This window comes from uncultured Jatrophihabitans sp. (assembly GCF_964252635.1).
GTDB lineage: Bacteria > Actinomycetota > Actinomycetes > Mycobacteriales > Jatrophihabitantaceae > Jatrophihabitans.
Window position 1 is genome coordinate 102,061 of the sequence record NZ_CAXUNP010000001.1, and the last position, 44,682, is coordinate 146,742.

The window sequence follows — 44,682 nt, forward strand, 5'->3', positions numbered from 1 at the left end:
CGGCTCTGCAGAGCAGCCGAGCCTCCGGTTCGCTCCGCAAGCGTCGCTCACAGGGGCTCCGCTCGGCTCTGCAGAGCAGCCGAGCCTCCGGTTCGCTCCGCAAGCGTCGCTCACAGGGCGAGTCCGTCCCGCATCTCGGCCAGCAGCAGGTCGACGACCGGCTCGAGCCGCCCGCCGTTCTCGGCGGCCGCGGCGCGCTGACGCTGGTAGCTGCCGCCCCGCTCGACCAGCTTGGGGATGAGCTCGAGCTCGTCGCTGCACTCGAGGCGCCGGGCGATCGGGAGCAGGTCCTCGACAACGGCGTACAGGGCGTCCTTGACCGGCTGCACCCGGCCGGTGTTGTCGATGACGATCTCGGCGTCGAGGCCGTACCGGGCGGCGCGCCACTTGTTCTCGCGCACGAGCCACGGCCGGGGTTCCGGCAGGGTGTAGCCGTCGTCGAGCTGGCGGTCGAACCGCTCGACCAGGCACTGGGCCAGGGCCGCGACGCAGGAGATCTCGTCGAGTGAGGGCAGCCCGTCGCAGATGCGCAGCTCGACGGTGCCGAAGTTCGGGTGCGGGCGGATGTCCCACCACACCTCGCGGATGGACTCGATGGCGTTCGAGGCCATCAGGATCTCCATGTAGCGCTCGAACTCGTCCCACCCCGACAGCTGGTAGGGCAGGCCGGCCGTGGGGAGCGCCTCGAACACCTTCGAGCGGTAGGACGCGAGGCCCGTGTCCGAACCGATCCAGTACGGCGAGGACGCCGACAGCGACAGGAAGTGCGGCAGGTACTGCAGCAGCGCGTTGACGATGGGGATCGCCTTCTCGGGCGCCCGGATGCCGCAGTGCACGTGGACGCCGAAGATCTGCAGCTGCCGCGCCATCCACTGGTTGCGCTCGATCAGCGCGTGGTAGCGCTCGGTGTCGGTGACCTCCTGCGACGCCCAGTCCGTGATCGGGTGGGTGCCGCTGCACATCAACCCGACGTTCTGCTTCGCCGCGTAGCCGGCCAGCTCGTCCACGGTGCCAGCGAGGTCCGCGCGGGCCTCGGCGACGGTCTGGCAGACGCCGGTGATGACCTCGACGCAGGACTGCAGCAACTCGTGCTTGGCCTTGGGGTGCTCGCCGTCGCCCTCCAGGGAGATCTCGGCGAGCAGGTCGTTGGAGACCCCGGTGAGCTGGCGGGTGTCGAGGTCGACGAGCTCCAACTCCCACTCCACCCCGAGACTGGTCCGCTGGGAGGGGGTGAAGTCGATGCGCACGCAACGCAGCGTATCCGGCCCTTACCCGTGGCGACCCGGTCAGCCGGGAATCGGCGCACCGAACAGGTCGTCGGGCCCGTCGTCGTCGGCCAGGGCGAGCACCTCGTCGCCGGGGCGCAGGAGGGTGTCGCCGCGGACCTGCACGAGCCGCCCGTCACGGCCGATCATGCTCACCCAGAAGTTCTCGCCCACGTCGAGCTCGCCGATGGTGCAGCCGTCGGCTCTCGACCCCTCCTCGACGACGTAGCGACGCAGACCCTCGGGCTCGTCCCGGAAGCGCATGCCCAGCGCGAACGGCTCGGGCTCCACGACTCGCATGGGCACGTGGAACAGCTTCGCCGCCAGCGGGACGAGGCTGCCCTGCGCGACCACGGACACGAGGACGACGACGAAGATGAGGTTGTAGATCTTGTCGGCGTGCGCGGTGTGCTCGGCGAGCACGTACGTACCGAGCAGGATCGGCACGGCGCCCTTCAGCCCGCTGAACAGCACGAAGGCCCGCTCGCCACGGGTCAGCGACAGCGGGGCCAGCACCGCGCCCACCAGCAGCGGCCGGACGACGACCACGAGCAGGCCGGCGATGCCCAGCCCGACCCAGAACGTGGTGCCGGCGAACACGTGGGTGAGGTCGACGGACAGCCCGAGCACCACGAAGGCCACGATCTCGGAGATGCTGGCCAGCGCCCCGGCGAAGTGCTCGATCTCGCGTTTGTAGGGCGCGCGCTCGTCGCCGATGAAGATGCCGGCGATGAACACCGCGAGGTAGCCGGATCCCTCGGCCACCGTCGCCAGCCCGTAGAGCGCCATGACGAACGCGACGGTGCTCACCGGGTACAGCGCCGCGTTGGGCAGCGGGACCCGTCGCATGAGCTGCAGCAACAGCCACCCGCCGCCGAGGCCGACGACCGTGCCGACCGCGAGCTGCAGGGCGAAGTGGCCCACCCCGCTGCCGACCGCGTCCAGCCCCGCCCCGGACGCGCCGAGGATGCTGATCATCAGCGCGATGCCCACCGGGTCGTTGGCGCCTGACTCACCCTCCAGCAACGTGCCCGAGCGGCCCGAGATCTCGCGACGGCCGAGCACCGAGAAGACGACGGCCGGGTCGGTGGGGGCCAGGGCGGCGCCGAGGATCAGCGCCGTCTTCCATTCGAAGCCGAAGACATAGTGCGCGCCGGCGGCGAGGGCCGCCGAGGTGACGAGCGTGCCCGTCACGCCGACCCACGCGACGCCGCCCGCGATCGGCCGCATCCGCCCCCAGCCGATGTGCATGCCGCCGTCGAACAGGATGAGCACCAGGGCGACCGTGACGATCCGCTGGTTGCTGACGACGCTGAGCCCGCCCAGGTCGTGGAACAGGTTCGAGGCCACGGCGGCGACGACGAGGAACAGGGCCGGGGCCGGGATGCGGATCCGCTCGGCGACCCGGTTCGACCCGACGGCGACGAGCAGCGCGAGCGCGAGGAACAGGACCGTCTCCGCGTACGGGATCAGGTCGTCCACGGGTGGCCTCCTCGATCGGGCGGCTCGACCTGCGTCGGCGCAGGTCGAGATCGATGCCGACCAGACTTCCCGGCGCTCCGTGGGACAGCGTAGCCAACCGTCGGTTGTGAGCCGGCGAACACCGATCGCCGACGGGACACCCGGCCGCTCCCCGTCGTCCGTACCGTCGAGAGCATGCGTGCACCCTCTGCGTTCGGCGTCGACCACGCCTCGCGACGCATCGTCAGCGCTCTCGCCGGCTTCGGGGTCGCCCTGACGATGATCCGTTACGCGTTCGCGGCGGGCCCCCGTCGCGACGAGCAGCCCCGCGCGGCGGACACCGTCTGACCTGTTGTCACGACGGCGCGCCCCCACCGTCGTCGAGGGCGTCCAGGACGGCGTCGGCGGCCTGGTCCGGCGTCTGCTCGCCCGCCCGCACCGCGTCCTCCGCCCGCTTCACGACCCCGCGGACGTCGGGCGTCTCGAGGCGGGCGAGCAGCCGGTCGCGGACCATGGCGCGCGTCCACTGCACGGCCTGTTCGCGGCGCTTGCGTTCCAGCCCGCCGTGCGTCTCGAGCCAGTCGCGGTGCCGCGTGATGTGCTTCCACACGCGATCGAGGTTGACGTCGTGCAGCGCGCTGCACGTCACGACCGGTGTCTGCCAGTCGTCGTCCGTCCCGCGCAGCAGGCGCAGCGCACCGGACAGCTCGCGGGCGGAGCGCTCCGAGACGTCCTCGTGCTCCTCGTCGGCCTTGTTGACCGCGATGACGTCGGTGAGTTCGAGGATGCCGCGCTTCATGCCCTGAAGCTGGTCGCCGGTACGGGCCAAGGTGAGGAACAGGAACGTGTCGACCATGTCGGCGACGACGTACTCGGACTGCCCCACGCCGACGGTCTCGACGAGCACGACGTCGTAGCCCGCGGCCTCCATCACCAGCATGGTCTCGCGGGTGGCCTGCGCGACGCCGCCGAGCGTGCCCGCACTCGGTGACGGACGCACGAAGGCGTCGTCGCTGGCCGACAGCCGGCCCATGCGGGTCTTGTCACCGAGGATGGACCCGCCGGTACGGCCGGACGACGGGTCGACGGCCAGCACCGCCACCCGGTGGCCCTCGGAGATCAGGTTGACGCCGAACTGGTCGATGAAGGTCGACTTGCCGACGCCGGGGACGCCGCTGACACCGATGCGCTGCACGTCGGCACCGCCGGTGGCGGGCAGCAGACCGGCCAGCAGCTGCTGGGCCTGCTCCCGGTGGTCGGCACGCCGCGACTCGACCAGGGTGATCGCGCGGGCGATCGACGAGCGATGTCCTGCCCGGACCCCGTCGGCCAGATCGTCCATCACGGTCACGGCCGACCACCGGTGCGCGAGAATGCCGGCGTGACGAGCGAACCCACCACCGCACCGGGCCGGCGCGAGGACGAGCGGGCCGACGACGAACGCGACGACGACGTCGGCCGGATCAACGCCCTGACCGACGGGGTGATCGCCATTGCCATCACGCTCCTCGCGCTCGACCTGAAACCCGACCTACCCACGTCCACCAGCTCCCACCGGCTCCTGGACTACCTGCACCATCATCTCGGGCCCTACATCGCCTTCGTCATCGCATTCTTCGTCATCGCGCAGTACTGGGTGCTGCACCGGCGCATCATGTCGCGGGTGCGCCGCAGCTCGCCGGCCATGCTCAGGGTGACGCTCGTCTTCCTGTTCGCGGTCACCTTCGCGCCCGTGACCGCGTTCCTGAACGGGGACCTCGGCAACGACCTCGCCGTCACCCTGTTCGCCGCCAACGTGCTGGTCATGGGTGGATGCATGGGCGCGCTCGCCGAGATCGTGCACCGCCAGCGCCTCGACGGCGGCGTCGAGGGACGCGAGCAACGGGTACGGCGACGGGCGCGCAGCGTCGGCTCCCTCGTCATTCCGGCGCTGGTCGCGGGCCTGGCCTGGGTCATCGGGCCGCACGCCGGCTACCTCTACCTGCTGTTCCTCCCGCTGAGCCGGACACAGGACCTCGTGTGGTGGCTGGTCAGCCGGCGGACGCCAGCTGCTCCGTGAGCTTGTCGAGCATCTCCACCGCCGACTGCGCGATGACCGTCCCGGGAGGGTAGATCGCGGCCGCCCCCGCCTTACGCAACGCCTCGAAGTCGCCGGGCGGGATGACCCCACCGACGATGATCATGATGTCGTCGCGGCCCTGTGCAGCCAGCTCGTCACGCAGCGCGGGCACCAGGGTCAGGTGGCCGGCCGCGAGTGAGTTGACGCCCACGATGTGGACGTCGGCCTCGACCGCCTGCCGGGCGACCTCGGCCGGCGTCTGGAACAGCGGGCCGACGTCGACGTCGAACCCGAGATCGGCGAACGCGGTCGACAGCACCTTCTGCCCGCGGTCGTGGCCGTCCTGACCCATCTTGGCCATCAGGATGCGGGGCCGACGGCCCTGCGCCTGCTCGAACTCGTCGGTGGCGGCGCGCGCCTGCGTGATCAGGTCCACCGTGCCTCCCGCCCTGGCCTCCCCGAGGTACACGCCGGAGATCGTCCGGATCGTCGCCTGGTGTCGACCGTAGACCGCCTCGAGGGCATCCGAGATCTCGCCGACCGTGGCCTTGGCCCGTGCCGCGTCGATGGCCAGGGCGAGCAGGTTGCCCTTTTCCGCCGACCCTGCGGCGTTCGTCAGGGCGTCCAGCGCGGCCCGCACGTCGCCGTCGTCGCGCTCGTCGCGCAGGCGCTGCAGCTTCTCGGCCTGCTCGCGCCGCACGCCGGCGTTGTCGACCTTCAACACGTCGAGCTCGTCCTCGGTCTCGAGGCGGTACTTGTTGACGCCGATGAGCGGCTGCCGGCCCGAGTCGATGCGGGCCTGCGTGCGAGCCGCGGCCTCCTCGATGCGCATCTTGGGCAGGCCCTGGTCGATCGCGCGGGCCATGCCGCCGGCCTGCTCGACCTCGGTGATGTGCGCCCAGGCCCGTCGCGCGAGGTCGTAGGTCAGCTTCTCGACGTACGCCGAGCCGCCCCACGGGTCGATGACACGGGTCGTGCCCGACTCCTGCTGCAGCACCAGCTGGGTGTTGCGGGCGATGCGCGCGCTGAAGTCGGTGGGCAGGGCCAACGCCTCGTCGAGGGCGTTGGTGTGCAGCGACTGGGTGTGGCCCTGCGTGGCGGCCATCGCCTCGACGCAGGTGCGGATGACGTTGTTGAACACGTCCTGCGCGGTCAGCGACCACCCCGAGGTCTGCGAGTGCGTACGTAGTGACAGCGACTTCGGGCTCGACGGGTCGAACTGCTTCACCAGCTTCGCCCAGAGCAGGCGGCCGGCGCGCAGCTTCGCGACCTCCATGAAGAAATTCATGCCGATGGCCCAGAAGAACGACAGCCGCGGCGCGAACTTGTCGATGTCGAGGCCGGCGTCGAGCCCGGCGCGGATGTACTCGACGCCGTCGGCCAGCGTGTACGCCAGCTCCAGGTCGGCCGTGGCCCCGGCCTCCTGGATGTGATAGCCGGAGATCGAGATCGAGTTGAACTTCGGCATCCGCTGCGAGGTGAACTCGAAGATGTCGCTGATGATGCGCATCGACGGCTTCGGCGGATAGATGTAGGTGTTGCGGACCATGAACTCCTTGAGGATGTCGTTCTGGATGGTCCCGGTCAGTTTCTCGGGCTCGACACCCTGCTCCTCCGCGGCGACGACGTACAGCGCGAGCACCGGCAGCACCGCACCGTTCATCGTCATGGACACCGACATGCGGTCGAGCGGGATGCCGTCGAAGAGCTGACGCATGTCGTAGATGGAGTCGATGGCCACGCCCGCCATGCCGACGTCCCCGACGACACGCGGGTTGTCGCTGTCGTAACCACGGTGGGTGGGCAGGTCGAAGGCGATCGACAGGCCCTTCTGACCCATGGCCAGGTTGCGGCGGTAGAAGGCGTTCGACTCGGCCGCGGTGGAGAAGCCCGCGTACTGCCGGATCGTCCACGGCTGGTTGACGTACATCGTCGGGTAGGGCCCGCGCAGGAACGGCGCGAGGCCGGGGTAGGTGTGCAGGGTGTCGACGTCGGCGAGGTCGGCACCGGTGTAGAGCGGCGGGACGCTGATGCCCTCGGGCGTCTCCCACGCGGGCGGCTCGTCGGCGTCAGGGGCGGTCGCGGCCCCACGCGGCGTCCCCAACGTGGCGGACGCGAAGTCCGGGATCGTCATGCGACTCCCAACGTCGTGAACGTGCGGTGCAATACGGCCAGGGCGTCGCACCCGACGTGGAGGTACCCGTCCACACCGTCGGTCGGCACCCGGTCGGGGTCACCGGCCAGCCAGAGCAGGGTGGCGCCGGCGTCGCGCAGGGCACGGCCCGCAGGCTCCGCGAGCTCGGCGTACGTCTTGTCCGGCCCGCACAGGCAGGCGACGTCGGTTCCGCTGTCGCGGAATGCGGCGACCAGTTCGTCGACGTCGCCCGCGGCGGTGACGCACTCGATGCCCCCGGCCTGGAAGAGGTTGGCAGCGAAGCCCGAGCGTGCACTGGCCGCGGCGAGCGAACCGAGCCCGGCCAGGAAGACCTTCGGCCGCGCCGCAGACGCGTCTGCGCGGTCGCGCAGCTGCTCGTAGTCCTGGGCGTAGCGCAGGGTCGGCAGCAGGGCCGCGGAGGTGTCGCGCGCCGGAGTCGGGGTGCGCCGCACCGGCTTCTCGTCGACGTAGGCGAACTCGCTCACCCCGGTGATCGGCGCGCGGCGGTGGGCGATGTCGTCGGCGCGCTGCTCCTGGGTCGCCGCGAGCAGGCCGGCCAGCAGCCCGTCGTCGAGCGCGGCGAGCGCACCGCCGGCCCGCTCGACGTCGGTGAAGACCGTCCACGCCTGCTCGGCGAGGTCGTCGGTGAGCGTCTCGACGAACCACGACCCGCCGGCCGCATCGAGCACCCGGCCCAGGCTGGACTCGTCGTGCAGGACGGCCTGGGTGTTGCGGGCGATGCGCCGGCTGAAATCGTCCGGCAGCCCCAGCGCCGTGTCGAACGGCAGCACGGTCATTGCCGCCGCCCCGCCCACGGCACCGGCGAAGCAGCCGATGGTGGCCCGCAGCATGTTCACCCAGGGATCGCGCTGCGTGAGCACGGCCGACGAGGTCACCGCGTGCTGCACCTGCCCGGGTCGTCCGTCGCCGGCGCCGCTGAGCTCGGCGATGCGGTCCCAGATCCGCCGGGCGGCGCGCAACTTCGCGATCGACGGGAACTGCTCGGCCGTGACGGCGTAGCGGAACTCGAGCGCGGCGAGCGCGTCGTCGACGCCCAGTCCCCCGTCGACCAGCGAACGCAGATAGGCGACGCCCACCGACGCGGCGATGCCGAGTTCCTGCGCGTCGCTGGCGCCGGCGTCGTGGTAGACGGTCGCGTCGACGGTGGCCACGCGCAGCCGCGGCGAGCCCGAGCTCAGCTCGGCGAGGGTGCGCAGTGCGTCGAGGTCGGCCGCCGCCCCCGTCCGCGCGCGCAGGCCGATCGGGTCCGCCCCCAGGGAGCCCGTGAGCTCGGCCGCGTCGACGCCGCGCTGATCGGCCAGGCCGAGCAGCACGTGCGCTGCGCGCTCCGTCTCGGCGCCGGCGTCGAGCACGACGGGCGCCAGGTCCAGGTACACGCCGTCGAGCACGGCGCCCAGGTCGTCGACGTCGATGCCGCCGTCGCCGAGCACCAGCCACAGCGAGGTGGCGCCGCGCTCGAGGTCGTCGAGCACGGCCTGCTTCGTCCGTGCCGGATCGGGATCGGCGTGGCGGGCACGCACGTCCCATCCGCCGGCCGTCGCGCCCTCGGCGGTCGCGCCGCGCACGAACGGCGGGTGCCCCGGCAGGCCGTCGGCATCGAGCGACGGGGCGTCGGCGGCGGTGTAGAGCGGACGGACGGTGATGCCGTCGTAGGTGGTGAAGGACAGCGCCGCGACGGGGTCGGCATCGTCCGGCACCCCCGACTTGGCCAGCACCGCCGAGACCGCAGCCCGCCACTGGTCGGCGTCGGCCGCGGGGAAGTCCGCGGCGAGCGAGAGCGTCTCGGGCTCCGGCGGTGGCTCGGGCTCGTCTGGCATGGCCGTGATCGTAGGCAGGATCGCGGCCGCAGCGGCCGAGAGGTGGTGGATCTCTCGCCGTCAGCTCAGCAGCAGCACCGCGTAGCAGGCGAGCCAGTGCTCGGCCATCCACCCACCGCCCACGACGGCCGGCAGCGACGCCGCAGCATGACGGTCTCGCGCGGCCCGCAGCACCGGACGACGCGGGTCGCCCTCGCCGAGATGCTCGGCGAGCAGCCCGAACGCGTAGGCGCGATAGAGGTTGAGCCCGTGCAGGTGCGCGCCCTGACCGTCCTGCGGGTCGGCCACGACCGCGGGGGTGAACAGCGACTCGGGAAGCTGGTCCTCGAGCCCCGGCAGGAACAGCGACAGCCATTGCGGGAAGATCTCGGCCGGGCGACCGATCCCCGCCAGCAGCTCGGCCTCGGTCAGCGCACCGGACAGGAAGTCGCCCTCGCTCGGCTCCCAGCCGGCCGGGTACTCCACGTCCTGGGCGAACCAGCGCACCGCGGCGTCGGAGATGGCGTCGAGCAGAGCGGCATCACCCGCGTCGGCGCGACGACGGGCCAGGGCCAGGCCGCGGGTGAGCGCGAAGGCGGAGTTGCCGTGCGCGCCGCCGCGGTGGGCGTAGGTCAGGCGCGGCAGCCAGTCGACGAAGCCGGCGACGACGGCGTCGGTGAGCGGCGCGAGATTGGCGGCCCAACGCGCCGCGTCGGGGTCGTCCCAGCCGAGCAGTTCCTCGGCCAGGGCCAGCAGCCAGCCCCAGCCGTAGGGACGCTCCCACCCGGGGTGGTCGGTCAGGTACCGGGCCTCGACGGCGAGCGCGTCCGCCGTCAGGTGTTCCTCGAGCACGGCCCGGACCTCGGTGGCCGGGATCGCCCACGGGCACTCGCGCAGCATGCGGGCGAGCGCCCAGTGCATCTCGACCGAGGAATGCCAGTCGTAGCAGCCGTAGAAGGCCGGATGCGCCTCGCGCGGCGTGGGCCGGTCGTCGGCCCTTTCCAGGATGTGGCGCAGGCCGTTCGGGTACTGGCGGCGCACCGCGGCGACGGCGGTCTCGGCGTAGCGCGCCGCGACGTCGGCGAGGCCGGGCAAGGTCATGGGGTGGGCGTTCAGACCGTCGTGCGTGCGCCGCCGTCGAGCCCGAACAACGGGGCCAACCCGGCGATCGTCACGGTGCGCAGAGCCGACGGCGGAACGGATTCCAGGCGCAACGACTTGCCGCTGTCCTCGGTGGCGTTGCGCAGTTCGATCCAGCAGCCGAGACCGGTCGAATCGAGGAACGATAGCTCCGCGAGGTCCAGCACGAGGACGGAGCAGGTGTCGTCCGCCAACCCCTCACGCGCCGCGTCGCGCAACAGGGGCACGGTGGCAAGGTCGAGTTCGCCGTCCAGCGACACGATCCAGCGGTCGCCCTCGCGGCGCGTGCTCACCGATAACGAACTCACCTCAGTACTGTGTCACAGCACGCGTGCGGACGGGTATCACACGCGGCGCGGGCGGCCGCCACGCACGTAACGGGGGAGCACGAAAGCATGACCGCGATCGAGCGTGAGTTCGCCGGCGTACCGGACGCACCCGCAGATGCTCGGCATTTCGCCCGGACCGCACTGGGCCAACTCGTCGACGGCGACGCCGACGGCGTGCTGCGCCAGGATGTCGAGCTGATCATCAGCGAGCTCGTGACCAACGCAGTCCGCGCCGAGAGCCCGACCGTGGTGGTCGGGCTCGCCCTCGACGGTCGCAAGTTGCTCGTCACCGTCGGAGACCTCGCCGCCGGCTGGCCCGAGCAGCGCGAAGCAGGCATCCACGACACCACCGGCCGCGGGCTGCCCCTGGTCAGCGCCATCAGCTCGTCCTGGGGCGTGCACATGCTCACCAGCGGCAAGACGGTCTGGGCCGAACTCGACGTCCCCTGACCGTGCGTCCGGGAGGGCGCCACCCCCTCTCAGGTGATTCCTCTGCCGGGCATCGTCGGCTCGTGGCCCGGCCCGGCATCGTTCCTGCCATGACCAGCCTCACGATGAGCTCGCCGAGCCCGACGACCGTTGAGCAGTTGCGCCGCCGACTCGTGGCCCAGCGCGACTTCCGTCTCGAGCAGCTCCAGCAGCTCGAGATCCCCCGTGACGCCCGAACGATGTCCCGCGCGCATCGCGAGGTCTACATCTCCCTCGCCGTCGGCGCGCGCACCGCGCTGCACGAGCTCAACTCGGCGCTGCGGCGCATCGAGACCGGCCGGTTCGGCCGCTGCGTCACCTGCGACACCGCCCTCGAGCCCGCCGTCCTGGAGACGCTTCCCCAGACCGCGCGCTGCCTGGACTGCCAGCGCGCGGCGCTCGACGACGAGCCGTCCGCCGCGACCACCTCGGGCGCTGCCGCAGCCCGGTAAGGTCGGCGCCCATGAGCGATGGGCCTCCCGATCCTGCTGCGGCGGCGCAGGCTGCCGCGGCGACGCTGGCCGAACGGACCGGCGTCGCCCGCCACGACGTCGCGATCGTGCTCGGCTCGGGCTGGGTACCTGCCGTCGACGTCCTGGGCACGGCCGATGCGGACTTCCCGGTCACCGAGCTGCCCGGCTTCCTGCCGCCGGCGGTCGAGGGTCACGCCGGTCGGGTCCGTTCGCTGGACGTCGGGGGCCGCCGCGTCCTGGCCTTCCTGGGCCGCACCCATCTCTACGAGGGACGCGGCGTCGACCCCGTGGTCCACGGGGTCCGGGTCGCGGCGGCTGCCGGCTGCTCGACGATCGTGCTGACCAACGCCTGCGGGTGCCTCAAGCAGGGCGTCGCCGTGGGCGACCCGGTACTGCTCAGCGACCACCTGAACCTGACCGGGCGCACGGGGCTGGTCGGCCCGCGCTTCGTCGACCTCACCGAGGTCTACAGCCGGCGGCTGCGCGACCTCGTCCACGAGTTCCAGCCGGACATGGCCGAGGGCGTCTACGCGCAATTCCCCGGGCCGCAGTACGAGACGCCCGCCGAGGTGCGGATGGCCGGCATCCTCGGCGCGGACCTGGTCGGCATGTCGACCGTCCTCGAGGCGGTCGCCGCCCGCGCCGAGGGCTGCGAGGTGCTGGGCATCTCGTTGGTGACCAACCTGGCCGCGGGCCTCGGCGACCCGCTCGACCACGAGGAGGTGCTCGCCGTGGGCAAGGCGTCGGCGACCCGGATGGGCGAGCTGCTGCAACAGGTCATCCCCCGCATATGACGCTGCCGCAGGACCTCGCGCACGAGGTGACCGCCTGGATCGCCGACGACGTCGACCCGGCGGCCGCTGCCGAGCTGCAGCAGCTGCTCGACGCCGGCGACGCCGCGGAGCTCGCCGACCGGTTCAGCGGCCCGCTCGCCTTCGGCACAGCCGGGTTGCGGGGCCCGCTGCGCGCCGGCCCGAACGGCATGAACCGCACCGTCGTGCGTCGTGCGGCGGCGGGCCTGGCGGCGTGGCTGACCGCCCGCGGCGAGGCCGGCCGCCCGGTCGTCGTCGGGTACGACGCCCGCCACGGCTCGCGGGACTTCGCGCACGACTCGGCGGCCGTGTTCGCCGCCGCCGGGCTCGAGGCCCGGATCCTTCCGCGGGTGCTGCCCACGCCGGTGCTGGCGTTCGCGGTGCGTCGCCTCGATGCGGCTGCCGGCGTGATGGTCACCGCGTCGCACAACCCGCCGCAGGACAACGGCTACAAGGTGTACGCCGCCGACGCCGGCCAGATCGTGCCTCCCGTCGACCGCGAGATCGAGGCGGCGATCCGGGCCGTCGGGCGTACGCGGGACATCCCGCTCGACACCGTGCGGCCGGTGCTGCTGGACGAGTCGATCGTGACGTCCTACGTCGCCGCGGTCGCCGGGCTCGTGCCGGACGGGCCGCGCGAGCTGCGCATCGTGCACACCGCCCTGCACGGAGTCGGCACCGAGACGGTGCGTGCGGTCTTCGGGGCTGCCGGGTTCACCGACCTCACGGCCGTGCCCGAGCAGGAGCGGCCCGACCCGGACTTCCCGACCGTCGCGTTCCCGAACCCCGAGGAACCGGGCGCGCTCGACCTGGCGCTGGCTCTCGCCCGCGAACGCGGCGCCGACATCGTGCTGGCCAACGACCCCGACGCCGACCGCTGCGCCGTCGCCGTGCCCGGTCCCGACGGCTGGCGGATGCTGCGCGGCGACGAGGTGGGCGTGCTGCTCGCCGACGCTATGCTCCGCGACGGCGTGCAGGGCACGTACGCGACCACCATCGTGTCCTCGGCCCTGCTGGGGGCGCTGGCCCGGCGGCACGGTGCCGGCTACGCCGAGACCCTCACCGGGTTCAAGTGGATCGTGCGCGCCGCCCCCGACCTCGTCTTCGGCTACGAGGAAGCCCTGGGCTACGCGGTGGCGCCCGAGCTGGTGCGCGACAAGGACGGCATCAGCGCCGCGCTGCGGGTGGCCGCCCTCGCCGCGGTGCTCCGGCGCGACGGATCGTCGCTGCTCGGCCGGCTCGACGAGTTGGCCGCCGAGTACGGGCGGTACGCCACCGACCAGGTGTCACTGCGTGTCGACGACCTCACCCTGATCGCCGAGACGATGGCGCGGCTGCGGGCCGACCCGCCCACGACGCTGCTCGGCGCCGCGCCGGCCGTCGAGGACCTGCTGCCCGCCACCGACGGGCTGCGCTGGCACACCGACGTCGCCCGGGTCGTCGTCCGCCCGTCGGGCACCGAACCCAAGCTCAAGGCCTATCTCGAGGTGATCGACGCCGGCGGGTCGGCGGATGCGGCGAACGCCGCCCTTGCCCGGCTGCGCGCCGAGGTCTCGGACGTCCTCGGGGTCTGAACGTCCGACCCGCGTCCGTCAGCGCAGTTCGTCGTCCAGGACGCGGTGCAGCGTGGCCATGCCGCGGCTGGCCGCCGACTTCACCGAGCCCGGGGAGATGCCGAGGGCCTCGGCGATCTGCCGCTCGGACAGGTCCGACCAGTAGCGCAGCACCAGCACCTCCCGCTGGTGGCGCGGCAGGGCCTGCACCGCGCGCAGGGCGGCACGGTGCTCGTCACGCAGCAGGACATGGTGGTCGGCGCCGGCGACGGCCTCGGGCTCGGCCACCTTGAGGTGTTTGCGGGCCACCTGCCGTCGGCGGATGACCGAGCGCGAGAGGTTGACGACCGAGGTGCGCAGGTAACCGACGGCGGCGTCGGGGTCGCGGAGCGTGCCGGCCTTGCGGTGCAACGCCACGAACGCGTCCTGGACGACGTCCTCGGCGCTGGCGACGTCGTCGACGAGCAGCACGGCCATCCGGACCAGGTAGCGCCAGTGGGCCTGGTACAGCGCGTGCAGGTCGACGTCGTCAGTGGACACGGCCGACCGACGTGTCGACTCCACTGCGCGATCCTCCGCCTTCACCGGCGCCAACACTGCCACACGACTGGGACGTCAGGGCCAAGGCCGAGGTTGCCTCGACCACCGCCGGCATCTCCGACCCGCGACGCGGTGTCAGGTCCGCCAGATCGCCGCGACCGTCGTCCGGGACAGGGATGAGGCGTCCGGCCGCGCGTACACGGCGGTCATCGGCGTGGCCGTGCTCGACGCGAAGGCCGCGGCCGTGCCGTCCGAGCAGTGGTAGGACAGGTTGACGCCGCCGACGTTCGGCACCGTCCCGGTCGAGGCCACGCATCGCGTCCCGGTCGCGAGCTGGACGGCCCACGGGCGCGCGGCCTCGTTGGCCACCGGCGTGGGCAGCGCGCTGGTCAGGCGCAGCGTGGTCCCGCTGGACCACGGGTCGTTGACGCACAGCACCCGCGTCGGGTCCGGGGTGGGCGGCGCGTAGCACGGGTCGAAGATCTGCGAGCCGTGGGCCGCGTCGCTGAAGCAGCGGAACGCGGTCCGCCCCGAGGCCGCGAGGCTCGAGTTCCAGCAGTAGCCGTTCTCGGTGCGCGCCGACGCGACGACGGGCGTGCCGTCCGCGCGGTAGGCCGTGAACGTGTGGACCACCGTCCGCGTCGGGGTGGTCCGCACCTGGTGCGCCGGCGCGGGCGGGCGGGTCTGGTCGGCATGCCGGCCGCTCGCGCTGCTCGCGCACGCCGACAGGCCGACGGCGATGATGAGCAGCAGCGGGGCGAGGAGGAGCTGGGCAGCACGCAGCGGCCGGCGGGGCGTCATGCTGTTCAGACGCGGTCTCACGTGTCGATGTTGCGACGCGCGCAGGCAAAGATCGATAACGATGTGGTCTCAGGTGTGTGTGACAGCGAGGAGGTGGTTCCGATGCAACGAGAGGTTCCCGGGCCGGGGCAGGAATCGGTGTGGGACTACCCCCGGCCGCCCGCCTGCGTGCCGTCGGACAGACACGTCGTCATCCGCCTCGGCGACACCCTCGTGGCCGACACCCGGCAGGCCTACCGCGTGCTCGAGACGAGCCACCCGCCGACGTGGTACCTGCCCCGGGACGCGGTCACCGACGGCCTGTTGACCCGCTCGGCCGCCCGGTCGACCTACTGCGAGTGGAAGGGCGACGCGACCTACTGGGACGTGCTGGGCATCGAGGGCGGGCTGTGGTCCTACGAGCACCCGACGGCCGGTTTCACGGCCATCACGGGCTACCTCACCTGCTACCCGTCGGCGTTCGCGTGCTTCGTCGACGACGAGCGGGTGCGACCGCAGGAGGGCGGTTTCTACGGCGGCTGGATCACCGACGACGTGGTCGGCCCGTTCAAGGGCGGCCCCGGCACGTGGGGTTGGTGACATGACGTCCGCGCGGGCGCGCATGCTCGCGGCGGGTCTGGCTCTCGTGCTGCTCGCGGGCGGGTGCTCGTCGTCGGGGACCGGTGCCGACGAGCCGACGCGCTCGGCATCGTCGTCCGTCGACGCGGCGACGGTGTCCGGCCGGGCCACCGCGCACCGGGTGCGTCTTCCCCCGGCCGGCGGCGTCTTCGACTACCAGCTCGGCGGGGCGTACCCGCCGCGCGCCGACGTCCGCATCGTCGACCGGGACCGCACCGCCACGCCGGCCCGCGGCGTCTACTCGGTCTGTTACGTCAACGCCTTCCAGACCCAGCCGGAGGAGAACGGGTGGTGGCGCGCGCACCACCGCTCACTGCTGCTGCGCTCCGGCGGGCGCTACGTCCAGGACCCGGACTGGCCCGGCGAGTACATCCTCGACACGTCCACCCCGGCGAAGCGCACGGCTCTGCTCGCCATCGTCGGCCGGTGGTTCGACGGTTGCGCCCGGGCCGGGTTCAGCGCGGTCGAGCCCGACAACCTCGACTCCTGGACGCGCAAGGGCGTGCACGGCGCGATCACCCGGGCCGACGACGTCGCGTTCGCGCGCGCCCTGGTCGCCCGTGCGCACGCCCGCGGTCTGGCCGTGGCCCAGAAGAACGCCGCCGACCTGACGACGGCCCGCATCGGCTTCGACTTCGCCGTCGTCGAGGAGTGCGAGGTCTACCGCGAGTGCGGCACCTACACCGCGCACTACGGGCGGCGGGTCATCGAGATCGAGTACATCGACAACGGGCGCGCGGCCTTCGCGCGGGCCTGCAAGGCGCGCGGCCGGAGCATCTCGGTCATCCTGCGCGACCGCGACGTCGTCCCCCGCGGCGACCGGGACTACTACTACCGCCACTGCTGACGGCCGCCCCCGCGCGGACGGTATGCAGACGCGCGGGCTGTGGCCGGCGCGTCTGCATACCGTCCGGATCTCCCGCTACCGCGGTCCGAACTGCCGGTCCCCCGCATCGCCGAGGCCGGGCACGATGTAGGCGTTCTCGTTGAGCCGCTCGTCGATGCTGGCCGTGAACAGCCGCAGCGGCAACCCGGACTCCTCCAGCGCCTGCACGCCGTCCGGTGCGGTCAGCGCGCAGATGACGGTCAGGTCGGTGGCGCCGCGCGTGGCGAGCAGCCGCAGGCAGTGCAGCAGCGACCCACCGGTGGCCAGCATCGGGTCCAGCACGATCACCGGACGGCCGGACAGCGAGTCCGGCAACGACGCCATGTAGGCGTGCGGCTCGTGGGTCTCCTCGTCGCGCGCGAGCCCGACGAAGCCCATCTGCGACTCCGGCAGCAGGTTGAACGCAGCCTCGGCCATGCCCAGCCCCGCACGCAGCACCGGCACGAGCAGCGGCGGGTTGGCGATCCCCGTACCGGTGGTCGGCGCCACCGGCGTGGTCACCGGCACGTCCACCCGCTCGAGCTCGCGGGTGGCCTCGTAGACCAGCAGGGTGGCCAGCTCGCGCAGGGCGGCCCGGAACTCCGAGTTCGTGCTGCGCTCGTCGCGCATCACCGTCAATCGGGCCTGGACGATGGGATGGTCGACGACGGTCACGATGGCTGCCACGCTGCCGACCCTAATGCGACGGGACACGCTCGCCGCCCGACGGCTTCTACGATGGACGGGTGACGGTCACCGCAGCCCCCACGTCAGCCACCGCGCTGGGCGAGTTCACGCGCGACGAGGGCGCCCTGCGCCGCTTCCTGCACGGGCTGCCCGGCGTGGACCAGGTGGGCGCGGAAGGTCGCGCGGCCGCGCTGGCCACCCGCAGCATCAAGACCACGGCCAAGGCCTGGGCGATCGACGCCGCGATCGGCATGGTCGACCTCACCACGCTCGAGGGGTCGGACACCCCCGGCAAGGTCCGGTCGCTGTGTGCCAAGGCCGCCCGCCCGGACCCGACCGACGCCTCGTGCCCGCCCGCGGCCGCGGTCTGCGTCTACCCCGACCTGGTGGCCGGTGCGGTCAGCGCGCTGGAGGGGACGAACGTCCAGGTCGCGTCCGTGGCCACCGCGTTCCCGTCCGGGCGGGCCTCACTCGAGACCAAGTTGCACGACGTCCGCGACGCCGTCGCCGCCGGCGCCACCGAGATCGACATGGTCATCGACCGCGGCGCCTTCCTGTCCGGTCGCTACGGCCAGGTCTTCGACGAGATCGTCGCCACCAAGGCCGTCTGCGGCACCGCCCACCTCAAGGTCATCCTCGAGACGGGCGAGCTCGCGACGCTCGACAACGTCCGCCGCGCCTCCTGGCTCGCCCTGGCCGCCGGGGGCGATTTCATCAAGACCTCGACGGGCAAGGTCAGCCCCGCCGCCACTCCCCCGGTCGCCCTCGTGATGCTCGAGGCGGTGCGCGACTTCGCGACAGCGACAGCGGGAACAGGCGCGCCAGCGACGGGCGAGCAACGCGGGGTGAAGCTGGCCGGCGGCATCCGCACGACCAAGGAGGCCGTGCGCTACCTCGTCATGGTGAACGAGACCGCAGGCCCCGACTGGCTGACCCCCTCGCTGTTCCGCTTCGGCGCGTCCAGCCTGCTCAACGACCTGCTGCAGCAGCGGCACAAGCTCACCACGGGCTACTACGACGGCCCCGACTACGTGACGGTGGACTGATGACCAGCAACGTCTTCGACTACGCGCCGGCTCCGGAGTCGCGCGACATCGCCCGGCTTCGTCCGAGCTACCAGATCTTCGTCGACGGACGGTTCCGCGACGGTGCGGGTGAGGCCGTCAAGACCATCAACCCCGCCGACGAGACGCCGCTGGCCGAGGTGGCCGAGGCCGGCCCGTCCGACGTCGACGACGCGGTGCGCGCGGCCCGTCGTGCCTACGAAGGCCCGTGGTCGGCGATGTCCGGCGCCGAGCGCGGTAAGTACCTGTTCCGCATCGCCCGCGCCATCCAGGAACGTGGTCGCGAGCTGGCCGTGCTCGAGTCACTCGACAACGGCAAGCCGATCCGCGAGTCGCGCGACGTCGACATCCCCACCGCGGCCGCGCACTTCTTCTACTACGCCGGCTGGGCCGACAAGCTCGGGTACGCCGGTTTCGGGCCGACTCCGCGGCCGCTCGGCGTCGCCGGGCAGATCATCCCTTGGAACTTCCCGCTGCTCATGGCGGCGTGGAAGATCGCGCCGGCGCTCGCCACGGGCAACACCGTCGTGCTGAAGCCGGCCGAGACGACGCCGCTCACCGCCCTGGTGCTGGCCGAGATCGTCGCCGAGGCCGACCTGCCGCCGGGCGTCGTCAACATCCTGGCCGGTGGCCCGTCGATCGGTCAGGCCATCGTCGAGCACGACGGCATCGACAAGATCGCGTTCACGGGCTCGACCGACGTCGGCAAGATCATCCAGCGCTCGGTGGCGGGTTCCGGTAAGAAGCTGACCCTCGAGCTCGGCGGCAAGGCAGCCAACATCGTCTTCGACGACGCACCGCTCGACCAGGCTGTCGAGGGCATCGTCAACGGCATCTTCTTCAACCAGGGCCAGGTCTGCTGCGCCGGGTCGCGGTTGCTCGTCCAGGAGTCGATCGCCGAGGAGCTCATCGCGTCCCTGCAGCGGCGGTTGGGCACGCTGCGCGTCGGCGACCCGCTCGACAAGAACACCGACGTCGGCGCGATCAACTCGGCGGAGCAGCTGACGCGCATCCGGGCCCTCGTCGACGCGGGCGAGGCCGAGGGCGCGACGCGATGGTCGCCGCCGTGCGACCTGCCCGACCGCGGGTTCTGGTTCGCCCCGACCGTGTTCACGGACGTGTCGCAGGCCAGCCGCGTCGCGCAGGAGGAGATCTTCGGGCCGGTTCTGTCCGTGCTGACCTTCCGCACGCCCGACGAGGCGGTGGCCAAGGCGAACAACACGCCGTACGGGCTGTCGGCCGGCATCTGGACGGAGAAGGGCTCGCGCATCCTGTCGGTGGCCAACCGGCTGCGGGCCGGGGTGGTGTGGGCGAACACCTTCAATCGTTTCGACCCGAGCGCGCCGTTCGGTGGTTACCAGGAGTCCGGCTTCGGTCGTGAGGGCGGACGGCACGGGCTGGAGGGTTACCTCGATGTCTGACGACCGCATCGACGTCCGCAAGACCTACAAGCTCTACGTCGGCGGCGCGTTCCCCCGCTCGGAGTCCGGCCGGTCCTACCCGGTGCACGGGCCGAAAGGCGCGCTGCTCGCGCACGCGGCGCAGGCGTCGCGCAAGGACGTCCGTGACGCGGTGGTCGCCGCCCGTTCCGCCTTCGGCAAGTGGTCGACGGCCACCGCCTACAACCGCGGCCAGATCCTCTACCGCGTGGCCGAGATGCTCGAGGGCCGGCGGGCGCAGTTCGTCGACGAGGTCCTGGCCTCGGAGAAGACCACCCCGCGGCGGGCGGCGGCCCAGGTCGACGCGGCGGTCGACCGGTTCGTGCACTACGCCGGGTGGAGCGACAAGTTCGCGCAGGTCGTCGGGTCCACCAACCCCGTCGCCGGCCCCTACTTCACCTTCTCGCTGCCGGAGCCGACCGGCGTGGTCGCGGTGCTCGCTCCGCAGGACTCGTCGTTGCTGGGGCTGGTCTCGGTGGTCGCACCGGTGCTGGCCACCGGCAACACCTGTGTCGTCGTGGCCTCGCAGGAGCACCCGCTGCCGGCGGTCGTCCTGGCCGAGGTGCTGGCGACGTCCGACCTGCCCGGCGGGGTCGTGAACCTGCTGACGGGGTACACCGCCGAGCTGGCGCCGTGGCTCGCGTCGCACCGTGACGTGAACGCCATCGACCTCACCGGTGCTGCCCCCGAGATGCGGGCGGCCCTGCAGGGGGCGGCGGCCGGCAACGTCAAGCGCACGTACGTGCCCCGCTCGACCGACTGGACCGCCGAACCCGGCCTGTCCCGCCTGTTGGCGTTCACCGAGACCAAGACCGTCTGGCACCCGATCGGCGTCTGACCGCGCACGATTCGACCCGCGCCGGCGATCACGGCACTGGTCGACTCGGCCGGGAACCAGCCCGCATCTCCTACGCGATGGCGCGATTTCGAGCCCGATCCGAACCAGCGCGTAGGAGACGAGGGGTCGACCGACCGGCTCGCTAGCTCGCGGTGGTGGCGCCCTGCAGGACGGCGAGCAGGTCAGTTCCGACGGGCACGCCCAACCCGGTGCACGCGTCCCACCCGGGCTGGGCCGAGTAGGCGCCGTTCGAGCCGGACGTGATGTCGCGGAAGCCGGGCGCCGTCTTGCCCTGCGCGGCGCCGGCGTAGAGGGCGGGTTGCAGCAGCCCGAGCGGCTTGCCCACCGCAGCGGCGAGCCGGCAGACGATGCCCGCCCAGAGCGGCGCCACGGCGGAGGTGCCGCCGATGACGGTGGCCGTGCCGTCGACCAGCACCTGGTAGCCGGTCTGCGGATCGGCGACGGCGGCGACGTCGGGCACCCCGCGCCCGGCCTTGCCGCCGGCCCCGGCCCGCACCGGCACGCCCGCCTTCGCCTGCCAGTCGGGAACCGGGAACGCGTCGCTGACGCCGCCGCCCGTGGCCCCGCCCTGGCCACCGTCGTTCCACACCGTCTCCGTGTCGACGGAGCCGTCGGCCGCCAGGTGCAGCGACGTACCCCCGCAACCCAGCACGTGCGGCGACGAAGCGGGGAAGTCGGCGTGCTGCTCCCCACCGGCCTGGGCGTCGGTGCTGCCGTTGTCGCCGGCCGCGGCCGAGACGGTCACGCCCAGCAGCGCCGCGTCGGCCAGCGCGTTGTCCATGGCGGTGCGGCCCTGCGCGCTCCACTGGTCCTCGCTCTGGCCCCAGCTGATGGTCATCGCGGTGGGCGCGGGCTCGGCGTGCGCGGCCTGCGTGATCGCGTCGACGAACCCGTCGTCGGTGTTCGGGGCGAAGTAGACGAACTGCCTGGCCGCGGGCGCGATGCCGCCGGCGACCTCGATGTCGAGCAGCACCTCGCCGTCGGCACCGTTCGGGTCCTGGCCGGCGACATTCGTCGCGCCGTCGACGCCGACCGCGGTCACCGTCGGCGGGGTGAGCTCCAAGCCCTTGAAGTAGGTGTCCAGGTCGGGCTGCCCGAACCCGCCGCCCAGCTCGATGACGGCGATGATCTGGCCCGCGCCGTCGCCCTCGGGCAGCTGGTACACCGACGCGAGCTGCACGGGCGTGTAGGACACCGACTCGGCAGCCTTGGCGGCCGTGAGGAACCGGGCCCTGGCCTGGGGGCGGTCGTCGAGGCCCAGCACCGCCGCCACCGGCCCGGCCAGGTCGGCGGGCAGCGACAGCTCGCCCTCGCGCCGCCGCTGGCCGGGGACGTCCGAGACGGTCTGCTGCAGCGACGTGCCGAACAGCGCGGTCAGCGTGCCGGCCGAACCACGCACCCGCACCAGGCGCGTCGCGGGGTCGGCGCTGAGCACCTCGGCGCCGGCCGCGGTGACCGCTGCGGTGACCGTGCGGACGTCGTCCGGATCGGCGCCGTAACGGTCGGCCAGCTCGGCGCGCGACAGCGGAGGCCCGGAGAAGGCCGCGGCGTCCGGCTCGGCGCGACGGCGCAGGACGATCGTCGTCTCCAGCACGGTCGCGGGGTCGAGCGGGCCCGCCAGTTCGGCCGGGGCGACAGCGGGACGGGAACTGCCGGGCAGGGTCACACGCGATTCGCTCATGACCACCAGTGTGCAGCGGCCAACGACAGTTTCGGGAGTGCCTGTCAGGCCAGGAATTGGTCACGCGCGCGAGCCGGTACGTTCGGGGGCATGACGAGCTCAGCACCGTCCATCGTGCCGATCACCATCACCGTCGACGACCGCACGGGCCTGACCCTGTACGCCCCGCCGTGGGAGGACGAGGACGAGGAGCAGTGGCAGGGGTTCCTGGGCGACGGTCGCAAGATCCTGCTCTACCCGAGCACCGACGAGCTCGCCGCCTTCATCGCCTCCGGCGAGGAGAACGACCTGTCCGACCATCCCGCGTACGGCCAGATCCTCAAGGCCACGCCGGACGATCTCAAGCCGGGATCCGAGGACCACTACGACCTCGACCAGGTCTACGAGTGGGCCGGTGACGAGCCCGACCCCGTGCACGTCAGCGCGCTGGCCAACGTCGTCGACATGGTGACCCGCATCGCCGACTGCTGCGACGACGGAGCGCTGCGCCGCCTGCTCGAAGGCACCCCGGCCTACGCCGAGCTCGTCGACGAGGACGTGTCCTACCAGGGCAAGGACGGCCGCAAGCGCTGGAACGAGCTCGGCGACACCATCGCCGACTCCTGGGAGCGCGCCATCAAGCGCACCTCGGACTGGTTGGAGTGGGTCGGCGACTTCAGCGACACCGACTTCGACGTCGAGGACACCGTGTGGGAGCGCGTCGGCGCCGAGCCCATCACCATCAGGGTCGGCGACGAGAGCCTGCTCACCGTCCGCGCCGAAGTCCCGGTCGACCCCGACACCGACGAGGTCGAGATGGCCTTCCTCGGCGACGACGGCACCGTCTCGGTCTTCACCGAGGTCGCCGACCTGGCCCGCTACTGCCGCGAGGCCAAGGGCCACCGCCTGCAGAAGCTGGAGTGGTGGAGCGAGCTGGCCGAGCTCGACGACGAGGACTTCACCCCGCACGAGGTGGCGACCTTCGACCTGCGCAAGCCGTCCGACGAAGGCGCCGAGCTGCTCGTCGACCTCGCCGTGTTCTGCGACCTGGACGCGGACCTGGACCTACTCGACGAGCCCGACGTGAACCGCGAGGACTGGAACGCGTTGGTCGACGAGGTGCGCACCTGCCTGGAGCTGCAGGACTGACCCCGAGACGGGCGGCCCGCAGCCGGAACAGCCCCACCGGCTGAGGCGTTCCACCAGGTATGGCCCAGCTCCCGCCCGTCCCGCTGTCCGTGCTCGACCTCGCTCCGGTCGCCGACGGGGTCAGCACCACCGACGCCCTGCGCGCGACGATCTCGGTCGCCCAGCAGGCCGACGAGTTGGGATACACCCGCTTCTGGGTCGCCGAGCACCACAACATGACCGGCATCGCCAGCTCGGCCCCCGCGGTGCTCATCGGCGCCATCGCGGGCGCCACCGAGCGCATCAGGGTCGGTTCGGGTGGCGTCATGCTGCCCAACCACGCACCGCTCGCGATCGCCGAGCAGTTCGGCACCCTGGCCTCGCTGTACCCGGGACGCATCGACCTCGGCCTCGGCCGGGCGCCCGGCAGCGACGGGCTCACCGCGGCCGCGCTGCGCCGCACCACCGACCTGCAGGCCGACCACTTCCCCGAAGAGCTCGGCGAGCTGGCCTGCTTCCTCGCCGACGACTTCCCCGCCGACCACCCCTTCGCGCGCGTCAAGGCCGTCCCGGCCGGCGACCTCCAGCCGCCGCTGTGGCTGCTCGGCTCCAGCACGTTCAGCGCCGAGCTGGCCGGCATGCTGGGCCTGCCCTTCGCTTTCGCGCACCACTTCAGCGGGACGAACACCCTGCCCGCGCTCGCGAAGTACCGCGAGTCTTTCCGCGAGGGCGGCCTGCTGACCAAGCCCTACGCCATGGTCACGGTGAACACGGTCTGCGCGCCGACCGACGAGGAGGCCGACCGGCTGGCGCTGCCGGGCGCGCTGTCGTTCCTGCGGCTGCGGCAGGGGAACCCGGGCCGGATGCCCACGCCCGAGCAGGCCGCCGCCTACCCCTGGACGCCGCGCGAGCAGCAGTTCGTGCTCGAGCGCCGGGCCGGGCAGGCCATCGGCAGCCCGGACACCGTGCGCCGTCAGCTGGCCCAGCTGCTCGACGCCACCGAGGCCGACGAGCTGATGATCACCGCCCAGGTCTACGACGTCGACGACCGACGCCGTTCGCTGTCCCTCGTCCGCGAGCTGTTCGCCGACGCGCCGCTCGGGCTCCAGCAGGGCTGAGGTCCGTACAGTCGCAGGATGCCGAGACGGGTCCTGTGCATTGCCGCCGTGGCCACGGTGCTGGTGACCGGCGCCTGCACCTCCGGCGGCGGCCCAGCACCGACGGGCCACCCGTCGCCGCCGTTACCGGCCACCACGTCTACAACGGCCGTCACACCGTCGGCCTCGTCGCCCGGTAACGCCGGCACGTCGTCGTCGGCACGGCCCACGAAAGCAGCGAGCGCCCAGTCGGTCTTTGCCGCGATGAGCGAGCGGCAGCGGGTCGGGCAGCTGCTCATGGTCGACTGTCCCAGCACCGGGGTCGCCGACGCGACCGTGTCGGCGATCACCGACAACGACGTCGGCTCGGTGATTCTCGACGGCACCACCCACTCCGGCTCGTCCGCGATCCGCTCGCTCACCGGCGCCCTGCAACGCCACGCGCCGAGGACGGCCGGCCTGCTCATTGCCACCGACCAGGAGGGCGGCATCGTGCAGCGCCTGCAGGGGCCGGGGTTCAGCACCATCCCGAACGCCGTGCAGCAGGGCGGCCGCTCGCCGTCCACCCTGCGCTCGGACGCCAGGACGTGGGGCACGCAGCTCAAGCGCGCCGGCGTCGACGTCGACCTGGCCCCGGTGCTCGACACCGTGCCGGCGGGCGGCGGCAGCAACCCGCCGATCGGCGATCTCGACCGCGAGTACGGCCACACCCCGTCGAGCGTCCGCAGCCACGGCGTGGCCGTCATGCAGGGCCTGCTCGACGCCCGTGTGGCACCGACCGTCAAGCACTTCCCGGGGCTCGGCCGGGTCGCCGGCAACACCGACACGACCTCCGGGGTCACCGACTCGGTCACCACCCGCGACGACCCCTACCTCGCCCCGTTCCTGGCCGCGGTGCAGGCCGGTGTGCCGTTCGTCATGATGTCGACGGCGATCTACTCGCGCATCGACCCCGGAACCCCGGCGGCGTTCTCGAAGACCATCGTGACGGGCATGCTCCGCGGCGACCTGGGGTTCCGCGGGCTGGTCATCAGCGACGACCTCGGCGCCGCGCGCCAGGTCAGCTCACGATCGCCCGGTCAGCGCGCCGTCGACTTCGTCCAGGCCGGTGGGGACGTGGTGCTGACCGTGGTCGCCGGACAGGCACAGACCATGACCTCCGCCCTGCTCGCGAAGGCACAAAGCGACTCGTCGTTCAAGAAAAAGGTCGACGCGGCTGCGCTGCTGGTGCTGCAGACGAAGCAGAAACTCGGCCTGCTCTGACGGTCACGGGCGGCGCGGTCAGTCGCCCATCAGCGCGGCGTACACCGGCTTGATCTGAGTGTTGATGATGGCCAGCCGCTCGTCGAAGCCGATGAACGCACTCTTCATGGCGTTGATCGTGAACCACTGCAGGTCACGCCAGCCGTACTCGAACTCCTCCGCGAGCAGCGTCATCTCGCGCGTCATGGATGTGCCGCTCATCAGCCGGTTGTCGGTGTTGACGGTGACCCGGAAGTGCAGCTGGCGCAGCAGCCCGATGGGGTGCTCGCCGATGGACTTGGCGGCCCCGGTCTGCACGTTGGACGACGGAGCCATCTCCAGCGGGATCCGCTTGTCACGGACGTACTGCGCGAGGCGGCCGAGCGTGCCGTCGCTGGCGATGTCGTCGATGATCCGGACGCCGTGGCCCAGGCGGTCGGTGCCGCACCACTGCAGCGCCTCCCAGATCGACGGGAGCCCGAAGGCCTCGCCGGCGTGGATGGTGAAGTGGAAGTTCTCGCGACGCAGGTACTCGAACGCGTCGAGGTGGGGGGGGTAGCCGGCCTCGGCGCCGGCGATGTCGAAGCCCACGACGCCGTCGTCGCGATAGCGGACGGCCAGCTCGGCGATCTCGCGCGAGCGGGCGGCGTGCCGCATCGCGGTGGCCAGTGCCCCGACCCGGATGGTGTGGCCACGCTCGGCCGCCGCGGCCTCGCCCTCACGGAACCCGGCGAGCACCGCCTCGACGACCTGCTCGAGCGTCAGCCCCTGCTCGGTGTGCTGCTCGGGCGCCCAGCGGATCTCGGCGTATACGACGCCGTCGGCTGCCAGGTCCTCGACGGCCTCACGGGCGACGCGGGTCAGCCCGGCCTCGGTCTGCATGACCGCGACGGTGTGGCTGAAGGTCTCCAGGTAGCGCACCAGCGACCCCGACGACGACGCCTCGCGGAACCACTCGGCCAGGTCGTCCGCGTTGTCGGCCGGCAGCGCGTCGTAACCGATCTCGCGGGCGATGTCGACGATCGTGCTCGGCCGCAGGCCACCGTCGAGGTGATCGTGCAGGAGCACCTTCGGGGCGCTGCGGATGGTGTCGAACGTCAGCGGGACGGGCGGGGTGGACATGACCCCACCGTAGTCACTGCGTCAGTCGAGGCGGGCGAGCACGAGCGGGGTCAGCCCGGCGGCCGCCCCGACCTCCCAGCTGTCGTCCAGCGCGGCCAGGGCACGCTCGAAGCGGGCAGGCTCGTCGGTGCGCAGTTCGAGCAGCGGCTGCCCCTCGACGACCTCGTCGCCGGGCTTGGCGTGCATGACCACGCCGGCGCCGGCGGACACCGGGTCCTCCTTGCGGGCGCGTCCCGCCCCGAGCCGCCAGGCGGCCACCCCGACCGCCAGGGCGTCCAGCCGGGTGAGCACCCCGGAGGACGGCGCGGTGATCGTGTGCGTCTCGCGGGCCTGCGGCAGGGACGCGTCCACGTCGCCGCCCTGCGCGGCGATCATGGCCCGCCACGTGTCCATGGCCCGCCCGTCGGCCAGCGCCGCCGCCGGATCGACGTCGGTCAGCCCGGCGCCGTCGAGCATCTCGCGGGCCAGGGCGAGGGTCAGCTCGACGACGTCGGCCGGCCCGCCGCCGGCCAGCACCTCGAGGGACTCCTCGACCTCGATCGCGTTGCCGGCCGTGCGCCCGAGCGGGGTCGACATGTCGGTGAGCAGCGCGACCGTCCGGACCCCGTGCGCGCGACCCAACTCGACCATGGTGCGGGCGAGCTCGCGTGCCTCGTCGGCGTTCTTCATGAACGCGCCGGAGCCGACCTTGACGTCGAGGACCAACGCCGACGACCCCTCGGCGATCTTCTTGCTCATGATCGACGAGGCGATGAGCGGGATGGCTTCGACGGTGCCGGTGACGTCGCGCAGCGCGTACAGCTTGCGGTCGGCGGGGGCGAGCCCGTCGCCCGCCGCGCACACCACCGCACCGACGTCGTCGAGCTGGGTGCGGAACTGCTCGTTGGACAGCTGCGCACGCCACCCGGGGATGGACTCCAGCTTGTCGAGGGTGCCACCGGTGTGCCCGAGCCCACGACCGGACAGCTGCGGCACGGCCGCTCCGCAGGCCGCGACCAGCGGCGCGAGCGGCAAGGTGATCTTGTCGCCGACGCCGCCGGTGGAATGCTTGTCGACGGTGGGCCGGGTGACGGCGGTGAGGTCGAGCCGCTCCCCCGAGGCGATCATGGCCGCGGTCCACGTGGCGATCTCGTTGGCGTCCATGCCGCGCAGCAGGATGGCCATGGCCAGCGCCGACATCTGCTCGTCCGCGACGATGCCGCGGGTGTAGGCGTCGACCACCCACTCGATCTGCGGGTCGGTGAGCGTGCCGCCGTCGCGCTTCGTGCGGATGACGTCGACGGCGTCGAAACTCTCACCGGTCACTGAAGGTTCTCCGGCCCGAAAGGCTGCGGCAGCACGTCGACCATGGTCCTGATGCCTTCGGGGGTGTCGAGCAGCAGCTCCCGGCCGCCGTGCTCGAACAGCAGTTGACGGCAGCGCCCGCACGGCATCAAGGCCGCACCCGCACCGTCGACGCAGGCGAACGCGACCAGCCGGCCGCCACCGCTCGCGTGCAGCGCCGACACCAGCCCGCACTCGGCACACAGCCCGACCCCGTAGGAGGCGTTCTCGACGTTGCAGCCCGACACGACGCGCCCGTCGTCGACGAGGGCCGCCGCTCCGACCGAGAAGTTCGAGTACGGCGCGTACGCGTGGCCCATGGCCTCGCGCGCCGCGTCGCGCAGCGCCGGCCAGTCGATGGCGCTCATGAGCGAACGCAGTGAGCGAATGGCACAGGGGCATGGCCTTCGGTGTCCGGAGCGAAGCGGAGGGCAGGCATGGAGTGCTCCTTCAGATCGTCACGGGCAGCGATTGCACGCCCCTTATCACGAACTCTGGTCGGCGTTGCGGGCGGTCGTGCAGGGCCAGGCCGGGGAAGCGGCGCAGCAGGGTGGTGAGCGAGGCCTGCAGCTCGACTCGAGCCAGCGGCGCTCCGACGCAGAAGTGGATCCCGGCGCCGAAGCCCAGGTGCGGGTTGTCGGCGCGGGTGACGTCGAAGTCGTCAGGTCGCGCGAAGACGGCCGGGTCGCGGTTCGCGGCACCGAGCAGCGCCGCGATCTTGCTGCCCGCCTCGACGGTGACGTCGCCGACCACGGTGTCCGCGGTGGCGGTCCGCTCGAACAGCTGCAGCGGCGAGTCGTAGCGGATCAGTTCCTCGACCGCGCCGGGCACGAGCCCCGGGTCGGCCCGCAGCGCCGCCCACTGCTCCGGATGGCCGAGCAGCGCCGTGACACCGTTGCCCACCACGTTGACGGTGGCCTCGTGGCCGGCGTTGAGCAGCAGCGTGCAGGTGGTGACGAGCTCGTCCTCGCTCAGGCGCGCGCCGTCGGCGTCCGTCTCGGCGATCAACGACGAGATCAGGTCGTCACCCGGACGCGCGCGCCGCTCGACGACCAGGCCGCGCAAGTAGTCGACGAACTCGGCCGACGCCCGCTCGGCCTCGGCACGCTGCTCCGGCGCGACGCGGTACTCATACATCTTGACGATCGCGTTCGACCACGGGCGCAGCAGCGACCAGTCGGACTCGGGCACGCCCAGCAGCTCGGCGATGACCTGCACCGGCAGCGGCTCTGCGTAGTACCGGATCAGGTCGACGGGCGAGCCACCAACACCCGCGTCGGCGACGTCGTCGGCGAGGCGGTCCGCCAGCTCGGCGATCCGGGCGCGCAGCCGCTCGACGTGCCCCCGGGCGAACGCGCCGGCCACGAGGCGACGCAGCCGGGTGTGCACCGGCGGCTCGTTCTCGAGCAGCGAGTTGACGTGAATGAGCTCGAAGGCGGCCATGGTCTCGTCCGGCGCGGCGTCGGGGAACGTGCGCGGCGCCCACAGCCGCCCGAGCGAGCGGGTGCGCAGCACGGCGTTCGCCGCGGCGTGCGTGAACGTCAGCCACATACCGAGACCGTCGTGCCACTGCACCGAACCCTCGTCGCGCGCCGCGGCGAGGAACGGGTACGGGTCGTCGACCACCTCGGGCGCGGTGAGATCGAAGGTGAGCGGCACCCGCTAAGACCCCCTGCGGCGCCAGGGCAGCCCGTCGGCGGCGGGCGGCCGCAGACGCTGCGAGGCCACGGCCAGTACGAGCAGCGTGATGATCTGCGGCGAGTAGGTCGCGAACTGGCTGGGAATCGTGTCCGTCACCGCGTACAGCACCAGCACGATCGCGCCGAACACGACGGCGACGGCCGCGCTGACGAACGCGCGTCGGTACGCCTGGTAGAGCCCACCCAGGATCAGGATCACGCCGACGATGATGAGCAGGGCGTGCACCGAGATCGAGCCCTGGCGCTGCTGCAACGCGTCGGTGTAGCCGAACAGCGAGGACCCGGCGGCCAGCCCGACGGGGCGCCAGTTGCCGAAGATCATCGCGGCCAGGCCGATGTACCCGCGGCCGCCGGTCTGTCCCTCGCGGTAGATGCCGGTGAAGTTGACGAGGAACGCACCGGCCACCCCCGCCAGGATCCCGGAGATCACCACCGCGATCGTCTTCATCGTGTAGACCTTGACGCCCAGCGACTCGGCGGCGTCGGGGTTCTCCCCGCAGGAGCGCAGTCGCAGGCCGAAGGACGTCCGCCACAGGACGAACCAGGTCACCGGGATGGTCAGCAGGGCGATGATGGTCAGCACGTTGAGGCTGGTGCAGATGCCCTCGAGCAACCCCGCCAGATCGGACACGAAGAACCAATGGTGCTGCTCGATCTTGTCGAGCTGATCGGCCGCGGAGGTCCATTTGAGCGCCCCGAAGGTCTTGACCTGCGGCGACTGCGTGGGGCCACCGCCGGCGGACAGCGCCGAGGGCTTGTTGAAGTAGATGCCGGCCAGGTACTTCGCGACGCCGGGGGCAAGGATGTTGATCGCCACGCCCGACACGATCTGGTCCACCCCGAAACCGACGGTGGCGATCGCGTGCAGCACGCCGCCGATGAACCCGCCGACGATGCCGCCGACGACGAGCATCCAGGCGCTGTGCGTCGCGAACGCGAACTCGGCGCCGAACCAGGTGCCGAGGATCATCTGTCCCTCGAGGCCGATGTTGACGACGCCGGAGCGCTCGGCCCACAGGCCGCCCAGCCCGGCGAGCATGATCGGCATGGCCGCGTTGATGGTGGCGCCCAGCGCGCCGGCCGAGGTGATGTCGTCGGCGCCGCTGATGATGCGGGTGAGGCTGAGAAGAGCCATCCCCAGCACCGCGATCAACAGCATCCGCAGCGCGGCGTGCTGGCGTACCGGCGGCCTCGAGGGTGCGGTCATGACGTCGCTGCTGACCGTCGCCGACGCGTCGCGGACCGTCATGAGCGGGCTCCGCGAGCGAAGGATGCGGCGGCGTGGCCTTCGGCGGCCGGTGCGAAGCGGAGGGCGGTCACTGGAGCTCCTCGGCGTCGGCCGGACCGGTCTGCTGCGCCAGTTCACGACCGACTCGTCGCTGCTGCCGCGCCAGGGCGTAGCGCCGCACCAGCTCGTAGGCGATGACGGCCGACAGCACGACGACTCCTTCGGTGATGGACACGACCGAATCCGGCACGCTGGAGATCTGCAGGATGTTCGACGAGGTGTCGAGGAATCCCCACAGCAGCGAGGCGAAGACGATGCCCAGGGGGTTGTTACGACCCAGCAGCGCGATCGCGATGCCGGTGAACCCGATGCCCGACGGTGTGCTCAACGAGTAGTTGTGCGCCTCGCCGAGCAGCACCGGCATGTTGACGAGGCCGGCGACCGCGCCGGAGATGAGCAGGGTCACCACGACCATGCGCTTGACGTTGACCCCGCTGGCCTGCGCCGCCGAGGTCGAGCGGCCGGTGGCGCGCAGGTCGAAACCGAAGCGGGTGCGCGACACGAGCAGTTGGAAACCGATGCCGACCACGACGGCCAGGAACACCAGGCCGTACACCTTGGTGCTGGACCCGGGGATGATATCCACGCCGCCGACCCGTCCCGAGGACGAGATGGGCTTGGTGGTGAGGTCGTTCCCGCTCTGCTTGCCGAAGTGCGAGGGCAGGATCAGGTAGCCGATGATCGCCGTGGCGATGAAGTTCAGCATGATCGAGGAGATGACCTCGCTGACCCCCCGGGTCACCTTGAGCACGCCGATGATGCCGGCCCAGAACGACCCGACGAGCATGGCGATGACGATGATCGCCACCTGGTGCAGGCCCGCGGGGAGCGCGAACTGGCCGCCGAACGCCGCCGCCACGATGGCCGCGAGCTGGTACTGGCCGTCGACGCCGATGTTGAACAGGTTCATCCGGAAGGCGATGGCCACCGCGATCGCGGACAGGTAGTACGTGGTGGCGGCGTTGACGGTCGTCGCGAGCTGGGTGGGTTTCACCCCGTAGTCCAGCATCGACTTCAGGGTGTCGAACGGGTTGTGGTCGGTGACGGCCAGCACCACCGACGTGATGGCCACGGCGATCACGAGCGCGACGACAGCGGCCACGATCGCGAGCAGCACGGCGTTGAGGCGGTCGCTACGGGCGCTGCTGCGCGCCGTCACGGGCGCCGCGTCGACCTCGGTCGCGGTCACGAGGTCACCCCGTCCGTCTGGTTCTTGGCCCCGGCACCGGTCATCGCCGCCCCCAGCTCGGCCGGCGTGACGGCCGCCGGGTCCATCTCGGCCACCAGCCTGCCGCGCAGGATGACCTGCAACGTGTCGGACATGCCGATGAGCTCGTCGAGATCGGCCGAGATGAGCAGCACGGCGAGGCCCTCGGCCCGGGCCTGGCGCAGCTGGTCCCAGATGGCGGCCTGCGCTCCGACGTCCACACCGCGGGTGGGGTGCGACGCGATCAGGACGCTGGGCTTCGCGCTCATCTCGCGTCCGACGATGAGCTTCTGCTGGTTGCCGCCGGACAGCGAGGCGGCGGTGACGTCGATGCCGGGCGTCCGCACGTCGTACTCGGCCACGATGCGGGCGGTGTCCTTCTTGGCCGCCGCCGCGTCGATGAACGGTCCGCGGGCGTTGGGCTGCTCGGTCTGGTGGCCCAGGATGCGGTTCTCCCACAGCGGAGCCTCGAGCAGCAGGCCCTGCCGGTGCCGATCCTCGGGGATGTAGCCGATGCCGGACGTGCGCCGTCGGCGGGTGGGCCAGTGGGTGATGTCGGCCGAGCCGAGGCCGATGGCGCCGGATTCCACCGGGCGCAGCCCGAGGACGGCCTCGACCAGTTCGGCCTGCCCGTTGCCCTCGACGCCCCCGATCCCCACGATCTCCCCGCGGTGGATGGCGAAACTGATGTCGTCGAGCACCGCCCGTCCGTCGGCGGCGCGGACGGTGAGCCCGCGTACGTCCAGCTGCACCGTGTCGGTGACCGTGGACTCGCGCAGTTCGGGGACGGGCAGCTCGCTGCCCACCATCAGTTCGGCGAGCTGGCGTGCGGTGGTCGCCTTCGGGTCGGCGGTGCCGACGGTCGTCCCCCGGCGCACGACGGTGATGTCGTCGGCGACCGACAGCACCTCATCGAGCTTGTGCGAGATGAACAGCACGGTCAGGCCCTCGGCCTTGAGCTCGCGCAGGTTGCCGAACAGCTCGTCGACCTCCTGCGGGACGAGCACGGCCGTCGGCTCGTCGAGGATGAGGATGCGCGCACCCCGGTAGAGGACCTTGCAGATCTCGACACGTTGCCGGTCGCCGACCCCGAGGCTCTCGACCAGGACGTCCGGCCGCAGACCGAGACCGTAGGAGTCGGAGATCTCGGCGATGCGGCGCCGGGCGGCCCGGCGGTTGATCAGGCCGCCGCGGCGGGGTTCCGCGCCCAGGATGATGTTCTCGGCGACGGTGAGGTTGTCCGCGAGCATGAAATGCTGGTGGACCATGCCGATCCCGGCCTTGATCGCGTCCGCCGGCGAGGCGAACGACACCTGCCGCCCGTCGATCGTGATGGTTCCCTCGTCCGGCTTCTGCATGCCGTAGAGGATCTTCATCAGGGTCGACTTGCCGGCCCCGTTCTCGCCGACGACCGCGTGCACGTCACCGCGGCGGACGTTGATGTTGATGTTGTCGTTGGCGACGACTCCCGGGTAGCGCTTGGTGATGCCGGTGAGGACCACCGCGTCGGCGGCGTCGGCCGGCACGGGGTCCGGCGTGAGGTCGTGGTCGGCGACCATGCGTCACAACTCCCAGAGAACGAGAACCGGTCCGGACAGACGCTATACCGCGCCTGTCCGGACCGGTTCCGGTGGTGAAACTCAGATCGTGGTCGGCACCGTGACGGCACCGCTGGCGATCTTGGCCTTGTACTGCTCCATCTTGGCCTTGTACGGGTCGAGCTTGCTGTTCGACGTCGCGTACCCGACGCCGTCGTCCTGGAGCCCGAACCGGGTCGAGCCGGCCTTGAACTGACCCTTGATGTCGGCGGAGATGAAGTTGTACACCGCGGTGTTCACGCCCTTGAGCGCCGAGGTGAGGATGTAGGGACGCTCGTTGGCCGGCGCGGTCTGGTACTGGTCGGAGTCGACGCCGATGGCCAGCTTCTTGTCCGCCGCGGCGGCCGCGAACAGGCCCGAACCGGAACCACCCGCGGCGGCGTACACGACGTCGGCCCCGTTGTCGTACATGCCCTGCGCCGTGGTCTTGCCCTTGGCCGGGTCGTTGAAGCCGGTGAAGTCCGGCGGCTGGGTCAGGTAGGAGGACTGGACCTTGATGCTCGGGTCGACAGCCTTCACGCCCGCCTGGAAACCGGCCTGGAACTTCTGGATGAGCGGCTCGTTGACGCCGCCGATGAACCCGACGTTCTTGGTCTTGCTGGCCTGGGCCGCAGCGACGCCCACCAGGAACGAGCTCTGCTCCTCGTGGAAGAGCAGGCACTCGACGTTCGGCTGCGCGGCCTTACCGGTGCAGTTGGTGTCGTCGTCGATGATCGCGAAGTGCACCTTGGGGAACTTCGGCACCACCTTGCCGACCGCGGTTGCGTAGGCGAAGCCGATGGCCACGACCGGGTTGTAACCGCTGCTGGCGAGCAGGGTGAGCCGGGACTCCTTGGCCGCCTCGGTCTCGTTCGGCGTCGCCGCGAGTTCCTTGGTCTTCACGCCGAGGGTCGACTTGGCCTTGTCCAGACCTGCGGCCGCGAGGTCGTTGAAGGACTTGTCGCCGCGACCGCCGACGTCGTAGGCCATCCCCACCTTGGCGCTGGACTTGGCCGTCGAGGACGACGACCCGCCGCCGCCGGCGCTGGCGTCGCCCGACCCGCTCGAACCGCTACCGCCACCGCTGCTGCCACAGGCTGCGAGCACGAGCGCGGCTCCGACCGCGACTGCCCCCAGCTGCATCCCACGCATTCCGCGCAAGACCGATCTCCTTCACTGTCGTCCTGGTCCGGGTCGCCCGGCACCGGTCGGTCCCGAACGGGACCACTCGGGGCGCACCCGGTGATTGGAGCACCCTAAGCCCTGCGCGAGGCGGTCCGGTACCGGGCGGCCGCCCGAAACCAGATCGTTGCGCGCCTGCAACTCGGGGCGGGCCGGGCGCCTCGACGCACCCCGCCGAACGGGCCGGCACCCGCCCGACCACACGCGGAACTCACGATCCGCCCGGGGCCGTCAGCCGCGCAGCACGTGGCGTCCGGCCCGGACGTGGACGCTCCGCCGACCGGGCAGCGTGACCGTCCCCGACGTGCCCCGGGGCGCGACCACGGTGAGGGCGAACCCGTGGCGGCCGTTCGTCCAGGACACCTGCAGCGGCCCGTGCGGGGTGGGCAGCTGTCCGCGGGCCCACTTCACCGTGCCGGGGTGCGGCGTCACCGTCCAGGTGGCGTAACCGGGCGTGGCCGGTGCGGCGCCGAGCAGCTGGTTGGTCAGTTCCGACACCACGCCGGTCGACCAGCCGTGGGCGCCGGAGGTGTAGGCGCCCTCGTACATCGACCCGCCGGCGCCGATGCCTTCCCAGTCGGTGTGTCCCGGGTCGTGCGACGCCATCCGGCCGTAGAGCCGCTTGATCTCGTTGATCGCCGAGCCCGCGGCCCCGGCCAGGAAGCGCCCGGTGATCTCGGGGAAGGACGTGAACGCGTAGACGCGTTGCGACCCGTCGCCGACGAGGGTGTCGTTGTCCATGAACGCGTTGCCGTAGGGCTGGCGGGTGTGCGCGTTCAGGTAGGCGAGCGCCGAGCGGGCCCGCGCCGGGGACGCCACCCCGGCCAGCACCGCGTACCCGTTGCCGTCCTGCGCGTGGCGCACGTCGCCGACCGCCGAGTCCAGGTACGCCCCCGCGTCGGCGTCCCACAGGTGCGCGTTGATCGCGGTGCCCACGTCGGCGGCCCGTGCCGACCATCGTGCAGCGTCGGCCCGGTGGCCGAGGGAGCGCGCCAGGGCGGCTGCGTCGCGCAGGGCGAGCACGTACAGCGCGTTGTAGTAGGTGACCTCACCGGTGCGGCCGAGGAACGCGTAGTCGCCGTAACCGCCGGTGCCGTTCAGTCCCTTCTGCAGCAGGCCGTTGCCGTCCGTGACCGACGGGTACCAGTCGTCCAGCACCTTCTGCAGGTTGGCGTAGTAGCTGCGTCCGTAACCGGTGTCGCCGGTGTAGAGCACGTAGTCGTAGCTCGCGGTCACCCAGTACATCGGGTAGTCGAACAGCGGCAGGGTGTAGTTGTTGATCGACGCCGGCGGGATCCACCCGTCGCCCCGTTGGTGGTCGGCCAGGTCGGCGAGCACGTTGCGCGCCGCCGACCCGACGTCGTGGGTCAGGTAGTCGGTGACGCCGGAGACGTAGACGTCGCCCACGTAGGGATCGCGGTCGCGCTTGGCACCGTCGGTCAGCACCAGCTTGCCGTCGAGACCCGGTGAGTCGGCGCCGCGCGGGTCGATGTCGTCGGGCCGGAACGTGTCGGTGATCAACTCGTTGGTGTACGACGCGTCGTACCAGTAGCGGTTCAGCGCCGCGTCCGACGACTCGAACCAGCCGCGGTAGGACGACGGTGTGCCGAGATAGGCGGTGAAGTCGAGCGAGACGCCGCGGATCCGCACCGTGCCGTAGGCGGCGGTGTCGGGCGCGTCCGAGGCCAGCGCGTCGAGGCTGATGCGCACGTAGCGGAAGCCGTGCAGGCCGTCGGCGCAGACCTTCGTCCCGTCTGCGCAGCCGTGCCGGTCCGTCCACGTGCTGCGTCCGGCGGGCACGGCGTGCTGGTCGGTTCCCGGGGTGATCGCGTCGCCGTTGTAGGAGCGCGAGAAGTCCGACGTCTCACCGAGGTACTGCGTGGTCTCCGAGAACGCCAGCCGCACACCCGGGTGGTTGGCCGAGGCGCCGGCGAAGGCGACCCGCGGGTAGCCGACGACGACCTTGCCGAAGTCCAGCGTCACGCTCGGCGCGACCGGGTCGTCGGCGACGAGCCCGGGGTAGACCTCGTTGACACGGGTGAAGTCACCCTTGCCGGACGACTGGTCCTTCGTCACCGTGATGCGCACCTGCGTGGTCGACACCGGTGCGGTGAAGGGCACGCGGCGGAGCACGTCGGTGTTGCCGGTGACGGTGGCCGCGGCCTGCCAGGTGGTCCCGTCCCATGTCTCGACGGTGAAGTCCTGCGGGACGCCGTCGGCGTTCGACAGCACGGTGACACCCGGGAGCGTCTGCGTGGACGTCGTGGTGATGGTCAGGACGTCGGGGTAGGCGCCGATCGTGTCGTCGTTCCAGAAGGTGTCGGGGTCGCCGTCGACGGCGTTGCCGGCCACGTAGGTGCGCGGTTTGCCGTCGTTGCCCTCGTTGCCCGCGTGGAACGACGAGGCGTCCGCGGTCGTCCCGGCCGGCCACGACGGCCTGGTCGCCGGCGCGGCCCGGGTCAGGGTCGCGGTGCCGTGGCCGAGCGCGCCCTGAGGGTGCGTGACGTGCCCGGTGGTGCTCAGCACCCGGACGGGGCGCACGTCGCGACTCGTGGGGGCGACGACGTACTTCGCCCAGGACGATCGGTGTGCCGGCCGCGCCGACGACGCGGCCGGGACGAGCGCGAGCGGGACGAGGGCCGCGGCGGTGACAGCGATCAGGGGACGGACTCGCAGCATGCGGGTCACCTTTCGTTTCGTTCAGGCGCGCGGACCCGTGACCGTTCCGCCACACCATGCGCACCAGGTGCATCGGCGTCGAGGCCACGATCGAATCGATGTGAAACGTCTCAATGGCAGTGATATGCCCCCGCACAGGACCGGGCAAGAGTTGGCGATGAATGTGGCCGAATCCGGCCAGATCGGACAGCCCGGGCCCTCAGGTGCTGGGGGTGTACGTCCGGATCGCGGTGTCGCGCAGCAGGGCTCGCAGGTCGGTGCGGTGGCCGTGCAGGACCCCCGCCGCGCGCGCCTGGACGAGCACGTTGCCGTACGCCGCAGCCTCGATGGGGCCGGCCACGACGGGCAGCTCGCAGGCGTCGGCGGTGAGCTGGCACAGCAGTGCGTTGTGCGCCCCGCCGCCGACCAGGTGCACGACCTCGACCGTGCCACCGGACAGCCGCACGGCCTCGTGCACGGTGCGCCGGTAGGCAGCGGCCAGGCTGTCGAGGATGCAGCGGGTGATCTCGGCCTGCGTCTGCGGTGCGGGCCGGCCGGTGCGCCGGCACTCGGCCTGCAGCCGAGCGGGCATGTCCCCGGGCGGCAGGAACTCCGGACGGTCCGGGTCTATCACGAACTGCCCGCCGGGGACCGACTCCGCCGCGGCGAGCAGCCGGGACAGGTCGACCGTGGCGCCCGACCGCTCCCAGGAGCGGACGCACTCCTGCAGCAGCCACAGCCCCATGACGTTGCGCAGGAAGCGCACCGTCCCGTCGACACCGAGCTCGTTGCTGAAGTTGGCCGCCTGCGCCTCCTGCGTGGTCACCGGCGCGTCGCGCTCGACGCCGACCAGTGACCACGTGCCGCACGAGATGTAGGCGAACCGGTCGTCCCGGGCCGGCACGCCGAGCACGGCCGAGGCCGTGTCGTGGGACCCGACGGCGAACACCGGCACCTCGCCGATGCTGGCCTCGGCGGCGACGGCGGGCACCACCGGCCCCAAGAGGTCACCGGGTTCGCGGACCGCCGGGAAGAGGTCGGCGCGCAGGCCGAGCTGCGTCGTGATGTCCGTCGACCACGTTCGGGCCCGGACGTCCAGCAGTCCGGTCGTCGAGGCGTTGGTGAGCTCGGTGCCGAGCGACCCGCTGAGCCAGTACCCGAACAGGTCGGGCACGAGCAGGGCGTGCGCGGCGTTGCGCTCGGCCCACGCGTCGCGGGCCGCCACGAGCTGATAGACGGTGTTGATGGGCAGCTGCTGCACGCCCGTGACCGGGTACAGCTCGATGACCTCGGACACGCGGGCGACGACCCCCTCGGTGCGTGCGTCGCGGTAGTGGACGGGGTTGGCGAGCAGGGCGCCGTCGTCGTCGAGCAGCCCGTAGTCGACCCCCCACGAGTCGACGCCGATCCCGGCGAGCGGGCCGGACGCGCCGGCCAGGCGCAGGCCCTCGACCACCCCGGCCCACAGCGACAGCACGTCCCAGTGCAGCGTGTCGCGCAGGCGCACCGGCCGGTTGGTGAACCGGTGCACCTCGTGCAGCTCGACGCCGTGCGGGTCGACGGCGGCGGTCATCACCCGTCCGGACGACGCCCCGAGATCCACCGCAGCGAACCGTGTGGCCACCTAGAGCAACCCCTGTCGGGCGGCCAGCACGACCACCTGCACCGGCGCGTCGACGCCGAGACGGTCACACAGCGAGCGCAGCCGGCGACGGACCGTCCGCTCGCTCAGCGACAGGCGGCGGGCGACCACGTCCAGCACGAGGCCCTCGGCGACCAGGCGCACGATCGCCAGCTCCTCGTCGTCGAGGGCGACCGTGGCCTCGGGGTCGGCGCTGCGCTCGGTCACGATCACTCCGTTCACGGCCGTCTCCCGGACCGGTCAGCGCAGGAAGGCGGCGGCGACGCCGGCGTCGACCGGGATGTGGAGTCCCGTCGTGTGGCTGAGCTCCGAACTGCACAGCACGAACACCGCGTTGGCGATGTTCTCCGGCAGCACCTCGCGCTTGAGGATCGTGCGCTGGGCGTAGAACGCGCCGAGGTCCTTCTCCTCCACGCCGTAGACCGCCGCCCGGTTGGCACCCCATCCGCTGGCGAAGATCCCCGAACCCTGCACGACGCCGTCCGGGTTCACCCCGTTGACCTTGATGCCGTACTGGCCCAGCTCGGCCGCGAGCAGCCGGACCTGGTGGGCCTGATCGGCCTTCGCCGCGCCGTACGCGACGTTGTTCGGCCCCGCGAACACCGAGTTCTTGCTGGAGATGTAGACGATGTCGCCGCCCATCCCCTGGTCGATCATGGCCTTGGCGGCGGCCCTGGACACGAGGAACGAGCCCTTGGCCATGACGTCGTGCTGCAGGTCCCAGTCCTGCTCGCTGGTCTCGAGCAACGAGCGCGACAGCGAGAGGCCCGCGTTGTTCACCACGAGGTCCACGCCGCCGAACGCCAGCACCGCCGCGTCCACCGCGGCCTGCACCGCGTCCGCGTCCGACACGTCGACCTGCACGCCGACCGCGGTGTCGGCGCCGCCGATACCGGCCGCGGCGTCGCGCGCCGTGTCCAGCGACAGGTCGGCAATCACGACGCACGCGCCCTCGGCGGCCAGCTTCTCGGCGGTGGCGCGTCCGATGCCGGACGCGGCGCCGGTGACCAGCGCGACGCGGGAGGCGAGGGCCTTGGGCTTCGGCATCCGGGCCAGCTTCGCCTCCTCGAGCGCCCAGTACTCGATGCGGAACTTCTCCGACTCGTCGATCGGTGCGTAGGTCGACAGGGCCTCGGCGCCGCGCATGACGTTGATGGCGTTCACGTAGAACTCGCCGGCGACGCGGGCGGTCTGCTTGTTCGCGCCGTAGCTGAACATGCCGACGCCGGGCACGAGCACGATGGCCGGGTCGGCGCCGCGCATGGGCGGCGAGTCGACCGACGCGTACTTGCGGTAGTAGGCGGCGTAGTCCTCGCGATAGGCGGCGTGCAGCTCCTTGAGGCGGGCGACGGTGTCCTCGAGCGGCGCGGTCGGCGGCAGGTCGAGCACCAGCGGACGCACCTTGGTGCGCAGGAAGTGATCGGGGCACGACGTGCCGAGCGCAGCCAGGCGGGGATGCTCGGCCCGGGAGACGAAGTCGAGCACCGGCTCGGAGTCGGTGTAGTGCCCCACCTGCGGTCGGTCCGTCGAGGCGAGCCCGCGGATGACGGGGGCGAGGGCGGCCGCGCGAGCGTGCCGCTCGTCGGCGGGCAATGTCTCGCCGACGACGGCGCCGAACGGGTCCGGGCGTCCGCGGTCGGCGATGAACCGCTCCGCCGTCCGGATGATCTCCAGCGAGTTGGCCTCGCACTCGTCGCTCGTCGCGCCCCAGGCCGTGATGCCGTGGCCGCCGAGCACGCACCCGATCGCCTGCGGGTTGGCCGCCGCGATCGCCGCGATGTCGAGCCCCAGCTGGAAGCCGGGTCGCCGCCACGGCACCCACACGACGCGGTCCCCGAAGCACTCGGCCGTCAGCGCCTCGCCGTCCGCCGAGGTGGCGAGAGCGATGCCCGAGTCCGGATGCAGGTGGTCGACGTGCGGCTGCTCGACCAGGCCGTGCATCGCGGTGTCGATCGACGGCGCGGCGCCGCCCTTGCCGTGCAGGCAGTAGTCGAAGGCGGCCACCATCTCGTCCTCGCGCTCGACGCCGGGGTAGACGTCGACGAGGGCGCGCAGGCGGTCGAGGCGCAGCACGGCGAGGCCCGCGGGCTTGAGGGTGCCGAGGTCGCCGCCTGAACCTTTGACCCACACCAGCTCGACCGGCTCGGAGGTCACCGGGTCGATCTCGCTCCCCTTGGCCGACGTGTTTCCCCCGGCGTAGTTCGTGTTCCGGGGGTCGGCGCCGAGCCGGTTGGAGCGGGCGATGAGGTCATCGACAGTTGTCATGCGAGAGGGCGTCCTTGTCTTCGGGGTCCCCGCCGGAGCGTGACGCGCGGCAGAGCGTTCTGGTGGGGTATTCAGGCGCCCCAGCCGGCGGCCTGGCCGCCGACGCGTTCGGCGACGATGCGCTCGGCGTAGCCGGACGCGGCGTACGCCGCCATGGGGTCGGGGTCCAGGCCCTGCGCGGACCGCAGCTCGGCGAGCAGGGGGCGGACGTCGGTGTTGTACGCGTCCATCAGGACCGCGTTCGCACCGAGGACGTCACCGGCACGTTGCGCCGCGGCCAGCGCCTCGGTGTCCACGAGCAGCGCCTTCGCGCTCGCCTCCTGGACGTTCATGACCGAGCGGATCTGACCGGGGATCTTGGGCTCGATGTTGTGGCACTGGTCGAGCATGAACGCGATGTCGGTGCCCTCGTCCAGGCCGCCGGCGAGCACCACCTCGAACAGGATCCGGAACAGCTGGAACGGGTCTGCCGCACCGACCATCAGGTCGTCGTCGGCGTAGAAGCGCGAGTTGAAGTCGAACGCGCCGAGCTTCCCCGCGCGCATCAGGAAGGCGACGATGAACTCGATGTTGGTGCCCGGAGCGTGATGGCCGGTGTCCACGCACACCTTGGCCCGGTCGCCGAGCTGCAGGCAGTGCGCGAAGGACGTGCCCCAGTCCGGCACGTCCATCGTGTAGAACGCCGGCTCGAACAGCTTGTACTCGAGGATCAGCCGCTGGTGCTCGCCGAGCCGCTCGTAGGTCGCCTGCAACCCCTCGGCGAGACGGTCCTGGCGCTCACGGATGTTGTCCTGGCCGGGGTAGTTGGTGCCGTCGGAGAACCAGAGCTTGAGGTCACGCGACCCCGTCCGGTCCATGACGTCGACGCAGGCGAGCAGGTGGTCGAGTGCCTTGCGCCGGACACGCGGATCGGGGTTGGTGATGCTGCCCAGCATGTAGTCGTCGTCCTGGAAGACGTTGGCGTTGACGGTGCCGAGCTCGATCCCGTGGTCCTTTGCCGCGGTGGCGAGGTCGGCGTAGTCGTCGACGGCGTCCCAGGGGATGTGCAGCGCCACGCTGGGCGCGACACCGGTGTAGCGGTGGACCTGCGCGGCGTCCGCGATCTTCTCGTAGGGATCGCGCGGCACGCCCTGCTGGGCGAACACCTTGAACCGGGTGCCCGAGTTGCCGAACGCCCAGGACGGCAGCTCGATGCGCTGGCGGCGCAGGACCTCGGCGACCTTCTCCGTGTCGGGCATGGGTGAACCTGCTTTCGTGGGTGGGGGCTCAGAGGCGGACGTCGACCAGCTCGACACCGAGCAGCTCCGCGGTCGCGCGCAGCTCGGGCAGCAGGTCCCCGACGCCGAGGGCCCAGTGGTGGGAGATCCCGGAGGCGCTCCAGGCGTCGACCCACTCCCCCGGGTCGCCTCCGAAGTCGACGCGGGAGGTGGTGTTGCCGATCCGCAGCAGCGGTCCCGGCACGACGGTGCCGCGGGACGCGACGAACCCATAGGTCCCGTCCCGACGCTGCACGATGCCGCACAGGGTGACCGGTCCGTGCTTCACGTCGAACTCGACGGACACGCCCCAGCCCCGCTTGCCGTGGTAGACGCCCAGGCCCCGCAGCAGCGGCCGGCGGTCGCTGATGGCGAGGTGCGCCGGACCGTCGTGCCCCATCTCGACGACGTCGTCGCGGAAGTTCAGCGCCTGGAACTCGGTGAACGAGCCGCCTCCGCCGAGCCGGTCGACGATGAGCATGGCCAGCGAGGTCCGCAGCTCGTACTCACCGCACGCCGGGATGCCTCGGGCGGTGAGCAGCGAGGCGCCCAGGATCATGCCCGCCCCGAGACGCTCGTGCTGCTCGCCCTCGAGACCGCGGTGGTAGTAGGCCAGGCTGTCGAGACCGAAGTCGTCGACGAGTCGGTCCAGACCCACCGACACCTTGGCCGCCCACCGGAAGTCCTCGTCCTGGACCGTGTCGTCGAGGTCGAAGATGTCCCGGGTCAGCGCCATCCGGGTCTCGATGTCCGCGTCACTGACCGCGGCCACGCGGACCCGCAGGTCGTCGAACTCGAGCACCTCCATGTGACCGCCGAAGTTGGCGGTGACGAGGGTCAGGTCGGTGGAGACGTCGAGCATGCCCGGGTACAGGTGGCCCATCAGGCCGTGCCGCCCGGTGCGCAGGGCGCCGCGCACGCCGGCGGCCTTGACCCAGCGGCCGATGCGCGCCCAGGCCCGCTCGTCCTCGAGGTAGCCGGACACCGACCGGAACGGCACCCCCAGGCGTTCGAAGGTGTTGGCCATCTCGGGCAGCGGGCAGGCACCGCAGTAGGCCAGCCACTGGCCGGTGTCGAAGGTGTCGTGGTCCATGGCCTCGGTGGGCTGCAGGTTGATCAGCAGCACCGGGGCGCCGCTGCGCTGCGCGACCGGCGCCAGCATCGACGCCGTCATGTAGGTGGTCAGGAAGCCGACGATGAGGTCGCAGCCGGCGACCCGTAACTGCTCGGCCGCGCGGGCACCGTCCTCGGCGTCGGAGATGAACCCGACGTCGACCACGTCGCAGTCCATGGCCTGCATGCGTTCGGACACGCGTCGCGCCGAGGCCTGCAACTGCGGCAACAGGTCGGGGAACTGCGGCCAGTACGCCCCGAGGCCACCGGCCACCAGCCCGATGCGGGTCCGGCGGGGGGTGATGCGGTCGAGGCCGGTCACGGCGCGGGTGGCGTCGGCCAGGGCGGTCATCGTGGGGCTCCGTTCGCAGCAGGGGTGTTCGCAGCAGGGGTGTTCGCAGCAGGGGTCAGGTCGTCGTCCAGGTGGAAGATCTCGTCGAGCAGCTCGAGGGACTCGTCGGGTCCGCGCCCGTCGAGGCCCACGAAGTACCGGCTCATCTCGGCCTGCCAGCGGGTGTTCACCTCGGTGGCGGCCATGGCCCGCTGCGCGGCGTCGAGGTCGTCGGCCTCGACGTAGCCGACGAGCAGGCCGTCGGGACGGGCGAAGATCGAGTAGTTGCGCCAGCCGGCGTCGCACAGGGCCTGCTGCATGTCCGGCCACACCCGGGCGTGGCGCTCGCGGTACTCGGCGAGCAGGTCCTCGCGCACACGCAGCAGGAAGCAGTACCTCATGACGCGTCCTCCCCGGGTCGGGGGGGGGGGGGGGGCCCCCCCCCCCCCCCGGCGGGGGGGAGATTTGAAGGTGGGGGTTTGGGGT

General features: G+C 71.8%; 40 protein-coding genes. 14 read left to right on the forward strand and 26 right to left on the reverse strand.

The genetic code is table 11. The features are described from left to right. Positions 1–110: 110 nt before the first annotated feature. Complete coding sequence (locus ACFFCA_RS00455) at positions 111–1,247, reverse strand: glutamate--cysteine ligase (RefSeq protein WP_375480941.1); 1,137 nt, start codon at positions 1,245–1,247, stop codon at positions 111–113. Between the two features lie 39 nt (positions 1,248–1,286). Continuing rightward, entirely contained in the window at positions 1,287–2,747 is a 1,461-nt protein-coding gene (locus ACFFCA_RS00460; protein WP_375480942.1) for a cation:proton antiporter, read from the reverse strand. A gap of 174 nt (positions 2,748–2,921) precedes the next feature. On the opposite strand from ACFFCA_RS00460, the gene ACFFCA_RS00465 reads away from it, so the two are divergent. Next, positions 2,922–3,074, forward strand: a complete 153-nt coding sequence (locus ACFFCA_RS00465) for a hypothetical protein (protein WP_375480943.1) — start codon at positions 2,922–2,924, stop codon at positions 3,072–3,074. A 7-nt stretch (positions 3,075–3,081) separates the two neighbouring features. On the opposite strand, the gene meaB is transcribed toward ACFFCA_RS00465, so the two are convergent. Continuing rightward, positions 3,082–4,068, reverse strand: coding sequence for a methylmalonyl Co-A mutase-associated GTPase MeaB (meaB, locus tag ACFFCA_RS00470; protein ID WP_375481043.1), 987 nt, complete (start codon positions 4,066–4,068; stop codon positions 3,082–3,084). 39 nt (positions 4,069–4,107) lie between these two features. Here meaB and ACFFCA_RS00475 point away from each other — a divergent pair, with 39 nt between their 5' ends. After that, on the forward strand, positions 4,108–4,785 hold the full coding sequence (locus ACFFCA_RS00475) for a TMEM175 family protein (RefSeq protein WP_375480944.1): 678 nt from the start codon (positions 4,108–4,110) through the stop codon (positions 4,783–4,785). Here ACFFCA_RS00475 and scpA read toward each other — a convergent pair. Genes scpA through ACFFCA_RS00495 form a run of 4 tightly spaced genes read right to left on the reverse strand, consistent with a single transcriptional unit; the run spans position 4,757 to position 10,205 of the window. Beyond that, entirely contained in the window at positions 4,757–6,919 is a 2,163-nt protein-coding gene (gene scpA, locus ACFFCA_RS00480) for a methylmalonyl-CoA mutase (protein WP_375480945.1), read from the reverse strand. The two genes, ACFFCA_RS00475 and scpA, sit on opposite strands and share 29 nt — an antisense overlap. Further along, complete coding sequence (locus tag ACFFCA_RS00485; protein WP_375480946.1) at positions 6,916–8,778, reverse strand: methylmalonyl-CoA mutase family protein; 1,863 nt, start codon at positions 8,776–8,778, stop codon at positions 6,916–6,918. The genes scpA and ACFFCA_RS00485 overlap by 4 nt, the downstream gene beginning before the upstream one ends. Positions 8,779–8,838: 60 nt before the next feature. Further along, positions 8,839–9,858 carry a DUF2891 domain-containing protein gene (locus ACFFCA_RS00490; RefSeq protein ID WP_375480947.1) on the reverse strand — a complete coding sequence of 340 codons (1,020 nt, stop codon included), beginning with the start codon at positions 9,856–9,858 and terminating at the stop codon, positions 8,839–8,841. A gap of 11 nt (positions 9,859–9,869) precedes the next feature. Next, positions 9,870–10,205 carry an STAS domain-containing protein gene (locus ACFFCA_RS00495; RefSeq protein WP_375480948.1) on the reverse strand — a complete coding sequence of 112 codons (336 nt, stop codon included), beginning with the start codon at positions 10,203–10,205 and terminating at the stop codon, positions 9,870–9,872. Positions 10,206–10,292: 87 nt separating this feature from the next. On the opposite strand from ACFFCA_RS00495, the gene ACFFCA_RS00500 reads away from it, so the two are divergent. From ACFFCA_RS00500 to ACFFCA_RS00515, 4 genes are all read left to right on the forward strand, one after another. After that, a complete protein-coding gene (locus ACFFCA_RS00500; RefSeq protein ID WP_375480949.1) occupies positions 10,293–10,676 on the forward strand; it encodes an ATP-binding protein in 384 nt (127 codons plus the stop codon). An 89-nt stretch (positions 10,677–10,765) separates the two neighbouring features. Further along, positions 10,766–11,146, forward strand: a complete 381-nt coding sequence (locus ACFFCA_RS00505) for a TraR/DksA family transcriptional regulator (RefSeq protein ID WP_375480950.1) — start codon at positions 10,766–10,768, stop codon at positions 11,144–11,146. An 11-nt stretch (positions 11,147–11,157) separates the two neighbouring features. Then, positions 11,158–11,961, forward strand: a complete 804-nt coding sequence (locus ACFFCA_RS00510; RefSeq protein WP_375480951.1) for a purine-nucleoside phosphorylase — start codon at positions 11,158–11,160, stop codon at positions 11,959–11,961. Next, positions 11,958–13,553, forward strand: a complete 1,596-nt coding sequence (locus ACFFCA_RS00515) for a phospho-sugar mutase (RefSeq protein ID WP_375480952.1) — start codon at positions 11,958–11,960, stop codon at positions 13,551–13,553. The genes ACFFCA_RS00510 and ACFFCA_RS00515 overlap by 4 nt, the downstream gene beginning before the upstream one ends. An 18-nt stretch (positions 13,554–13,571) precedes the next feature. Here the strand turns inward: ACFFCA_RS00515 and ACFFCA_RS00520 are convergent, their stop codons facing one another. After that, a complete protein-coding gene (locus ACFFCA_RS00520; RefSeq protein ID WP_375480953.1) occupies positions 13,572–14,072 on the reverse strand; it encodes a SigE family RNA polymerase sigma factor in 501 nt (166 codons plus the stop codon). 135 nt (positions 14,073–14,207) lie between these two features. After that, positions 14,208–14,894 (reverse strand): hypothetical protein, encoded by a 687-nt coding sequence (locus tag ACFFCA_RS00525; RefSeq protein ID WP_375480954.1) that lies wholly within the window; start codon positions 14,892–14,894, stop codon positions 14,208–14,210. A gap of 81 nt (positions 14,895–14,975) precedes the next feature. Here ACFFCA_RS00525 and ACFFCA_RS00530 point away from each other — a divergent pair, with 81 nt between their 5' ends. Both ACFFCA_RS00530 and ACFFCA_RS00535 read left to right on the forward strand, forming a co-directional pair. Continuing rightward, positions 14,976–15,452 carry a DUF427 domain-containing protein gene (locus tag ACFFCA_RS00530; protein WP_375480955.1) on the forward strand — a complete coding sequence of 159 codons (477 nt, stop codon included), beginning with the start codon at positions 14,976–14,978 and terminating at the stop codon, positions 15,450–15,452. A 1-nt stretch (position 15,453) separates the two neighbouring features. After that, positions 15,454–16,338, forward strand: a complete 885-nt coding sequence (locus ACFFCA_RS00535; protein ID WP_375480956.1) for an endo alpha-1,4 polygalactosaminidase — start codon at positions 15,454–15,456, stop codon at positions 16,336–16,338. 75 nt (positions 16,339–16,413) lie between these two features. On the opposite strand, the gene upp is transcribed toward ACFFCA_RS00535, so the two are convergent. Continuing rightward, entirely contained in the window at positions 16,414–17,034 is a 621-nt protein-coding gene (gene upp, locus ACFFCA_RS00540) for a uracil phosphoribosyltransferase (RefSeq protein ID WP_375481044.1), read from the reverse strand. Between the two features lie 68 nt (positions 17,035–17,102). Between upp and deoC the strand changes: the two genes are divergently transcribed. The 3 genes from deoC to ACFFCA_RS00555 are packed head-to-tail and all read left to right on the forward strand — an operon-like array spanning position 17,103 to position 20,384. Beyond that, complete coding sequence (gene deoC / locus ACFFCA_RS00545) at positions 17,103–18,089, forward strand: deoxyribose-phosphate aldolase (RefSeq protein WP_375480957.1); 987 nt, start codon at positions 17,103–17,105, stop codon at positions 18,087–18,089. Beyond that, positions 18,089–19,528: an aldehyde dehydrogenase family protein gene (locus ACFFCA_RS00550; RefSeq protein ID WP_375480958.1), complete on the forward strand. Its 1,440-nt coding sequence runs from the start codon at positions 18,089–18,091 to the stop codon at positions 19,526–19,528. Before deoC ends, ACFFCA_RS00550 begins: the two co-directional genes overlap by 1 nt. Next, positions 19,521–20,384, forward strand: coding sequence for an aldehyde dehydrogenase family protein (locus ACFFCA_RS00555; RefSeq protein WP_375480959.1), 864 nt, complete (start codon positions 19,521–19,523; stop codon positions 20,382–20,384). The genes ACFFCA_RS00550 and ACFFCA_RS00555 overlap by 8 nt, the downstream gene beginning before the upstream one ends. Positions 20,385–20,526: 142 nt before the next feature. Here the strand turns inward: ACFFCA_RS00555 and ACFFCA_RS00560 are convergent, their stop codons facing one another. Next, entirely contained in the window at positions 20,527–22,086 is a 1,560-nt protein-coding gene (locus ACFFCA_RS00560) for a protease pro-enzyme activation domain-containing protein (RefSeq protein WP_375480960.1), read from the reverse strand. Positions 22,087–22,176: 90 nt separating this feature from the next. On the opposite strand from ACFFCA_RS00560, the gene ACFFCA_RS00565 reads away from it, so the two are divergent. From ACFFCA_RS00565 to ACFFCA_RS00575, 3 genes are read left to right on the forward strand one after another with little or no spacing between them, the layout of a single operon-like run. Further along, on the forward strand, positions 22,177–23,214 hold the full coding sequence (locus tag ACFFCA_RS00565) for a hypothetical protein (RefSeq protein WP_375480961.1): 1,038 nt from the start codon (positions 22,177–22,179) through the stop codon (positions 23,212–23,214). A gap of 59 nt (positions 23,215–23,273) precedes the next feature. Then, entirely contained in the window at positions 23,274–24,311 is a 1,038-nt protein-coding gene (locus ACFFCA_RS00570; protein ID WP_375480962.1) for an LLM class flavin-dependent oxidoreductase, read from the forward strand. An 18-nt stretch (positions 24,312–24,329) separates the two neighbouring features. Next, positions 24,330–25,553, forward strand: coding sequence for a glycoside hydrolase family 3 N-terminal domain-containing protein (locus ACFFCA_RS00575; protein WP_375480963.1), 1,224 nt, complete (start codon positions 24,330–24,332; stop codon positions 25,551–25,553). Positions 25,554–25,571: 18 nt separating this feature from the next. Here the strand turns inward: ACFFCA_RS00575 and ACFFCA_RS00580 are convergent, their stop codons facing one another. The 15 genes from ACFFCA_RS00580 to ACFFCA_RS00650 form a co-directional block, all read right to left on the reverse strand. Next, a complete protein-coding gene (locus ACFFCA_RS00580) occupies positions 25,572–26,654 on the reverse strand; it encodes an adenosine deaminase (RefSeq protein ID WP_375480964.1) in 1,083 nt (360 codons plus the stop codon). Positions 26,655–26,675: 21 nt separating this feature from the next. After that, positions 26,676–27,959: a thymidine phosphorylase gene (locus tag ACFFCA_RS00585; protein ID WP_375480965.1), complete on the reverse strand. Its 1,284-nt coding sequence runs from the start codon at positions 27,957–27,959 to the stop codon at positions 26,676–26,678. Further along, positions 27,956–28,345: a cytidine deaminase gene (locus ACFFCA_RS00590; RefSeq protein ID WP_375480966.1), complete on the reverse strand. Its 390-nt coding sequence runs from the start codon at positions 28,343–28,345 to the stop codon at positions 27,956–27,958. The genes ACFFCA_RS00585 and ACFFCA_RS00590 overlap by 4 nt, the downstream gene beginning before the upstream one ends. 82 nt (positions 28,346–28,427) lie before the next feature. Beyond that, on the reverse strand, positions 28,428–29,636 hold the full coding sequence (locus ACFFCA_RS00595; RefSeq protein WP_375480967.1) for a cytochrome P450: 1,209 nt from the start codon (positions 29,634–29,636) through the stop codon (positions 28,428–28,430). A gap of 3 nt (positions 29,637–29,639) precedes the next feature. Beyond that, positions 29,640–30,926 (reverse strand): ABC transporter permease, encoded by a 1,287-nt coding sequence (locus ACFFCA_RS00600; RefSeq protein ID WP_375480968.1) that lies wholly within the window; start codon positions 30,924–30,926, stop codon positions 29,640–29,642. 67 nt (positions 30,927–30,993) lie between these two features. After that, positions 30,994–32,124 carry an ABC transporter permease gene (locus ACFFCA_RS00605; RefSeq protein WP_375481045.1) on the reverse strand — a complete coding sequence of 377 codons (1,131 nt, stop codon included), beginning with the start codon at positions 32,122–32,124 and terminating at the stop codon, positions 30,994–30,996. A gap of 26 nt (positions 32,125–32,150) precedes the next feature. Next, on the reverse strand, positions 32,151–33,731 hold the full coding sequence (locus ACFFCA_RS00610) for an ABC transporter ATP-binding protein (RefSeq protein WP_375480969.1): 1,581 nt from the start codon (positions 33,729–33,731) through the stop codon (positions 32,151–32,153). Positions 33,732–33,812: 81 nt separating this feature from the next. Then, a complete protein-coding gene (locus ACFFCA_RS00615; protein WP_375481046.1) occupies positions 33,813–34,901 on the reverse strand; it encodes a BMP family protein in 1,089 nt (362 codons plus the stop codon). 261 nt (positions 34,902–35,162) lie between these two features. Continuing rightward, positions 35,163–37,610 carry an alpha-L-rhamnosidase C-terminal domain-containing protein gene (locus ACFFCA_RS00620; protein WP_375480970.1) on the reverse strand — a complete coding sequence of 816 codons (2,448 nt, stop codon included), beginning with the start codon at positions 37,608–37,610 and terminating at the stop codon, positions 35,163–35,165. 199 nt (positions 37,611–37,809) lie between these two features. Beyond that, a complete protein-coding gene (locus ACFFCA_RS00625; RefSeq protein ID WP_375480971.1) occupies positions 37,810–39,213 on the reverse strand; it encodes a rhamnulokinase family protein in 1,404 nt (467 codons plus the stop codon). After that, positions 39,214–39,438 carry a LuxR C-terminal-related transcriptional regulator gene (locus ACFFCA_RS00630; RefSeq protein ID WP_375480972.1) on the reverse strand — a complete coding sequence of 75 codons (225 nt, stop codon included), beginning with the start codon at positions 39,436–39,438 and terminating at the stop codon, positions 39,214–39,216. Positions 39,439–39,471: 33 nt separating this feature from the next. After that, positions 39,472–41,496, reverse strand: coding sequence for a bifunctional aldolase/short-chain dehydrogenase (locus ACFFCA_RS00635; RefSeq protein ID WP_375480973.1), 2,025 nt, complete (start codon positions 41,494–41,496; stop codon positions 39,472–39,474). Between the two features lie 71 nt (positions 41,497–41,567). Continuing rightward, complete coding sequence (gene rhaI / locus ACFFCA_RS00640; RefSeq protein WP_375480974.1) at positions 41,568–42,734, reverse strand: L-rhamnose isomerase; 1,167 nt, start codon at positions 42,732–42,734, stop codon at positions 41,568–41,570. 28 nt (positions 42,735–42,762) lie between these two features. Next, the gene (locus ACFFCA_RS00645) at positions 42,763–44,217 is read right to left on the reverse strand and encodes an arabinose isomerase (RefSeq protein ID WP_375480975.1); all 1,455 of its coding nucleotides are present in this window, start codon (positions 44,215–44,217) and stop codon (positions 42,763–42,765) included. Next, the gene (locus ACFFCA_RS00650) at positions 44,214–44,597 is read right to left on the reverse strand and encodes an L-rhamnose mutarotase (protein WP_375480976.1); all 384 of its coding nucleotides are present in this window, start codon (positions 44,595–44,597) and stop codon (positions 44,214–44,216) included. The genes ACFFCA_RS00645 and ACFFCA_RS00650 overlap by 4 nt, the downstream gene beginning before the upstream one ends. Between the last annotated feature and the right edge of the window lie 85 nt (positions 44,598–44,682).

Excerpts from the sequence above, each read along its gene's own strand:
- ACFFCA_RS00530 (WP_375480955.1), top strand. The coding sequence starts at position 14,976 with ATGCAACGAGAGGTTCCCGGGCCGGGGCAGGAATCGGTGTGGGACTAC.
- ACFFCA_RS00510 (WP_375480951.1), top strand. The coding sequence starts at position 11,158 with ATGAGCGATGGGCCTCCCGATCCTGCTGCGGCGGCGCAGGCTGCCGCG.
- ACFFCA_RS00500 (WP_375480949.1), top strand. The coding sequence starts at position 10,293 with ATGACCGCGATCGAGCGTGAGTTCGCCGGCGTACCGGACGCACCCGCA.
- ACFFCA_RS00615 (WP_375481046.1), bottom strand. The coding sequence starts at position 34,901 with ATGCGTGGGATGCAGCTGGGGGCAGTCGCGGTCGGAGCCGCGCTCGTG.
- ACFFCA_RS00645 (WP_375480975.1), bottom strand. The coding sequence starts at position 44,217 with ATGACCGCCCTGGCCGACGCCACCCGCGCCGTGACCGGCCTCGACCGC.
- scpA (WP_375480945.1), bottom strand. The coding sequence starts at position 6,919 with ATGACGATCCCGGACTTCGCGTCCGCCACGTTGGGGACGCCGCGTGGG.
- ACFFCA_RS00505 (WP_375480950.1), top strand. The coding sequence starts at position 10,766 with ATGACCAGCCTCACGATGAGCTCGCCGAGCCCGACGACCGTTGAGCAG.
- ACFFCA_RS00570 (WP_375480962.1), top strand. The coding sequence starts at position 23,274 with ATGGCCCAGCTCCCGCCCGTCCCGCTGTCCGTGCTCGACCTCGCTCCG.
- ACFFCA_RS00590 (WP_375480966.1), bottom strand. The coding sequence starts at position 28,345 with ATGAGCGCCATCGACTGGCCGGCGCTGCGCGACGCGGCGCGCGAGGCC.
- ACFFCA_RS00485 (WP_375480946.1), bottom strand. The coding sequence starts at position 8,778 with ATGCCAGACGAGCCCGAGCCACCGCCGGAGCCCGAGACGCTCTCGCTC.
- meaB (WP_375481043.1), bottom strand. The coding sequence starts at position 4,068 with ATGGACGATCTGGCCGACGGGGTCCGGGCAGGACATCGCTCGTCGATC.
- ACFFCA_RS00515 (WP_375480952.1), top strand. The coding sequence starts at position 11,958 with ATGACGCTGCCGCAGGACCTCGCGCACGAGGTGACCGCCTGGATCGCC.
- rhaI (WP_375480974.1), bottom strand. The coding sequence starts at position 42,734 with ATGCCCGACACGGAGAAGGTCGCCGAGGTCCTGCGCCGCCAGCGCATC.
- ACFFCA_RS00610 (WP_375480969.1), bottom strand. The coding sequence starts at position 33,731 with ATGGTCGCCGACCACGACCTCACGCCGGACCCCGTGCCGGCCGACGCC.
- ACFFCA_RS00535 (WP_375480956.1), top strand. The coding sequence starts at position 15,454 with ATGACGTCCGCGCGGGCGCGCATGCTCGCGGCGGGTCTGGCTCTCGTG.
- ACFFCA_RS00580 (WP_375480964.1), bottom strand. The coding sequence starts at position 26,654 with ATGTCCACCCCGCCCGTCCCGCTGACGTTCGACACCATCCGCAGCGCC.
- ACFFCA_RS00620 (WP_375480970.1), bottom strand. The coding sequence starts at position 37,610 with ATGCTGCGAGTCCGTCCCCTGATCGCTGTCACCGCCGCGGCCCTCGTC.
- ACFFCA_RS00650 (WP_375480976.1), bottom strand. The coding sequence starts at position 44,597 with ATGAGGTACTGCTTCCTGCTGCGTGTGCGCGAGGACCTGCTCGCCGAG.
- ACFFCA_RS00465 (WP_375480943.1), top strand. The coding sequence starts at position 2,922 with ATGCGTGCACCCTCTGCGTTCGGCGTCGACCACGCCTCGCGACGCATC.
- ACFFCA_RS00635 (WP_375480973.1), bottom strand. The coding sequence starts at position 41,496 with ATGACAACTGTCGATGACCTCATCGCCCGCTCCAACCGGCTCGGCGCC.
- ACFFCA_RS00555 (WP_375480959.1), top strand. The coding sequence starts at position 19,521 with ATGTCTGACGACCGCATCGACGTCCGCAAGACCTACAAGCTCTACGTC.
- ACFFCA_RS00490 (WP_375480947.1), bottom strand. The coding sequence starts at position 9,858 with ATGACCTTGCCCGGCCTCGCCGACGTCGCGGCGCGCTACGCCGAGACC.
- ACFFCA_RS00600 (WP_375480968.1), bottom strand. The coding sequence starts at position 30,926 with ATGACGGTCCGCGACGCGTCGGCGACGGTCAGCAGCGACGTCATGACC.
- ACFFCA_RS00550 (WP_375480958.1), top strand. The coding sequence starts at position 18,089 with ATGACCAGCAACGTCTTCGACTACGCGCCGGCTCCGGAGTCGCGCGAC.
- ACFFCA_RS00560 (WP_375480960.1), bottom strand. The coding sequence starts at position 22,086 with ATGAGCGAATCGCGTGTGACCCTGCCCGGCAGTTCCCGTCCCGCTGTC.
- ACFFCA_RS00575 (WP_375480963.1), top strand. The coding sequence starts at position 24,330 with ATGCCGAGACGGGTCCTGTGCATTGCCGCCGTGGCCACGGTGCTGGTG.
- ACFFCA_RS00565 (WP_375480961.1), top strand. The coding sequence starts at position 22,177 with ATGACGAGCTCAGCACCGTCCATCGTGCCGATCACCATCACCGTCGAC.